Origin of the sequence: Haloterrigena turkmenica DSM 5511 (assembly GCF_000025325.1) — an archaeon.
Lineage (GTDB): Archaea > Halobacteriota > Halobacteria > Halobacteriales > Natrialbaceae > Haloterrigena > Haloterrigena turkmenica.
Genome location: NC_013743.1, coordinates 450,332 through 503,032 on the forward strand (window position 1 = coordinate 450,332; position 52,701 = coordinate 503,032).

Sequence of the window (52,701 nt, forward strand, 5' to 3'; positions counted from 1 at the left end):
CGTCTCGGAGACCGAACGCGAACGCGTCGTCGGAATCCTCGAGACGCTCCAGCCCCGCGCCGAAATCGTTACCACCGAATACGGCTCGCTCGAGCCCGACGCGCTGCTCGAGAGCGGACGGTTCGATCTGGAGGCCGCGGCCGAGTCGGCGGGCTGGAAGCGAGCGATCGAGGCCGACGCCGACGACCGCGAGGGAAGCGAGCGCGACCACGACGATGACGGTCACGACCACGAACACGACCATTGGGACGGTGGCCACGAGTCCGATGACGGTGCCAACGAGCACGATCACAGCGACCACGAACACGCACACCCGCCGGAACGCTACGGGATCGAGGTCGACACATACCACCGCCGGCGGCCGTTCCACCCCGAGCGCTTCGAGGCGCTGCTCGCCGACCTGCCCGCCGGCCTCGTACGCGCGAAGGGATTGTGTTGGATCGCCGGCCGCGACCGGCAGGCGATCACGATGAGCTACGCCGGGTCGGCGACGACCCTCGAGGTGACGGGTCGCTGGATCGCCAGCCTCTCCGAAGAGCGCCGAGAGCAGTACCGACGGGCCCAGGACGATCTCTCGTGGGATGAGGAGTGGGGCGACCGCGAGACGCGACTCGCCCTGATCGGCCGCGACCTCTCGATGGACGACCTCCACGCCCGTCTCGACGACTGTCTGCTGACCGACGCCGAGATGGACGCCGACTGGTCGACGTTCGAGAACGCCGCGCCGACGGGGATGGGCGAGTCGGTGACGATCTCGAGCGACGAATAACGAGTCCGACCGCATCGCACGGCCCTGGACCGTCCACTGACCGCACCGCACTCGAGGCAACATCCCGCGGCGAGCCGAGGGATTAACGCCCTCCGGCGTGGACTACAGCGTATGACAACCGATCGAGACGACCGTCGGAGCACGGACGACCACGGCCACGACATCATCGATCCCCTCTACGTCGGGATCGTCACGGTCTCGAGTTCGCGCGCGCAGGCCGACGAGGCCGATCCCGATGACCCGGGCGGAGACACGATTCAGGAGTGCTTCGAGGACGCGGGCCACGAGGTCCAAGAGCGGCTGTTAGTCCGGGACGACTACTCCGCGATTCGGACCGCCGTCCGCGGACTGGTTGCCCGGCGGGATATCGATATCGTGCTCACGACCGGCGGGACGGGCGTCACCGCCGACGACGTCTCGCCGGAGGCGACGGCCTCGCTGTTCGAACGCGACCTGCCCGGCTTCGGCGAACTGTTCCGGATGCTCTCCTGGGAGGAGGTCGGCACCCGCGCGATGGCCTCGCGCGCGACGGCGGGGATCGCCGTCGACACGCCGGTGTTCTGTCTCCCCGGGAGCACGAGCGCCTGCGAGACCGCCTGCGAGGAGTTGATCGTCCCCGAAGCGCCACACCTCGCGGGGCTGGCGACGCGCCACCGCACCGGGGCGAATGACCAGACGCTCGCGGATTACGGGGAGTAACGAGACCGGTCGGATCCCCTGAACCAATTCTTATTGACGACAGGCGCGTAGCCTCACGTGCTATGTGTCACCACTTCGAATCCGTCACCGAACTCGACGCCGAGGAGCGCGAGGACGTTCTCGAGTCCCACGATGAAGCGGAACTCGAGGAGGAATTGACTAGCGAGGAACTCGAGGCGCTGACCGCGTAGGCTCCACCCGCTTGCGGCCGAAACGGACAGCAAGCGTTAATTAGCATGCACGTTTTCTCCCGAGTGAAGGGCCCTTAGCTCAGTCTGGTTAGAGCGCTCGGCTCATAACCGAGTGGTCAATGGTTCGAATCCGTTAGGGCCCATGCGCAAAACACCCAACGTCGCGGATTCCAATTTCCCAACCTCTGTCAAGACTGGCGTGCTGAATCGATAGGATGTATCTATCACGGCTTGTGTTAATTTCCACTAATTAGAGCTGAATTTGACGCACACTCTCGGGGCATGCGGCACGGGAAAATCACCCACGATCAGTCGAGTTGCGCCACCTGCTCGATCGGGGGCTCCGCGAGCTGGGTCGCCCGACCCGACTCACTCGAGCGGTAGATCGCATCGATCACACGCTGGACGGTCAAGGCCTCCTCAACCGTGTTCGTCTCTGGAGCACCCGCCGTCGCGACCGCCTCAAGAAACCGTTCGTCTTGCTCGACATAGCCAGTCACAGTAGCGTCACCGCTCATATTGACATCAGCGTAATGATCACAACCGGCCGTTCCAGCTTCGAGAATCTGCAGATTCGTATCGCCGATGGTGAACTGGGCTCCCGACTGCGTGCCGCGGACGCGGAAGTCCATGCTCTCCTCGCGGTTGGTCGCCCACGCGGCCTCGAGTGAGATGGTCTGACCGTCGGTACAGCGGATAAAGGCACTGACGGAGTCGTCGACCTCGTAGGTTTCGGCTTCAGCGTCCCAGTTGTCGCCGAAGCCCTCAGGGTCGGCGTACTCCTCGCTGGTGCCGAACGCAGTTTGTGTAACGCCGCTCACTTCGACGATCTCAGGGAAGTCCAGCGCGTAGAGCGCCAGATCGAGCGCGTGAACGCCGATGTCGAGCAGGGCCCCGCCGCCGGCGAGTTCGGGATTGGTAAACCATGACCCTGGCCCGGGGACACCACGCCGGCGGACGTAGTTGGCCTCAACGTGGGTGAGGTCGCCAAAGCGGCCGCGCGCGTGCTGTTTGTCAAACATGGCCATTGACGCGGCATGGCGGTTGTGAAAGCCGACCATACAGATGCCGTCTTCCCGGGCCGCTGCCTCGGCGATCCGCTCGGCACTTTCCAGCGTGTGTGCGAGCGGTTTCTCGACGAGAACGTCGCATCCCGCCTCGAGGGCTGCGACGGCGATCGGTTCGTGGAACCGGTTGGGTGTCGTCACAATGACGGCGTCGACCGCCTCATCAACGACGAGTTCTTCGTGGGTCTCATACGTCCGTGCACCGAACTCGTCAGCGAATTGACTGCGTTGGTCCACGACGGGGTCCGCGCCAGTGACAACAGTAGCGCCGAGCTCTTGTACGCTTCGTGCATGGAGATTGCCCATGCCGCCGAGGCCGACGATTCCGATCCCAACCCCATCGCCGATCATGGCCAGACCCCCAGTTTCGAGGGTTGTGATTTGTTAACCACACTCACTACTGACCACTACGTGCCTATGAGTTTCCCCGGTCACTATCTATGGTGTTTAAATGGCACCCCGTCCAGGCGATTGATCCTTGATACCTGCATACCCTGTGCTGAATGATCAGCACTTCGTGCCGCATTCGCGTCTTCTATTCAGCACGCTTCGGTGATTACATACAAAATTTGTCATTGTCCCAAATGATCAGTGGATATCTGTAGTTATCGAATCGTGCATTCAGTTATATACTCTATTCTAGTAAATAAATAATATTACTACTAGAAAACATCGCCGATCGGAATCTTCGCCTGCTCGGTGCCACGGTGATCGCCGTCGCCGTGCCAGCGAAGCAGTGGGAGACTCGAGGCCTTGCACATCTTGTCCGTGACGATCGTGCAGCCGGAGCGCTCGTGGGGCCGGTAGACGACGATCACGCTCCGTGGGCAGCTGGCCACGCTGCGCGCGTTCCTTCGGTTCTGTGCCGACATCGACGCCGTGCCGGAGGATTTATTCACGAAAGTTCCGCTTCCGACGATCTCGGCGAGCGAGGGTGTGAGCAACAGTACGCTCGAGCCGGACCGCGCCGTCGAGATTCTGGAATACCTCCAGCGGTACGAGTACGCTTTGCGAAAACACGTCACGCTGCTCTTACTCTGGCATACGGGCGCTCGCGCGGGCGGTGTCCGCGCGCTCGATCTCCGCGACTGCGATCTCGAGAGCGACGCACCCGGTCTCCAGTTCGTCCACCGGCCGGAGACTGACACGCCGCTCAAGAAGGGAGAGACGGGCGAGCGGTGGAACAGCATCACCGGCTCCGCTGTCGGCGTCCTCCGGGATTATATCGATGGTCCCCGGGAGGACGTGACCGACGAACACGGCCGGTCGCCGCTACTGACGACGAAATCCGGCCGTCCCGCTATCTCGACGCTCCGCGATACGATGTACGGGCTCACCCGACCCTGCTGGCGCGGTACGGAGTGTCAGCCCGATCGCGACCCGGCGGACTGCGAAGCGGCCTACTACGCGAGCAAGTGCCCGTCTTCGAGGTCGCCCCACGACGTCCGGAACGGTCGGGTGACGGCCTACCGTCGCGAGGACGTGCCGCGTCGAGTCGTCGGCGATCGCCTCGATGCGAGCGACGATATCCTCGATCGCCATTATGACCGGCGAAATGCACGCGAAAAGGCAGAACAGCGCCGCGACTACCTTCCCGACCTGTAACCATGAGCCACGAAAACCAGAAGACTACAACGAGCCGAGAGTCCAGTCTCGTTAGGGCCCATGACAGCGGGCAGCGTGGAACGGATCCTGACTGGTCGAACTAAACGACGGCGAGCGAAGCGAGCCGTCGGCGTAATTCGGGTCCGTTAGCGCTTATATGTGCTATAACGAACAGTTGCAGAAACTGAATCTCAAATAATCCTATCGAAATGACGGGGCTGAATACGTATTCCGGGAGGCTCGCATAGCTGTCAGTTCGAACGTACATCTGTACTCACCTGCTGCATTCACAGTCGTCGATCATCCGAACTGTCGGTTTCGGTCCATATCACCGATCGCAACAGGGCACGCAGGTGCCGTGGAGACGTTTACGTACAACGGGCGTTGCATCCTATCCATGTCTACCGACAATCAAACCTATCAGGGATGTGGCAACGCGACGTTCAGTCCGGACGAGGACCGTACGCTGAGCGAGGCCGTGCTGGGAGCGATCGAGGCCCATCAGGACATCGACCTCGTAGAGGCGGATTTCACGCTGTACGAGATCATCAACCCGGACGCCCTCGAGCGCCTGTTTCGGTTCAACCAGAACGCGGCGACGACGGTCTCGTTCGTGATCGACGGCACGCACGTCTCGCTTCGCGACGTCGGCGACGAGATCGAGATCCAGGTCGTCGACGTGTGATCGCGACCGAAACGCCGAGGCTACTCGGGTCGGATATGTGACTCGGGACTCGAGGCTCGGCGGCCGTCTCGTGTGTCATGGCGCCCTGAGAGGACCGACAAGCGGTGCTCGTCGATCCCCCGCTGGCGCACGTGCGGTTCAGAACTGGGAGTTAGGAGACGGTCAGTCGATGTACTGCCGTTCCCACTCGCGGCGCTGTTCGATCGACGACTGCCCCTTATCGCTGATGGCGTAGTAGTTCGTTCGCCGATCGAGTTGCCCTTTCTCGACGAGCTCTTTGTTGACGAGCGTGTCGAGATTGGGATACAGCCGGCCGTGATTGATCTCACTGTTGTAATACTTCTCGACTTCGTCTTTGACTTCCTGGCCAGACGGCTGGTCGGCCCCGGCGATCACGTACAGAAGATCGCGTTGAAATCCGGTCAGATCGTCCATTTTGCAACCACACCGACACACCGACTGTTCGACTATTTGTTATCGTTCGCGTATCAACTGTTTCTCGGCCGTTTCGGGGGACTAACTCAGATAAGCGGACGAATTGGATCGGCCGCTGGCAGTAAGGGGTGGCTACAGGGGAGGCACCTGAAACCCGCCGCCCGCGCTCGAATCGAGACTCACCGGACGACGAGGGCTCCGATATGACTGACAGTGAACTACCAGTTCGCGAAACTCTATTTACGTCCTGACACGAGCGCTGACTCCGGTCGACGAGCGACCGTCGCCATCGCTATCCGATGACGTCTGCCGAAGAATGTATAGTCGAATGTGAAACCCGTTACCGAACGCTAGAAGCCGTATTACAGGCGGGTGACGTTGGTGGCGCGGGGGCCCTTGGGGGCCTGTTCGATGTCGAATTCGATCTCTGTGCCTTCCTCGAGGTCCGGGCCGCCAACGTCTTCCATGTGGAAGAAAACGTCCTCGTCCGCGTCCTCAGTATCGATGAAACCGTAGCCGCCTGTGTCGTTGAAGAAATCAACGTTTCCTTTCGCCATTGCAACCAAAGAGAGTAGAGCGACACGTATAACAGTTGTGTTATACTCGTCCTCTCGAAAACAGGACAATCAGAGAATCGAATCGGCCGAAAACGGCGGTTTCAGCCATTATTCTGGCGTTTGAAATATCTATACAACCTGACTACTATCCGCTTATCGCCCCGGGAAGGAGGTTACCGGGACGCTACCGGCAGATCGTGATATCATCCGCCTAATGAGAGTGTCTCGGGCGTGTCCGTCGATAGTGCTGCAGCGCCGATCGGCCGTCTCGACGGTCGCTCCAGGCGGTCTCGAATCGTTTAGGTGGATTCGCTGGATACGCGCAGTGCATGTCTCACTCTCGATCGCAGTCTCGAGGGCCGTCGGGGCCGACGGTCGCGCAGGTGGCGCTGATCGGCCTGTTCGTGACGGCACTGGTGACGGCACAGCTGACGGCGTCGAAGGTGCTCGCGTTCTCGCTGCCGGTGTCGCTGCCGATCGCCGGCGCCGAGCTCGCCTTGCCCGGGGCGGCCGTCGCCTACGCGCTGACGTTCTTGGCGAGCGATTGTTATGCCGAACTGTACGGTCGCCGGGCGACGCAGGTGGTTGTCAACGTCGGCTTCGCGATGAACTTCGTCGTCCTCGCGCTCGTCTGGTCGACGATCGCGGCCCCCGCGGCCGACTCGAGTATCGATCCCGGGACGTTCGCGGACGTGCTGGGCGCCTCGACGAACATCGTCCTCGGGAGTCTGCTGGCGTACGTCGTCAGCCAGAACTGGGACGTGATCGTCTTCCACCGAATTCGGGACTACACCGGCCGGGAGAAGCTCTGGCTGCGAAACATCGCGTCGACGGCGTGCAGCCAGGCCATCGACACCGTCATCTTCGTCGCCGTGGGGTTCGCGGCCGCGCCCGCCCTGCTCGGCGTCGGCGCCGTTCTGCGGCTCGAGACACTGCTCGGGCTGATGATCGGGCAGTACCTGCTGAAACTCGCCATCGCCGTCCTCGACACGCCGATCGTCTACGCGATCGTCTCGTTCGTGCGCGCTCGAGAGGAGGACGCGGCCGACGAGACGACCGTCGCGTAGCTCGCCGCGAACGGGGAGCGTTTAGTGGACCGCTCTCGAGTGCCCAATATGGACGAACGCGTACGCGAACACGCCGACGTACTGGTCGACTGGAGCGCCCGCGTCGAGGCCGGTGACGACGTCGTGCTCTCGGTCGGTCCCGACGCCCACGAGCTCGCGGTCGCGGTCGCCGAGAAACTGGGCGAGCGAGGCGCGAATCTGCTTTCGACCTACAGTTCCGGCGAGATCACTCGCGCGTACCTCCGCGCCCACGAGGGCGAGTTCGACGAGGACCCCGCCCACGAACTCGCGCTCGTCGAAAACGCCGACGTCTACCTCTCGCTCGGCGGCGGCCGGAACACGAGCGCGACCGCCGACGTCCCGGGCGAGCGGCGCCGGGCGTACAACAACGCCAGAACCGACATTCGGGAGACGCGACTCGGAACCCGCTGGGTGTCGACGGTGCACCCGACGCAGTCGCTGGCCCAGCAGGCCAACATGGCCTACGAGGAGTACCAGGAGTTCGCCTACGACGCGATCCTCCGGGACTGGGAGTCGCTGGCCGAGGAGATGGCCCAGATGAAGGACCTGCTCGACGCGGGCGACGAGGTCCGACTCGTCTCGAGCGGAACCGATCTCACCATGCGGATCGACGACCGGACGGCGGTCAACAGCGCCGCTTCGGTCGCATATGATTCGCATAACCTCCCCAGCGGCGAGGTGTTCACCGCGCCCTACGCCACCGAGGGTGAGGTGACCTTCGACGTCCCGATGACGCTGCGCGGCGAGTCAGTCCGGGACGTCCGACTCGAGTTCGAAGACGGCGAAGTCGTCGACTACGACGCCGCGCAGGGCGCGGACGTGATCGGCGAGATCATAGCGACCGACGACGGCGCGCGCCGACTGGGCGAACTCGGAATCGGGATGAACCGCGGAATCGACCGCTACACGGACAACATCCTCTTTGACGAGAAGATGGGCGACACGATCCACCTCGCGCTCGGCCGGGCCTACGACGCGAACCTTCCCGACGGCGAGTCGGGCAACGACTCCGCGGTCCACGTCGACCTGATCACCGACGTCAGCGAGGACTCGCGTCTCGAGATCGACGGCGAGGTCGTCCAGCGGAACGGGCGGTTTCGGTGGGAGTAGCGCGGTTCGGAGCGAACTCCGTGAGCGAGAACCGCGGATACCGAACGGCGAGCGGAGCGAGCCGTGAGGAATAGCGAGGGATCGAAGATCCCTCGAACGAACGGGCGCTGTGCGCCCGTAAGTAGCGAGCGTTGCGAGATCCCGAAACGGGACCGTAGAAGTCAGTTAACGGTCCCTTATGGTCGTTGTATCACGCCAACGGACGGTGAAGCCGCTCCATAATAATGTACCTCTGCGGTCTCGTTACAGGTACCGCCATGACCGGTGGCGGCACGTAACCGGTCGGGGACTCGCTGTTCGTCCTGTCACCTGATCACCGCACCGAGTCGATCAGTGTCCCCCTGTTCACAGTTGTCTGCCCGCCCCGCCGGAGGCGGTTGTATCCGGTACCCACCGCGGTCGGGTTTCTGCTGGCGACAGTATCTCGGGCCTCGAGTCCCTACCACGAGTATGCGCGACCAGCTCCGGGCGGGCGCCGCGATCTACAACGCGGGGTACTACCACGCTGCCCACGACGTCTGGGAGGACCACTGGCTCGATCTCGAGGCCGGCACCGACGATGAGCGACTGCTCCACGGGCTGATCCAGTTCACGGCCGCGGTCGTCCACGCCCGCGAGCGCAACTGGGAGGGAGCCGTCGGGCTCGCCGAGAGCGCTCGGGAGTACCTCGCCGAGTTGCCGGCCGACTACCGCGACGTTCGGCTCCCGCCAGTGCGATCGTTCCTCGAGGCGCTGGCGGCCGATCCCGAACTCGTCGAGCGTCGGTCGCCGGTCCGACTCGTCCACGAGGGAACGGCGCCCGCGCCGACTGACCTCGCGTTCGAGCCGACGGCGATCGCCGCGGCCGTCCTCGCCGACGAACTGGGCTACGACGCCGACCCCGTCGACGCGGCCCGCCAGTACGCCGAACGCGATTTGGCGGCCGGCGACGACGGCAGCCGCTTCATCTCGCTGCTGTTCGATTTCGTCCGCGAGGACGACCACCGCGGGATCATCCATCAGCGACTCACGGATCACGTCGGGCGGCGCGAGGCCCGCGAGTCCGACGTCGAAGGACTGTTCTGACGGACAGCGCTCACTCGTGGCCCGCGATCGGCAGCGGCTCGTAGGGCTCCTCGAGGTAGGCGATATCCGACGCGGTGAGATCGACCTCGAGCGCTTCGACGGCCTCCTCTAGGTGTTCGACGCTGGTCGTCCCGACGATCGGCGCGTCGACCCAGTCCTTGTGGAGCAGCCACGCGAGGCTGAGCTGGGCCATCGTGACGCCCTTCTCGGCGGCCAGTTCCTGTACCCGCTCGTTGATCTCCTCGCCGCCGCCCTCGAGGTAGGGGATCTGCGCTAAGTACTGGTCGGTCTGGCCGCGGGTCGTCGACTCGATCTGGTCGTGCGGGCGGGTGCCGACGCCGCGGGCCAGCGGCGACCACGGGATCACGCCGATCCCCTCCTTCTCACAGAGGGGGAGCATCTCTCGCTCCTCCTCCCGGTAAAAGAGGTTGTAGTGGTTCTGCATCGTCGCGAAGCGCTCGAGGCCGAGTCGCTCGCTCGTCTGTACGGCCTCGGCGAACTGGTGGGCCCACATCGAGGAGGTACCGACGTAGCGCACCTTCCCCCGCCGGACGGCGTCGTCGAGCGCCCGCAGCGTCTCGTCGATCGGCGTGTCGTAATCCCAGCGGTGGGTCTGATAGAGGTCGATCGTCTCGAGGCCGAGTCGGTCGAGGCTGGCTTCGAGTTCCTGCTCGATCGCCTTCCGGGAGAGCCCGCTGGCATTGGGGTTGTCGGGGTCCATCTCGGCGAAGACCTTCGTCGCGATGACCTGCGCGTCGCGGTCGTACCCCTCGAGGGCGTCGCCCAGAATCTCCTCGGACTCGCCCGTGGAGTAGACGTTGGCGGTGTCGAAGAAGTTGATTCCGAGGTCGATCGCGCGCTCGATGAGCTCGAGGCCTTCCTCGCGGTCTAACATCCACTCCCGGCCGCTGCCGAAACTCATGCAGCCGAGGCCGATGCGACTGACTTTCATGCCGGTCGAACCGAGCGTCGTGTACTCCATAGATTCACTGACGGTGCGGGAACCAAAACGTCGGGGCCCGCCGGTTCCGGTTGCCGGTTTTCCCCTGCGATCGTGTCGACGGGCGCTGTTCGAGGGGACTAGTGCTCGAGGGAGTCGCGACGACCGTCAGTCGTCGGTGTGAGCGGCGGAGTTGTCCTGCGGCTCGTAGCCGAGCACTTCCTTCGCGCGCTCGATGGAGTAGTACTTCCGGTCGTTGTCGGAGATGCCGTAGACGATCTCGTAGTCGTAGTCGGCCTGAATGCAGCGATCGAAGAGGTGCGCACAGTCCCGGTAGGAGAGCCACATCGCCTGGCCGCGCTCGTAGTCGATCGGTGGGTGGTTCTTCGTGAGGTTTCCGATGCGGACGTTGACCACCGAGATCCCGTACTCGTCGTGGTAGTAGCGACCGAGGGCCTCGCCGGCGACCTTCGAGACGCCGTAGAGGTTTCCCGGCCGGGGCTGTTCGGTCCCGTCGAGCAGGTAGTCGTCGTCGGCCCGATACAGTTCGGGCGTGCGCTCCTCGGTTTCGTAGTGGCCGACGGCGTGATTCGAGGAGGCGAAGGCGACCTTCTCGACGCCGGCGTCGACGGCGGCCTCGAAGATCGTCTGGGTCCCGTCGATGTTGTTCGTCAGGACGCTATCCCACGGCGCTGTCTTTCGGGGGTCGCCCGCGAGATGGAGTACGACGTCGATGTCCTCCATCGCCTCGCGGATGGCCTCCTCTTCGGTGATATTCGCGACGACGAACTCGCCGGGGTAGTCCTCCGTCGGAGGATCCCGATCCAGCAACCGCCACTCGTAATCGTCCGCGAGGCCGCCGAGGATGGCCGCTCCGACCCGCCCCGCAGCCCCCGTCAGCAGGACTGACTGTGCCATTCGTTCGGTGGAAGGGAAAGCGTCGATAAGTACCATGCGGTTCCCCGTCAGTTCGGGCGGGAGTGGCATACGGGTTGGACGGCACTGCACGCCGCTCCCTTCGTCAGCCTGGTCGGCGATTCGCTGGGCGGTGGCGCGCGCTGGCGGCTGGTCGAGCGAAAGCGAGGCCAGTCGTCGACCTCGTGCGAGGTCTTCGCGAGTGTACCGAACGAAGTCGTTCGAGACGGCGAAGCCGTCTCGTGACTGAGCGAAGCGAAGCTTCGCGATGTCCGCGAAACCGAAGGTTTCGCTTGATGCGAAAAATCACCGATTTTCAGCGGCTTGGCAGAGCGTGCTCTGACAGTGGGTGGGTGAGCGACTGAACGGAGCGAACGGTAGCGCGGAACCAACGGTTCCGCGAACCATGCGAATAGGGCGAGACCGGAGGTCTCGCCGACCATGTGAACGGGCGCTTCGCGGTGAACAGACGGCGGCAGCGCCGCCGTGAGCAGCAATCGGCTGGGGAGGGCGTGGGATCCCTGTCGCCACGATAGCAGGGTCAGCAGACGCTCGAGGAACCAAACTTGCGATCGAGGCGGGACAGACACTCGAGGCACCGCCAGTCGAGAGAACGATAGTTCGAGACCCGGCTGATCCGTCCGCGAGATCCCTCCGCATCGCAATCCCCTTCCCGAGCGCACGCGAGCACTCGAGCATGACGACCGATTCGACTCGATCCGATCCCACCGACGCCGAGGCCGCCTGCTTCGAGGCCGGCATCAAGTTCGGCACGCTCTACCACCAGTTCGCCGGGACGCCCGTCGCGCCCGACAGCGCCGCCAGCCTCGAGACGGCGATGGAGGAGGCAATCGAGAACCAGCCCCACTGCACCGACGTCACCGTCGACGTCCGCACCGACGAACTCGAGACCGAACTCGCCGATTCGGCGGCCGACTACACCGAACTGACGGGACGGTTCCTCGAGGTCGAAATCGTCGTCGACTACGAGGACTGTGAGGTGGTGACCCGGATGGAGATGGAGGACGGCTATCCGCTGATGCGGGTCGAGTCAGTTCGCGGTCGTCAGTAGGCGCTCGAGTCCCGGGCCCGGTCGCGGTCGATCGGATACGGGAGTCGCTCGCCAAAACGAAGGATACCGAACGGTAATACTACAATAAACGCGCTGAAGACGCTCTATTTAGCGATACCCTGACGATAACAATAGTTACACTCGGCGAACGCGCGGCCGATGAGACTGTACTGGCCCAGCCCGAACCCACCGGGCGAACCGAAAGCCTGCCTCGAGTGCGAAACCCTCGTCGACGGGAGCGAGACCGAGGGATGGTGGCTGGAGCGAGAGACATGCCAAAACCCGAATACGTATCACCTCTTCTGTCTCTCCTGTTGCGTCGAGAAGATGAACGAGTGGTCGAATCACCCGAGCGTCGACGACGAGGAAGCGGCGAAGAAACACCTCTACGGGTGACGTCCCGTTTCGCTTCGCTCGATCGCCGGACGACTCGAACCCAATTCGAGAGGTACCGCGGCCGAGTCGTACCCGGGAATCGGCTCTGGATCACCGGCGAGTACCGGCGCCGGAGTACGTCGAGTCACCTGCCTTTCGAAATCGCGCTCCCGTTCGGCCGATATCGACTCGCTCGAGTCGGTTTTCACTTTCACTTTCGGGCGACCTTTTAACCCCAGTCCCCGTGAAGAGTGAGCTATGAGCCAAGCGACATTCGGCGACGACGAGGAACTGTTCGGCGAGGCCGCCAACGAGATGCGCGCAGACGTCGAATCCTCGCTCGAGGACGGCTGGGCGGCGCTGCCAGATGCCGACGACGTCTGGGAGACCGACGCCGACAACGTCCTCGGCGTGCTCAACGGACTCAACTCCGCGCTGAACGCCGGCGACGCCGAGGAGCACCTCCGCGACGCCAAGAAGTGGTTCACGATGGGCCAGCGCGCCGACGCCTTCGAGGACGCCGACGATCTCGAGGCAGAGATCGGCGATCTCGAGGACGCCATCGCGGACATCTCCGAGGCCGGCGAGCAGGTCGGCGAACTGACGTCGACGATTCCCGCGCTTCGAGGAACCCTCGAGGATGCCGGTCCCGACACCGATGCGGAGGCCGACGACGAAGCAGAGGACGCAGACGACGAGGAAGACGAAGCGGAAGCGGACGACGCGGACGAAGACGAATCCGACGAAGACGAGGAGTGACGACGCCGCCACTCGAGACCGACTCGCGTCGCCCCGTGACCGCCGTTACTCCCGGCGTTCGGGTCGCGAGACGTCCCGTTCGGCGACGGCCTCGAGCAGTCGCGCCAGCGCGTCGCCGGCTAACTCGAGTAGTTCCTCGCCGCATTGCCGATCCCCGTCTTCGGGATCGCCGACGACACCGTTTTCCGTAAACTCCGCCGAATCGTAGGCCAGATTCGTGTAGCTCAGCCAGTCGCCCCAGCCCTCGGCGTGTCCGTCGCGAGCGTCCTCGATCCGCTCCTCGCGGACGAGGTCGGGCGCGCAGTGGCGCAGCAGGGCGGTCTCGAGCGGGCCGCCGTGACCCATCTCCGCTGAGTGCTCGCCGACGGCCTCGAACCACGTGAATGGGACGGCGTAGGCGTCGCCCCCGCGGGTGATCCGGCCGCCGACCTCCCGCAGGGCGTCGACGTTGCCGCCGTGACCGTTGACGATGACGACCCGATCGAAGCCGTGGTGGGCGAGGCTCTCGACGGCCTCGCGGACGTAGTCCCGAAAGGTGTCCTCGGAGACCCACATCGTCCCCGGGAACTGGCGGTGCTCTTCGGCGATGCCGACCGGGATGGCGGGCGCGCGGACGACCTCGCGGTCGACGTGCTCGACGCCGGCGTCGGCGACCGCCTCCGCGGCGACGACGTCCGTCCCGAGGGGGGCGTGGGGGCCGTGCTGTTCCGTGCTGCCGACGGGGACGACCGCCAGCTCCGTCTCGCAGTCGCGGACGTCCGTCCACGTCGCGTCGCGTAGGTCCATGCGCGAGTACTCCCGCGGGGCGGACATGAAACTCTCGGAACCGTCGGTTCCCGCCGCACCCTCGGCGCGCTCGAGACCGATGCGCCGCTCCGCCGTGCGGTTCCGGTGGCGAACGCAGGGCCAACCGGTTTCCGGCGGTGTGAGTAATCTCGGTCCATGACCAACGACGACCGACAGCTCGGCGTCGACCTCGGCGAGTTGGGCGACGACCTCGAATCCGCGGACTATCCGATGAGCGAGGACGAACTAATGGAGCGCTACGGCGACGAGGAGATCGAGATGGAAGGGAACACGACGACCCTCGAGGAGCTCATCGGGCCGCTCAACCAAGAGGAGTACCAGGACTACGGTGACATCGAGACGGCGATTATGAACATGGTCGGCGACGAGGCGATCGGGCGGAAGAACTACAGCGACCGCACCCCGCCCGCGTCGGGCGAGCAGCGCCAAGACGAGGGTGCGCCGGATCAGGGCGACCAGGAGGGACAGGAGTCGTTCTGAGCGCGTCCGGAGCGGAACCGGTCGCTCGAGACCAAGACGAGGTATCGCTAGTACTTTTCAGAGGAGAGTGAACAGCGTGAGAGCGAACGAGCCACTTCTGACGGTGCGACTGTCTCGACGGTCGCCTCGAGCGGCGCGTCGGGCGTCTCGGCGGTACCGTAGGCGAGAACGTAGCTCGAGCCGATCAATCGTCGTCGTCGGTACTGACGTCCGTTCGCGCCTGCCGGCGCTGGGCGCGCTCGATGAACTCCTGGGGAAGTTCGTCGATCTCGCCGGCCTGGACGCCCCAGAGGTGCGAGTAGAGCCCGCCGTTCTCGAGCAGGTCCCCGTGCGCGCCGCGTTCGACGACCTCGCCGCCCTCGAGGACCAGGATCTGATCGGCATCCTTGATCGTCGAGAGGCGGTGGGCGATGGCGAACGTGGTCCGGTCCGCCGCGAGCTCGTCGATCGATCGCTGGATAAGCATCTCCGTCTCGGTGTCGACGTCGCTGGTGGCCTCGTCTAAGACGAGGATGTCGGGATCCTTGAGGATCGCTCGCGCGATGGAGATGCGCTGGCGCTGGCCGCCGGAGAGTTTCACGCCGCGCTCGCCGACCTCGGTGTCGTAGCCGTCGGGCAGGTTCTCGATGAACTCGTGGGCTTCGGCCATCTTCGCGGCCTCGATCACGTCCTCGCGGTCGGCGCCGAACGTGCCGTACGTGATGTTCTCCTCGACGGTGCCGTAGAAGAGGAACGTGTCCTGACTGACGTAGCCGATCGATTCCCGCAGGCTCTCGAGAGTCACGTTTCGGATGTCTTGCCCGTCGACGGTGATCGCCCCCTCGTCGACGTCGTACATCCGCAAGAGGAGTTTGAGGACCGTCGATTTGCCCGCACCCGTCGGCCCCACGAGGGCCAGCGTCTCGCCGCCGGCGACGGTGAAGTCGATGTCCTCGACGATGGTCTCCTCGTCGTCGTAACCGAACGTGACGTCGTCGTAGGTGACGCGACCCTCCCCCACCTCGAGGTCGGTCGCGTTCGGGTTCTCCGCGACGCGGCTCGGTTCGTCCATGAGGCCGAACATCCGCGCCGAGGAGGCCCTGGCGCGCTGGTACATGTTGATGATCTGCCCGAACTGGGCCATCGGCCAGATAAAGCGCTGCGTGTAGAGGATGAAGACGACGAACTCGCCTTCGGTCAGGGTACCGGTGAAGGGACCGGGGGGCCCCTGAAAGACCCACAGGCCGCCGACGAGGAAGGTGACGACGAAGCCGATGCCGGCGAGGACGCGCAGTCCCGGGAAGAACTTGATGCGCGTCTCGATGGCGTCCCAGTTGGCGTCGAAGTAGTCCTGCGAGACGTCCTCGACGCGCTCGGACTCGTAGTCCTCGGTGGTGCTCGACTTGATCACCTGAATGCCACCGAGGTTGTTCTCGAGCCGCGAGTTGACCTTGCCGACGGTCGAGCGGACGGCGGCGTACTTGGGCTGGATGATCTTGACGAACAGGTAGGTGAAGCCGGCGATCAGCGGCACGGGAAGCAGGGCCACCAGCGCGAGCTGCCAGTTGTAGGCGAAGAGGATCACGCCGATCCCGACGATCATCACCGCCATCCGAAACAGGGAGTTCATCCCGTCGTTGAGGAATCGCTCGAGGCGGTTGACGTCGTTCGAGAGGATGGACATCATCTCCCCGGTCTGCTTGTCCGCGAAGAAGTCCATGTTCAGCCGCTGCATCTTGTCGTAGGTATCGGTCCGGATGTCGTGCTGGATGTTCTGGGCGAAGGCGTTGAAGCCCCAGTTGCGAAGCCAGTGAAACGCCGCACCGAGGAAGAAGGCGGCGGCGATGACGCCGACGGTCAGGAAGAACTGTCCCTCCTGGGTCGCGGGGACGTATGGAGCAACAAGGTCGCCGCCGAAGGGGAGGGACTCGGCGTAGCCGGCCTCGCCGCGGAAGACGGCGTCGAGTGCGACCGCCAGCATGATCGGCGGCAGCAGATCCAGAATCCGGGCGAAGGTGCTCGCGAAGACGCCGACAACCGCCTGAAACGCGTAGTTGTGCCCGTACTCGAGGAACAGCCGCTTCATCGGATTCTCGATCTCCTCGCGTTGCTCCTCGAACGGGTCGTCTTCCTCCCAATCGACGCCACTCCCGCTCATTGTTCTCGCCTCCGGGACGGCCGCCAATAAGGGTTTGCTACGAACCGAAACAGTCGCGTGCGGATCGATCGCTGCGTTACTCGTACTCGATTTCGATCTCGTCGCCGGCTTCCATTCCCGTCTCGTTGGCGTAACCGCGGGGCACCTCGAGGACCCACTTCGCTTCCCCGGAGTGCTGGAGATCCTCGCCGTCTTCGTCGGGTTCGGGCGCGCGGGCGTGTTCGATCGCCGTGATCTCGCCGTCGGCGTCGACGAAGACGATGTCGATGTCGAAGTCCATCTCCCGCATCACGTACGTTCGCTCATCCTCGTCGTCGTGGACGAACAGCATTCCCTCGCCGTCGTCAAGCGACTCGTGGTTGCTCAACCCGGTGTGGCGTTCGTTCAGGGTATCCGCGACCTCGACCTCGACGGTGGCGAGTTCCGCGCCGGTGTCGCCGTCGACGACGCGGACGGTGCCCTCGTCTTCGGTCCACGGCGGTTCGACCAGCCCCATCTGCAGGACGAGCACGGCGATCACGGCGACGGCTACGATCGCCAGTAGGGACTTCTGGACGCGCTCGAGGGCCATGATCGATCCTCGAGCGCGAGAAAGTAAAGGTTATTCGGACGGGGTGATTTGGTTCGGATGCGGGCTCGTGGTCTAGCTGGTCATGACGCGGCCTTTACAAGGCCGAGGTCGGTGGTTCGAACCCGCCCGAGCCCATATTTCTGCCGCGAACAACCCGTGAGCGACAGCATCGTGACGGGAGGGCGGTTCGAATCCGTCCGAGCCCCGCTTCAACTCGAGTCAGTGCCGGCTTCAAATCCGCTCGAGTCTCCCGACTACGAACCCGCTCGAGCTCCCGCCGATGGGAAGCCGTTCTGGCGGAGCCTCACGACGAGAGACTCCATTCCCGAGCGCTGTGCCGATATCGATGCGCTTACGAGCGGTTCGCGAGCGAGGGCTACCGCTCGCAGTGGGAACTCGGCTACGGCTCGCTGCTCGGCGTCACCGAGGCGGTTCTCGTCGACATCGGCCGCGGCGACGAACTCCTGTTCGTCAACGGCCGCCACCGCCTCGCGATAGGCAAACTGCTCGGCCTCGAGGAGATTCCCGTCGGCGCCCTCGTCCGTCACCGCTCGTGGATGACCCACCGAGAGCGGCGGGCTCGGAACGGGGCCGTCGACGACCATCCTGATCTTCGCGATCTGGCCGACACCGGGCCGTGACAGTGATGGAAGGAAAGCCGTGACAGTGACGGAAGGAGAACGACGGAGCGGCGGACGGCGGTCCAGCGGCGAAGCGGATCAACGCTTGGCTACGAGGTCCAGCCACTGCGAGGACCAGAGCCACTCCGCGGACGACGGTCCGTCGTCCTCTCTGGTCGCGATGCGGACACCGACGACCCCGGACATCGACTGGGGTTCCCACTCCGCTTCGGCGGGCGCCGGTCGGAACGCGTCCTCGTCTCGAGACTCGAGCATATTCCACTCGAGAGGATACCTCCGTATCGGTTAGTTAGGTGTGCCCGTACGCGCGGTACTCGAGCGATACCGGGTCGGTTGACTGCGTTATCGACCGCGTGGCGAGTCGGTAGCGACCGCATTACGGCTCCCTACGGCCGATTACGGATCGCTACCGTCGGTTACGCTTCGCCACGCACCCGTTACGACGCGGTCAGTCGCCCGCCTGTATCGCGTCTCCGTCGGCCGGCGTCTCGAACGAGTGGAGATCGCAGACATCGGGATGCCCGAGGTGCGTTCGCGCCCGGTCGGTCAGTTCCGAGCGCCGCGTCGCGGTCGAGAGTTCCTCGCGGATCGACTGCCACCGCGCGTGCCGCCGGCGGACGAGGACCGGCACCGCCTCGAGGTCGAGCAGTTTGGTGATGGCCAGCCGGTGATCGCCCCGGTCGTCGTGTAACGGCGCGCCGTCCCGTCCGATGCTGATCGTGATCTCGTCGAGTCGGGGGTCGAGCGTTCGATCCTACTTGTAGAAGACGTCCCGCTGGTAGTCCGGCCGGTCGTCCCAGAGCGCCGGCTGTGAGCGATACCTCTCGGTCGCGATCGGCTCGTAAATCGCGTCGAGTTCCTCGAATCGCGCCTCGAGTTCGCGCTCGGTGGCGCACCCTTTGGGTTGCTCGTCGGCCTCGAGGCACTCGAGGTAGCCCTCGAACTCGGCCGTCTCTCGCTACGGGACGCCGCGCCGGAAGTGGGCTTCGACGCTGCTGTACGCGACGGTCTCCGTGACGGGAATCATCGTTCGATCCCAGTCGCCCCCACCGGTTCGACGCGCTCCGGTCCTGACGGTCGATCCGCGCCGGATCGATCCACAGTCGAACGAAGGGGTCAGCATTGGTGATCGAGTCGGGTCGGACCTGCCGCCGCGCCCGGGGATACGCTCGCCCGGCGGGAATACCCCCGCTCGAGCCAGGGCGCGCCGGCAGAGTCGATCCCGTCGGCGCTTGATGACCGGGATACTTCGTCGGATCAGCGCCTCCGGCCCTTCCGATCGGAGCGTCGCGGCCGCACGACCGAGGAGCGCCCGCACGCTGGGCTGTCGGCTCATCTGCCGAGGCTATTCCGACCCGCTACAAGAGTGTCTTGTCCCTTACTCCCCGATACGGTGCCCATTCTAGTATCGACGACTGTCCGGTATCCGAGACACTCTCCGTCTCAGCGGTTGGCGGGAATAGTTTCGGTCAGCGAAACGGTCAGGTGACTGTCGATTGTAACGTCTCTGTTCGGTTCGCTCTCCGTGGCCACCGTTCGGATTCGACGCGTCGCTCGAGCCGCCCCGTTCTCTTCCATATGACGTCCATAGCTGGAACTCAATGACGTATTATGGGTCTCTGTCTGTTCAGCTGAGCCCGGTCGGTACTACGAGGGAACCGATTTCATGACGCTGGAATCGCTCCGACGCGCTGGTAGCGTCGTCGCGTCCCCGCGCACTGATCGTCACGAGTTGGGCGGACCGAATCGCCCCGCGAGAAAACACTACTGTGCCTCGAGCGACGCAGTTCGTCGTCGGTTCGGGTCGAGCTACTGCTTGAGCCAGCCGACGTTCTCCCGGACGCGTCCCAGGAAGCCGTCGCCGGATTCGTGTTCGAGCGCGGCGTGGAGCGTCGAGTTCTCCGGTTCGTCCTTGACGACGACGCGGAGGTAGGGCTCGAGCTGGTCGAAGTTATTCCCGAGGACGACCGTGTGATTGTCCTCGTCGTGGTCGACGACGCCCGCGTCGGCCAGCTTCGGGACGTGACACTGGACGGAGGAGACGTAGACGCTCTTGTATTCGTTCTTGGCGACTTCGTCCGGCGGCACGTCGTGTTCCCAGCCGGCGACCTGTTCGGCCAGCGTCGAGAGCTCGATCGGGTCTTCCTGCCCGCGGAGGGCATAGAGGAGGTACCGCCGTCGACGGTTCGCGAGCAGTTCGAGGATGGTATCTGCAGAGAGTTGTCGTCCCTCCTGACTCGAGGTAAGTGCCTCCATAACACGATATTACTCGCCAGCCCGGAAAAGGGTGTCTTGAATATCTAAAAATCCAACAGACAAGCATCAATGACTGATAAACTCGAGCGTATTCCCCGCGTTACTTCTCGATGTGTTTTCCTAACCGCACTGATTACAGACGGAATGAGACTCATGCAGATGCCTGGCACACCGTCTCCGATTCGAAATCCTTTTTTATACGATCGACGGAGATAGAGGTGCGCCGCCTTAGCTCAGACTGGGAGAGCACTCGACTGAAGATCGAGCTGTCCCCGGTTCAAATCCGGGAGGCGGCACTTCTGTGATTCTAACCAGCGAGCGTAGCGAGCCACGTTAGAATCCAGAATGCGATCCGGACGGATTTGAATCCTGGAAGACGAACGAAGTAAGTCTTCCTTCGGTTCAAATCCGGGAGGCGGCATATTCTGCGGCGACGAACGAAGTGAGGAGACGCAGAAACGACGCTGAGCGGATTCTGGACCTTACCAGTCGCGCGCAGCGGAGCGAGCACGTCTGGTTTCGGTTCAAATCCGGGAGGCGGCATGTTTTTGCGGCCGACAACGCGAACGAGCGGAGCGAGTGAGCCGTCGGCCGCGAAACTGCACCCGATCGATTTGAACGAGACTGAGGTTCTCAGGCGTAGTTCACAATCCGGGAGGCGGCATACTTTTGCGCCGAGCAATATCGCGAGCCGAACATATGCGATCCGAGCGAACTGCTCGTGCATTCACCGCCTTGAGCGTTTGCTCCGCCAACCGGGCCCGGCTCGTCGGTCGACTACGAGTACCTCGATGCGAACGGAGCCTCACAGCAGGGACGTGCCAGTCCACACGGCGACGGCGAGCCAGAGGAGTCCGATCGCGAGCTCTGCGTAGACGACAACTGTCGCGATCGATCCGGCCTCGTACCACGGCTGCTCGTCGACGCGGTACGTCCCGTCGCCGGTCCGAGAGAGACGCTTGAATTTCGAGTCGTTGCTCCGCAGGACGTCGGGGTCCGCCAGCTTCACGAAGTCCTCGATCTCGCTGCGTCGGTCCCACGAGGCGTCCCGGCCCTGTCTGTACCTGACCGACCAGTTCGCGAGTAGCCCGAACAGAACGACGCCGAGCGTCGACAGCCCGAACAGCGCGAGTTGCTCTTCCTGTTGGGCGAGTCGGTAGCCGACGTCGAGAAGAAGCCCGAACAGCACGAGCGACACGTAGAACGATTGGATCAGCAGCGTCTCTTTGTTCCGCGCGTCCTCACCGGCACTCTCGTAGTCGACGACGAGTAGGTTCCGTTTCCACTCGGTCGAGAGCACCTCTTCGACCGCTTCCGGGTCGTACTCGACAGGATAGTCGACGCTCCACCCGTTTCCGAATGGTTCGTCGACCGGATCGTCCTCGCTCATACCTATCCAACGCTGCTGGTCCGTGAAAACCGTACGCCCTCGTCGACGCGGCGAGGTAGCAGGCGAGATGCGTTCGAGTTCGTCCGTTATCAGTGTCATCCACCGAAGCGGCACTGATGCGGGGTAGAGTTGGCCGGATCAGTTATTTCGAAATTGAGAGGGAACACCTCGGATACCACGACCGACGATAGATTATTGTACTATCATTTTAATCGTGAATTATGAGCGTACTCGAGATACTGACGGAGACGATCGAGGGCTACCTCTCGGGTGGGGCAGAAGAAGCGATTTCGGAAGGAATCGAAGAAACGGCCGAAGAAGCGACTGGGGAGGACTTCTAACCTGAGTTTTGGGCCGTCACGGCGCCTCGAGCGAATCGCTCCACCCGGTCCGAAGTTGGCGATCGAGACCTCGAGCGGGCAGAAACCGGAACCTGACGTGGCCGTGGCCAACGATTATGAGTCCGCCGGCGGTAGCACGCCCGTGAGCGAGACACCGCAAAACGAGAGCGACACGTTCGAGATCGGAGACAGAACCGTCCACCGGCTCGGCTTCGGGGCGATGCGTCTCACCGGCGACGAGATTATCGGGCCGCCCGAGGACGAGGAGCAGGCCCGCGAGGTCCTCGAGCGGGCGGTCGATATCGGCGTCGATCTCATCGACACGGCTGACTCCTACGGGCCCGCGGTCAGCGAACGCCTCATCGGCGAGGCGCTCGGCGACCGCGACGACGTGCTGGTCGCGACCAAGGCCGGCCTGCTGCGCAACCGCGAGGGCGAGTGGCTCGCCCACGGCGACCCCGACTACATCCGCAATCAGGTGCTCACCTCGCTGGATCGCCTGCGGACCGACACCATCGATCTCTACCAGTTCCACCGTCCCGACGACGACACGCCCTTCGAGGACTCGGTTGCGGCCTTCGCCGAACTCAAAGACGAGGGGCTCGTCGACGAGGTGGGGCTCAGCAACGTCTCGCCGGAACACATCGATCAGGCCCGCGAACAGGTCGAGATCGCGACGGTCCAGAATCGCTACAACATCGGCGACCGCGGCGCCGCCGACGCCCTCGAGCTCTGTACCGAGGAGGGGATCGGCTTCATCCCGTGGGCGCCGATCAACGGCGACGACGTCGACGAACACGGCGACCTCTTAGACGAGATCGGCGACGAACACGACGCGACGCGCCGACAGGTCGCGCTGGCGTGGCTCCTCGAGCGCTCGGAGGTCATCCTGCCGATTCCGGGCACCTCGAGTCCGGAGCACCTCGAGTCGAACGTCGCGGCCTCGCAGCTGTCGCTGTCCGACGAGGAGGTGCAGCAACTGACTGACGCGGCCGACTGAGGCACTGGGTTTTCCGCCCGTCCAGTTCAGGCCCCACGCCTACCGGAGCGGGCGTTCGAGGGCCAATATGGGTGACCGAACTGCGCTGGATGACGCGACCGAGGACGATCGAGCGGCCCTCGAGGAGATCGAACGCGGCCTCGAGGAACTGCGCCGGGCCCACGGCGCGCTCGTGGAGTTTCACCACGCGGTCGGCCGCGGGATCGACCACTTCGACGAGGCCGAGGGGCGACTGGACGAGCGCGACGCCCTCGCCGAGCGGCTTCGCGAGGAGATCCTCCCTGCGGGCGTCACCGACGACGGGAAACTAACCTACCAACTCGTCGCCGAGTTCGAGGAGGGGTTTCTGGCCGACGTCGAGTCGATCGGCGACGAGGCGCTCGCGGAGCTCGCCGACGGCCGGCGGTATCCGATCGAGCGCGCCGAGCGAGACGAACTCGAGGAGTCGGCGTAGCGTCGGAACGCCGTTGAGCGTCGAGGCCTCTCTCGAGCGTCGGCTCGAGCGGTCGGCTGGCTCAGCTCTCGAGTCGGCCCGCGATGCGATGTGAGAGTTCGGTGAGGTAGAACGAGCCCCAGATCGCGGCGACGGCGGCGCCGACGACGTCGTAGAAGAGGTCGACGATCGTGTCGTTGAGACCGTGCTGGGCGACGACCGCGCTGAGGCCGAGTCGCTGTGCGCTCCAGTCGAGCGCGAACTCCAGCAGCTCCCAGAGGACGCCGAAGGCCAGCACGAACACGAGGATGAAGGCGATCAGCATTCGCGGCGGGAAGTAGATCTCGTCGGTGTGGAGATCGATCGCCCGAACGACGGCGTAGCCGGCCGCGGCGACGATCGACGCCGAGACGGTGTGGGTCAGGCTGTCCCACGGACCGATGAGCGCGTATAGGCCGGCCGACCCCAGCGCGTGCAGAAACACCGCCGCCGTGAGCCAGAAGACTAGTCCCGGCTCGAGGGGCAGTCGTCGGTCCCGTTCGAACACCGCGGGGAGGAACGTGATCCCGAGCGCGATGGCGCTGTTGGAGACCGTCGTCAGGTCCCGCGTGACGAGTCCGTACAGCAGGAGCACGGCGAGGGCGACCTGCATCGTTCGCGAGAGCACCGCGACGGTTCGGTCGGGGACGTCCAGCCGGTCGCGGATCAGACTCGGGACCGGATCGGGCTCTTCGTCCGGCGCGTCGTCGTCCGAATCACCCTCGTCCGGAGCGCTGTCGACGGGTGAGTGCGGTTGCGTCTGATCGGCGTCCGCCGGCGCGTATACGAAATAGCGACCGAAGACGACGCTCGCGAGGAGCCCGGCCAGGGCCGCGTAGGCGAAGTCGATCATCAGCGCGCGGTTGGCCGCGTCCTGCGAGCGCCCGTCGAGGAGGTAGCTGGTATCGACGGTCACGTCGGCCAGCCACTGGGCGACGTTCCACGCGCCGGCGACCGCCAGCGTCGTGAGCACGACCAGGACGATTGCGAAGGTGTGATTCATTCGCACGGCCGTGAACCGATCGATCTCCACGGTCGCGACGAGCGCGACCGCCGCGACGGCGACGTAGGTCGCGACCGTCGTCAGCGGCGATTGGCCGAACATCGTCGCGTCGACGACGGGAACGGCGACCAGCGCCAGCAGCTCCCACGGTGGCATCGCGAGCGGATCGCGGAACGCGGCCACGGGGAGCAACACGATCGCGACCGCGAAGCCGGTGAAGGCGAACCAGCGATACGACTCGGCGAGTCCGTGATTGATCGCGAGGGCGACGAGCGCGAGCGTGACGATCCAGGCCAGCGCCGCGTTCCGCGCGGGCTCGTCGACGGTCCGTCCGAGTCCGGCATCGGCCATACCGCTCCGTACACGACCCCCGTCCTAAACGCGGAGGCATGAACACGCCGCCGAACGGGCCACTCGAAACGGTCCTCGGCTCCTCGCGTCGTTCTCGAGCGCTCTGGCCTGGGGTCCCTGCCTCGAGGGCCGATCAGTCGCCGACGTAGACCGTCTGCAGTCGCGAGCCGCAGTGGGGACAACAAAGGGTCTGCCACGTCGCCGGATCGAGTCCGCCCATCGTTTTCGTTCGGCGGGCCTCCTCGAATCGAACGTCAGCGTCACAGGTGTCACACTCGAACGGACCGTCGGTGGCCGTCATCGTTCGAACGGACAGCGGCAGCGGTATTCAACCTGTGGAGCTGTTCTCTCTCCACTCTCCATACCTGCGGTGAATGTGTCATACCGCGTGATTAAATCCACGGGCGGATTGCATCGCTCGCGGATTCGATCGCGGTAAAACGTTTCGAGTGCGAGAATCGAACCCAACTGCGAGACTCACTTCGTTCGTCTCGCGTAGTTCGATTCTCTGACGACTCCTGCGGCTCACGAGTTTGTTCGCCGGAGCAGCAAAGCTGCTCCGAGCCATCGCTCACTCTGTTCGCGATGACGCCGCAGGAAGTCCGGGTGCGAGAATCGAACCCGCGTCTCAGCCTCCACAAGGCTGAAGGATAACCACTACCCCAACCCGGACACGCTTACATAATCAGTTACGGCCGGTCGGACTGAAATACGTTACGACTCGAGTACGCGTCCGTGCGAGACGGTACCGCGGGTTTTCCGGACACCCTCGCCACCACCGGCACGGCCGGCGCGGACCGGGACGTTTTTCGGCCCAGCGCCGCTAGAGTCGCCAACGCGTGGCCATAACCGACAAAATTTACGTCAAAAACCACCGCCAGCTCAGCTCCCAGCTCGAGACGAACATCCCGAAGGGCGCGTTCAAGGGAGCGACGCTTGACATGCTCTTCCAGGGTCAGGGCCTCGAGAAGTTAGACGACGCGACCCGCGATCGCGTCCTCGACTTCACGGAGGACTTCCTGGACTGTAGCTGCGACAACAACCCCTACTGTGGCTGCCCGGAGCGGAAGTTCATCCAGTACCTCCTCGAGTTGCGCGCACAGGGGCTGGGCCCGGACGCAATCGTCGACGTGATGACCGACGACTACATGGTCTACGCCTACCCCGGTGACGTGCTCTCGTTTCTGGACAACGGCGTCCGCACGCTCGAGGCGGCCGAGGGGCTGGCTCGGGTGGACGGCCAAGACAAGAAACGCGACGAGATCCGGCAGGCGAAGCAGAATCTCGCTCGATAGTCGGTAAAAACCTGATTTTCGGTGTCACGCAGGACGAACGAGCGTTCTGCTACCGCTGGCAACAGGGAGGTCCACGCCCTCCCCAGCCGATTCGTTCGCTCGCGGTGCTCGCTCACTCATCCCTCGCGCAATATTGCCGGCGCGCGCCACCGCCGGGAAATACGCCGCCCCCACTGAACGCTGACTATCGCAACTGGTACGATTCGTCTTCTTCGTCTAAATCGTCCAGCAGCAGAATCTCGTCTTCCTCGTCCTCGAGTCGGTCCTGCAGGTCGTTGACGTAGCCCTTGTACTCGTCGAGTTGCTCCCGGAGGTGGTCGGCCTCGAGTTCGAGCCGCTCGTGTTCGCGGATGAAGCTCTTGGGAACCTCGACGCTCGGCGGAAACGTTTGTTCGCCGTCGTCGCCGCTTCCCATCGCCTCGAGTTCCTCCTCGGGGACGACTTCGACCTGCCCGTCGTGTTCGACCAGCTGGTCGACGTAGTCTCGGAAGACGGCGGACAACGAGATGTCGCGCTCTTCGGCGATATCCTGGAGCGCCTCGAACGCGTCCTCGTTTACCCGAAACGAGATCGTCTTGTTCTTGTTGCCCATCTGTTTGCCGTCTATTCGTCGGGCATGACACTTAACGATTCGTCAGACGACCCCTCGATCGCCGCTTCCGGGACCGGACCTGCTATTCCGCTCGAGGCCCAACGGCGACCATGCCTTCGGACACGCCGGGACTCCACCACGTCACGGGGCTGGTCGGGGACGCCCAGACGGCCGTCGACTTCTACGCGGGCGTCCTCGGCCTCCGGCTGACGACCCAGACGGTGAACTTCGAGGACATCCTCCAGCATCACCTCTACTTCGGCGACGCGGCCGGCACCCCGGGAACGGTCCTAACTCACTTCCCGGACCCTCACGCCGATCCGGGGCGAGTCGGCAAACCGCAGGTCGCATCGGTCGCGTTCGCCGTTCCCGCGGGCTCTCTCGAGTACTGGCGGGACCGACTCGCCGAGCACGACGTCGCGGTCGAGGGCCCGATCGAGCGCTTCGAGGAGCGCGTGCTGCGGTTCGAGGATCCCGCTGGGACGCAGCTGGAACTCGTCGCCGGCCTGCCCGACGCGCCGGACCCGAGCGGCGTCGAACCGTGGACCGACGGGCCGGTTCCCGACGAATCCGCGATCCGCGCGCTCTACGGCGTCTCGACGCTGTCGGTCAATCCCTACGCGACCGCGAGCATGCTCGAGACGCTGGGCTTCGAGTACGAGGCCGAACGAGACGATAGAGTGCGGTACCGCGCCAGCGGCGAGCGAGCGACGGTCGTCGACGTGCTCGACCGTGAGGCCGAGTTCGGCCGCGAGGGTCCCGGAACCCTCCACCACGTCGCGGTCCGCGTCGGGAGCGAGGACGACCTCCACGAGTGGCGGAAGCTCTTCGACGACCGCGGCTACGACGTTTCGCGGGTCAAGGACCGCCACTTCTTCCACTCGCTGTACGTCCGCGAGCCGGGCGGCGTCCTCTTCGAACTGGCGACCGAGAGCGGCGGCGTCGCCGCCAGCGGTCCTGAGGGCGGCCCTGGCGAGTCGCTGCACCTGCCCGACTGGTTCGAGCGGGATCGGGAGTTGATCGAGAGCCAGTTGCCGGAGCTGACGGTTCCCGAGACGACTGCGCGCGACGGCGACACTGGCGCCGCCGACAGCGTCGACGCCGGTACCGACCGATGACTGGCCGAGACTCGGGTCGGACGATGGACTCGGTTTCGGGACCCCACGCCGGACAGCCGCTGCTCACGGCCGGTGCGCCCGCGCTTGCCGCCGAGGCCGCGCTCGTCGTCTGCCACGGTCGCGGCGCGACGGCCCAGGGCGTCGTCAACCTCTTCGAACCGGTCTACCGTCACGGCCTCGCCGTCTTCGCCCCGCAGGCCGAGCGGAGCTGCTGGTACTCCCGACCGGCGACCGCGCCGCGAACCGAAAACGAGCCGTGGCTCTCCTCGAGCGTCGACTGCGTGGGCGCCGCCTGCGAGGCCGCGGCGGAGATCGGCATCCCATCGGACCGTACCGTTCTCGCGGGGTTCTCGCAGGGCGCCTGCGTCGTCGCGGAGTACGGTCGCCGGAATCCGGACCGCTACGGCGGGCTCGCCGTCCTCTCCGCGACGCTGCCGGGATCGGACGCCGACCTCGAGGCGACCGAGATCGACGGCTCGCTGGCGGCGACGCCGGTCCTGCTCGGCTACGGCGCCAAAGATCCACACGTCGATCCGTCGCGCGTCGCCGCGACGGCACGGATCTTCGAACGAGCCGACGCCGCGGTCGACGAGCGGCGCTATCCCGAGACGGGCCACGAGGTCACCGACGACGAGTTCGCGGCGATCGGCGAGCTACTCGAGGCCGCTCTCGAGGACTGACCGCTGCTAAAACTTGCGCTGCGCTCACTCCGAATCGGGCGCCAGCCCCTTCTCGTCGAGTTCCCGCAGGGCGTCGTCGGTCTTCTCGAGCCCCGCGAGTCCCATCCCCTCGAGGACGTGATCCGCCTTCGTGAACTGGATCTCCTCGTAATCGACGATCTGGAACCGATTGCCCCACGGATCGTGGAACTCGAGTCCCGGCACGTCGAGGCGATCGATGTCGAGGCTCTCGAGTCGCTCCGCGACGCGGTCCGCGTCGTCGACGACGAGCCCGAAGTGCCGAGCGTCGTCGGTTTTCTCGCCAGCCGCGTCGGTCTGGGCGAGCGCGACGAACTGGTCACCCATATCGAGAAACGCCGTCGTCTCGCTTCGACTGCGGAGGTCGAATTCGAACAGCGACCCGTAGAACTCGAGGGCGTCGTCGATGTCTCCGACCTCGAGGGCGACGTGGTTGATTCCGACGAGTCGCGCGCGGTCGCTGCTGCTCTCTGGCGTGTCGTCTGTGTCGCTCATCGATGCCACGTACGCACTGCTGTCCGGTAACGGCTGTGCTGGCACCGTATCCGCTCTCGCACTCGCCAGTTGCCTCGAGCGGTGCGAAAAAGAACCGAGTACGAGCGACCGTCTCAGGCCGGTGCTTCGGCGTCGTCGGTCTCGACGTCCTCGAGTTGCTCGAGCGCCTGAATCACGTCGTTACGGTAGTTGACGACCGGCGAGTCGTAGCGCTCGCGGGCCATCTGGGCGTACTCGTTGGTGGGCGCCGTCGAGCCGCTCTCGGGGGCTTCCTGCTCTGCTTCCCACTCCTCGAAGGCCTCGATGCGGTCGAGGGTGCGTTCGGCGGTCTCGACGACCCAGCGGTCGCGGGTGGCGTCGTCGACGATCGCGATCGACTCGGGCCGCAGGGAGACGTTGACGCTGCCGTCGTCGGTCTCGTAGGTTCGAGGCTTGCCGACGATAGAGACGTAGGCCGGCGGCTCCGTGTCTCGAAGCACCGAGGCGGCCTCGGGCTGGTACTGGCCGGCGTAGACGAAGAACGTCCCGGTCGGGTCGACGACCCGACCGCGCCAGTACTCGCTGTCCTCGCCGACGTCTTCGGTCTCGGTGAGGGTGCCGACGATGAACACGCGGTTGGCGCGGTCGCCGGTCGGGAGCAGCGCGTAGTTGGGCGCGCGCTCGTCGTCGCTCTCTTTGAAGGTGTACGTCGAATCGTTGAATTCCGATGCGAAGACGCGGCGGGCGACTTCGCGGGTGAGTTCTGACTGGCTCATATCACATCGACCTCGCTCTGATCAGCAGCTGTTCGGCGTCGGCGGGTCCGTCGTCGAGTTCCTCGACGTCGTCGGCCAGCACGTAACGGCCGAAGGTCGGTCCCTCGATGCGGTAGTAGGTTCCGACGATGTCCTCGTGGATCTCGTCGGCGACGATGGTCGTGTCCAGGGCGTCCATCGCCATATCCTTGGCCTCCTCGAGGCTCAGGCCCGTCAGGTCCTCGGTGGCCTCCTTGTCGAAGATGACCTCGTGGGCGTCGATCCCGTCGTCGACGACCGCCTTGATGCGCAGGTCGAACTCGCCTTCGACCTCGCCGTGTTCGTTACAGCGGCCGTTCTGGAGGACGCGCGTGCAGTCCTCTTTCGGGCAGCGCTTGATGAGGCCGCTGCCGCTCTGCATGTCCACGAGGGCGCCCTCGATCTCGCTGGTGTCGTCGCCGACCTCGAGGTCCTCGTCGAGTTCCTCGATCACCGTCGTCGAGTTGAGTTTGACCGAGTACCGGCCCTGGTACTCGTCGGTGACGACGTTTCGAAGGTCGTAGACCCCGCCCTCCTCGAGGGATGGCAGGTCCGATTTGGCCCACTTGGTGAACTTGATCGTGCCCGTCGGGTCGCCCAGCAGGCCGACCTGTGCGACGGAGTCGCTCCGGGGATCCCAGAGTTCGATGACCTTCGCGGTGAGGTCGATCCACTGTTCGGGCTCGTCGACGTCCTCGACGTTCACTTCCTCGCTGCCGCCCCGCGAGATGTCCTCTCGCTCGAGGCCGGCCTCTTCGAGGTAGTGATTGGTGACGCTCCGGCGCGCCTCGTCGATGGGAACCTTGTACTCGTCGACGAGCGTGGTCAGGCGCTCCTCGACGTCGTCGACGCTCACGTCGATGTGATCCGAAAACTGGTCGTGTATGTCGTCCGCGTGCTGTCGTACGTCGCTCATTGTGTCACGCCTCCTCTTTCGTTTCACTGGGAGGCATACCTCGTTTCGCGCCCGATAGTATTTAAAGTACCGGCACCGGGGTGAAAGTGAACGTCGTCGCTTCGAGCTCGGGGCCGTTAGGCCGACTCGACGTCGATTTCGACGGCGTTCGGCAGGACCGCGTTCGCGGCGTACCCGCCCTCGTTCCAGGGGAACTCGTCGGCCTCGAGCGCGTCGCGCCAGGCGTCGGGATTGGAGATCCGCATCGGCTGTCGGCGCCCCTGATCGTCGGTCGCCCGCGAACAGAGGACGTGCGTCCCCGGCCGCGCGTCCCAGTCGTAGCGGAACAGTCGCCACGCGCCCGCGTAGTCGGGGCCGAACAGCTCCGCGTCGGCCCACGTGTCGCCGCCGTCGGTCGAGACCTCGACCCGTTCGACACCGTCATCGCCGGCCCAGGCGACGCCGGTGAGTTCGATCGTTCCGTCCTCGGGAGCGGTCACTGTGGACTCGCCGTCTGGCGCGCCGATGACCGACATCACGGTCTGGTCGAACGTGTAGGGATGATCGGGCTCGCCCGCCTCGAGTTGGCCCCACGTATCGACCGTTTCGACGGTCTCGTTCGGTTCGGGATCGACGTCGGCGGGGTGCATTCGGTAGGCCTCCTGCTGCCAGTAGGCGTGGTCACCGGGTCGATCCAGCGAGCCGTCGACGACCATCGTGTCCATCAGCCGGAGCTCCTCGACCCACTTGACGCAGTTGACGCCGTACCAGCCGGGAACGATCAGCCGAACCGGGAAGCCGTGTTCGCGGGGGAGCGGCCGGCCGTTCATCTCCGTGGCGAGGATGCAGTCCTCGAGCGCCTTCGAGAGGGGAATCGACCGCGCGAAGACGTCGTCGCCGTCCGAGGGGTCGCCGCCGACGGCCGTGAGCCACGCGTCGCCGTCCGCGTCGTCAAGCCGACCGCGTAGTATCGAACTGAGCGGCGTGCCGGTCCAGATCGCCGTCCCCGCGGCCTCGAACCCCCACTGGACGCTTCCGGTCTCGGGTCGGTGCTGTCCGCGGCCGTTTCCGGCGCACTCCATCGTGTGGGCCACCGCGACCGTCGGGAACTCGTCGTTCAGGTCCGACAGCGAGTACTCGTCGTCGAGCCGTCCCGTCAGGGAGACCGTCCACGAGTCCGCGTCGGCGTCGGGAATGTCGTTGCGGTGGCAGACGAAGTGTTCCTCGACGGGCGTCAGCCAGTTCGCGTACGTTCGCCTGTCGGCCGCGCCGACGACGGTGTACTTGTCGGCCTCGTCGCGGGTCTCGCGGACGCCGCCGTCCTTTCGCTCGAGGATCGCGTCGATCTCCTCGCGGCGACTCTCTCGAGACTGTTCCGTGCTCATAGTCACCACACAACACGAGCTGGCAAAATCCTTCGCCCCGTCGTCGCGTCTCGAGCGGCCGCTCGTCGCCGGCCGGCCGAGACCGTTCCCGCGCCGACGAACCGCGGAACGGCGGCGACGGGACTATGTGGCCGGCGACCGAATCACGTCCAATGGCGGATCGTCGTCGGCTCGAGCGGTTCCTGCGCTCGAAGCTCCAGGAGGCTGGCGAGCAGTACGAACAGGTTCGCGGCTCGACGGGCGAGCAACTCGAGGAGGCCCGCGAGGCCTACGAAGTGGCGAGAAACGCTCGCAGCCTGCCCTCCGATGAGGCGGGACGGGCGAAGATCGTCTGCCGGCGCTACGCCGAACAGCGGGCGGCGAAGCTCGACGACGAGTTCAGGCCGGCCTGCTACGAGGCGGGCCATCCCGACTGCGAGGGCTGTGCGGAGGACGTCCGCGAGGGGCGAATCGAGACTTGGTGACGACCGCCGCTTTTCCGCGATCGGAACCGAATGGGGCGATTCGATACCGATGTCTGCGAATGTACCACTGCGACCTCTATCAGTTACCGTAGATATTCCCGAAGCTATGCTGAACAGAGGGCGCGAATCTTGTAATCCAGATCGTGCTGAAATATCAGTAACGCAAACTGCTTCGTTTTCAGTCTCCCATCAATTCATTCATACACTCGGCGCAAACTTTCAAATCATCCTCCCCGGCAAGGTCTTCTTCGCCGTGATCGATTGAGTCTATCAGTTCTTTCGTAATAGCATCTGGCGTGATGTCTTGAACGTCATCCACATCACGGCCGCATCGAGCACATTTGACCATAGAATGAAGTAACAAGGTCACAGGTTATTATTATTAGCCCGAATCCTACCGTTAACGCTGTACGTTACCGATCTGCTGAATTTATCCTCCGTATTCAATACGCTGGTTTTGGCAGTTCTCAGAGAGCTAGATAGCCGCTCCGGTAACGCCTTTGTCTGTACTGAACGCGAGCGTCACACGCTTCTCTGGAGAAACCGCAGTCCGACTACTGGATAGGGTATCGGTCGCCGTGACCGGTTACTCGGGACCAGTTGGTTCGGTCTCGGTGCTGCCATTCCCATCGGACGGCCACACCGCCCAGACGACGATCGCGAGGACGACCGCGACGCCGAGGGCGACCCCCTCGAGGATCGAAAGTTCGATGCCGAACCACGAGAGCGCGGTGCGGAGTTCGACGACGATCGGGATGACGATCGCCGTAACGACGAGCAGGCCGGCCTTGGAGATGCGCATCTAGGGGATCACCTCCCGGACGGTCTCGAGGGCGGCCGCGGTATCGGGGACGAGCGTGAGCTGTCGCCCCTCGATGCCGGGACCGAACAGGCCGCCGTTCTCGATGATGCTCGCGAGCGGGAGCGTGTACGCGAAGATCACGAGGACGATGGCGATGGCGGTCCAGAGCTTGAGATTGTCGAGGATCTCCGGCGCGTCCTCCGGGCCCGAGAGCGTTCCGGCGTAGGTGTTGTCCGGAATCGCGTCGCTGGTCCCGTTGAACGAGGTCATGACCATGTTCAGGAGGAACAGGGCCAGCGAGACGGTCAGGATCACGGCGCCGAGGGCGACCTGCGCGTTGATTTCGCCGACGGTCCCGGCGGCGGGTTCGAACGCGAAGTTCTCGTACTGCGGTTCGGCGGTCCGGCGGGGCATCCCGAACAGCCCCGAGCGGTGCATCGCGTTCGACATGAACGTCATCCCGATGAACCACAGCAGGACCTGGCCCAGCGCGACGGAGCGGTTCCACAGCGCCTTGCCGGTCACCTGCGGGATGAACCAGTAGGCGGCAGCCATGAACGTCAGCGCGACGGCGGTGCCGACGGTGAGGTGGAAGTGGCCGACGACCCACCAAGTGTTGTGGACGAGGTAGTTGATGTTCATCCCCGCGTTGATCATGCCGGAGAAGCCGGCCGCGGCGAACATCAGGCCCGCGAGCGCCATGCCGGTGAAGACCGGATCGCGCCACGGCAGGGCTCTGAGCCAGCCGAGGTAGCCCTCGCCGCCGCGCTGGCGCGCGCCGTGTTCCATGCTCGCGACGACGGTGAACGCGGTCAGCAGGCTCGGCAGCAGGAGGAACATCGTATTCGTCATCGCGATGAACTTGTACCCCTCTGCGATGCCGGGATCCAGATACTGGTGGTGGATGCCCAGCGGCGTCGAGAGCAACAGGAACAGCACGAAGACCACACGTGCGAGCGGGTCGCTGAACAGCTTCCCGCCGGCGAACTTCGGCAGCATGACGTACCACATGATGTACGTCGGCATCAGCCAGAAGTAAACGACCGCGTGGCCGAAGTACCAGAACAGCGTCCGGGTCAGCAGCGGGTTCACGGAGTCGACGAGCCCCAGCGACCACGGCAGCAGGAAGACGAGGATCGACAGCGCGACGCCGAACGTACAGATGTACCAGAACAGCGTCGTCGTCAACACCATGAACGTCGGTAGTGGGATTCGCTCGTCGGGGTTCTCCGCCCGCCAGGCCCACCACGTTCGGAACCAGTCGACGCCGGCCAACCAGGAGCCGACGACGAACAGCACCAGTCCGACGTAGAAGAAGGGATGGGCCTGCAGCGGCGCGTAGAACGTGAAGAGCACGTCCGCGTTCAGCGGCGCGCCCAGGATCTCCGGCGCGTCCTCGAGGAAGCCGGCGAAGATCGTGACGCCGACCAGCACCGTGCCGACGACCATCATGGCGTACCACGACCAGGTGAAGCGGGTGTCGACGACGCCCCGCTCGAGGCTGGTCGTCACCGCCCAAGTGAAGATGCCCACGAGGAAGAAGATCGTGAACGTGATCGCCAGCAGGACGCCGTGGGCGGTCAACACGGTGTAGTAGTCCGCCGAATCGATAAAGCGGACGACGTCCGTCCGGTGGAGCGCCTGCACGAGTCCGAGCACGCCGCCGACGGCCAGCGCGAGGAACGAACTCCAGAACGCGGCCTTGATCACCTTCGCCTCCGCCGGGAACTGATCGACGTAGGCGTTACGCATCGCCGTCACCTCCGTCGGAGCCGCCCTCACCGTCCACGACGGTGAGCGTGCCGCTTTCCTCGTAGCCGGCGGCGGTCACCGTCCAGTCGTGGTCGCCGGCACCCAGTTCGTCGGTGTCGACCGCGAACTCGACGGACTCGCTGCCGGCGCCCTCGATCGCGACGTCTTCTTCGTACTGCTGGTCGCCGATCTCGAGGGTCACGGTCGTCCCGAGGTCGGTCTGCATCCCGTCGCTGACGGTCGCGTTGATCGTCGTCTCGTTGCCCGCCTCGACCTCGTCGGGGGCCTCGACGGACAGCTCGGTCATGTTGAACTCGTCTTCGGGAACGACGGTCAGTTTCCCCTCCATGTTGTGGTGGCCCTGACCGCAGTACTCGTTACAGAGAATGCCGTACTCGCCCGGTTCGTCGAACTCGACGGTCATCTGCGAGACCTCGCCGGGGATGACCATCGTGTTGATGTTCGTTCCGACCACGGAGAAGCTGTGGGTCACGTCCCGGCTCGTGACGTAGAACGTCACTTCGCTGCCCGCCGGCACCTCGATCTCGCCCGGCGAGTACGACCACGCTTGCGCGACGACGGCGACCTCGTACTCGTCGCCACCGACGTGTGTGACGCCGGTGTCGCCGAACCGCTCGTGGTCGCTGATCGCGTCGGGGTCGATCGAGCCGCCGTCGTCGTTGACCATCGTGACGCCGGGCCCGACCGCGCCGTACGTGATCGTCGCGATGAAGCCGACGATCAACACCATCGCCGCGGCCAGCCAGAGCTTCTCGTAGGTGTGGATGTTCATGCCAGCCCCACCACCGTCATGAGCGCCCCGACGACCGTCGGGCCGTTGCCGAGGAACTCGACGAAGTACATGAACAGCCACAGCAGTACCAGTATCGCGAAGTAGATGGCGATCAGGATCAGCGTCCCGATCGGATCGTACTCGTCGTGACCGATCTCGCGAACCGGACCGGTCTCCCCGGAGTCGGTCTCGGCGGTCCGATCGGTCGTCCGTTGTTCTGTTGCCGAACTCATACGAGAGGATTGGGGAGAGTGGTAACTTACGACCGATCGTAATTCCCGTCCGCTGAAAACGACTGGTGGTATTAAGACGATAACAGCCCGAGAGACGGCTATGACCCTCGAGACAGTCACGCCGCGGTACGCGGCGGCCGTCGGACTACTCGCGGTCGTGCCGGTTCTCGTCTACGGAGTCACGAACTCGGGCGTCGCCGGGCTCGTCAGCGCGGTCAACGTCGCGGTGATCATCGGCTCGCTGTACCTCGCCATGTCGCCGGTCGAGGGGGCACACGGCGATCACGCCGCGACAGAAAACGGGGCCGCCAGGTGACGCCTCGGCGGTCGGACGACAGCCGTAGATGACGCTCGCAACACTCGCGAGCGCCGGACCGGGGCTCGGCCTCGAGCACGCGGACCTGGTCGTCCTCTTCGTCGTCGGCCTGCTCGCCGGCGCCCACTGCCTGGGGATGTGCGGGCCGCTGGTGACGGCCTACGCCGACCGGATTGGCGCCGCCGGCGACAAGCGCCGCGACGATACGCTCACCGGCTACGAGGTGCGCCAGCACGCGCTGTTCAACCTCGGTCGGACGGCGAGCTACGCGGCGATCGGCGGCCTCTTCGGACTCCTCGGCGCGGCGACGGTCGCCTCGAGCGAGGCCGTCGCCGCGGTCGGCGACTCCGTCAGGGGCGCGACGGGAATCCTCGTCGGGATCGCCATCATTGCCAGCGGGCTCTACTATGTCCGCGGGCGGACGGCCGTTCCCGGCCACGATCTCCCTGTCGTCGGGACGCTGTTCCGGCGCCTCTCGACGCTGCTCTCGAGCCGGATCGACCGACTCGCGACGTCGCCGGGGATCGCCGCCCTCGGCGCGGTCCACGGATTCATGCCGTGTCCGATCATCTACCCGGCGTACCTCTACGCGTTCGCGGTCAGCTCGCCGACCCGCGGGGCGCTCTCGCTGGCCGTCCTCGGGCTCGGAACGATCCCGACGCTGTTCGCCTACGGCACCGTCCTGACCGCCCTCGAGTCGGCGACGCGCGTCCGCCTCCACCGCGGGCTCGGCGTCGCCTTCGTCGTCCTCGGCTACGTCCCCCTCTCGCACGGACTGATGCTGTACGGAATCCACCTGCCCCACCCCCCGTTGCCGTTCGCACCACCGTTCTAACGATGTGCCCAGACTCACGGAACCCAGACTCGTCGGAACGCCCGCACACGCCCGCACCGTCGTCGCCGGCCGAGGGGAGCGACGGCTGCGACCTCTGTGACCTGCCGCTCCCGTCGGTACCGATCACCGATCCCGACGTCGACGGCACCTACTGCTGTCGCGGCTGTCTCGAGGTCGCGCGAACCCTCGAGCGACGCGATGACGGGCCCGACGAGGCGGCGGTCCGATCGCGGCTGGACGGGGCGGACGCGGCGGGCGGCCGCGACCTCGACGATCTCGACGGCGAGGACGCCTTCCTCGCGGTCGACGGCATGCACTGCTCGACCTGCGAGGCGTTCCTTGAGTCGGTCGCCGAGCGCGAGGCGGGCGTGCTGGGCGCGACGGCGAGCTACGCGACGGACACGATCCGGATCGTCTACGATCCGGACCGGCTCGCGGCCGACGACCTCCCCGAGATCGTCTCGGGCTACGGCTACACCGCGGCCGACCGATCGGGCGCCGACGGCGACGCGGGCTCCGACGACGGGCTCGCTCGGCTGCTGCTCGGCGGCTTCTTCGGCATGATGGTCATGGTGTGGTACGTCCTCTTTCTCTACCCGACCTACTTCGACCTCGAGCCGGTCGTCGCCTTCGGCGGCTACGAGCTCGCGTTTCTGTCCGCGAACATCTGGGCGTTCACGTCGTTCATCCTCTTCTACACCGGGTACCCGATCCTCCGGGGCGCGTACGTCAGCCTCCGGGCGGGACGACCAAACATGGACCTGCTCGTCGCGACGGCCGCGCTCGGCTCGTACGGCTACAGCGCGGTCGCGATCGTCCTCGGGGAGAGCCACCTCTACTTCGACGTCACCGTCGCCGTCGTCCTCGTCGTCACCGCGGGCACCCACTACGAGCGGGCGGTCAAGCGCCGCGCGACGGGGCTGCTCTCGGAACTGACCGAACGCCAGGTCGACGAGGCCCGCCTCGAGAGCGGCGAGACGGTCCCGCTCGAGGCCGTCGAGCCCGGCGATCGGCTGCTCGTCCGGCCCGGCGAGCGGGTCCCCCTCGACGGCGAGGTCCTCGAGGGGTCCGCGGCCGTCGACGAGTCGCTGGTCACCGGCGAGTCCCTGCCCGTTCGGAAGACTCCCGGCGACGAACTCCGCGGCGGCACCGTCGTCACCGACGCGCCGATCGTCCTCGGGGTCGGCGACGAGGCCGAGAGCACCCTCGACCGGCTCGTCTCGCTGCTCTGGTCGATCCAGAGCGCTCGGCCCGGCGTCCAGCGGCTCGCGGACAAGCTCGCGACGGTGTTCGTCCCGCTGGTCGTCGCCCTCGCCGTCTCTACGGCCGCCGTCCTACTCGCGACCGGCTCGAGCCCGTCGACCGCCCTCCTGATCGGACTGACGGTCGTCATCGTCTCCTGTCCCTGCGCGCTCGGGCTGGCGACGCCGCTGGCGATCGCCGCGGGCGTCCAGGCCGCCGCGAAGCGCGGGATCGTCGTCGCCGCGGAGACGATCTTCGAGGACGCCCCGGACGTCGACGTCGTCGTGCTGGACAAGACGGGGACGCTGACGACCGGCAAAATGGCCGTCGAGGGCGTCCACGTCGTCGACGGAACCGACTCGGACGAGTTGCTTCGGCGAGCCGGCGCGGTCGAATCGCTGTCGGAGCACCCGATCGCCGCCGCCGTCGTCGAGGCGGCGCCCGTCGCCGCGGCCGACGGCATCGGCGACCCCGCGACCGGTACCGACGGTTCCGCCGTCGACTCGTTCGAGCGAGCCGACCGCGGCGTCAGCGGCGTCGTCGACGGCGACCGCGTCGTCGTCGGCCATCCCGACTTCTGCCGCGAGCGCGGGCTGTCGGTTCCAGATTCCCTCGAGTCACCGATCGAAGACGCCCGCGCGGCCGGTCGCGTCCCGGTCGGCGTCGGCTGGGACGGCCGGACTCGCGGCGTCGTCGCGGTCGGCGATTCGGAACGCGAGGAGCTCGACGCGGCCCTCGAGTCGCTCTCGTCGGGTCGCGAGATCGTCGTCCTCACCGGCGACGAGGGGCCGGCCGCCGAGCGGTTCCGCGCGGTCGACGGCGTCGACGAGGTCTTCGCGGGCGTCCCACCGGAGGCGAAAGCCGAGACCGTCGACCGCCTCCGCAGGCGGGGGACGGTCGCGATGGTCGGCGACGGGAGCAACGACGCGCCCGCGCTGGCCGCCGCCGACGTCGGCATCGCGATGGGCGGCGGGACCCAACTCGCGACCGACGCGGCCGACGCGGTGATCGTCGGCGACGACCTCGAGGCCGTCGGCGAGACGCTCGAGATCACCGCGAGCACGCACCGGCGCATCCGTCAAAATCTCGGCTGGGCGTTCTGCTACAACGCGGTGGCGATCCCGCTGGCGGTCGCCGGCCTGCTGAACCCCCTCTTCGCCGCCGTCGCGATGGCCGCGAGCAGCCTCCTGGTCGTGCTCAACTCCTCGCGCTCGCTCCGATGACCGCGTAACGACTCCCCGGTTACTCGTCGCCGTCGCCATTGCCGCTGTCGTTGCCGTTTCCGTCCGCCTCCGCTTCGGTCACGACTCGCTCGACGACCCGACGCTCGCCGTCTTCGTAGACGTAGGTCTCGTCCGGGTCCTCGTCACGGGTCCGCCGATGGCTCCCGTCACAGAACGGAAACGAGTCCGACAGGCCGCACCGACAGACCGCGACGTCTCCCTTCTCGTCGTCGATATCCGACGGCTCGAGCTTTCGCGGACCCGTCTCCTCGAGTTCGACCAATCGCGTCATAGCCGTCGGTTCGGGACCGTCGAGCAAAAGACTCGGGTATCCGCGGTCGGCTCGAGCCACCTCGCCGGCGACGGTCGCGGCCGGCCGCGTTCGTCGTGAACGCAAGCTACTTGGTTCCCGTTCGTAATTTTCGACGTACGGACCACTATGAGTTTCCACGACGCAGGGACGTCGATCGCCATCACGCTCGCCGTCGTCAAGACCCTCATCCTGCTCGTGGGCAGCTTCATCACCTTTCTCGCGTTCAAAGCCTACCGCCGGACGCGCCAGCGCGCGCTTTGGCTCCTCGCCGTCGGGTTCGGTCTCGTGACGCTGGGTCTCGTGCTCGCCGGCCTGCTGTACGAAATCCTCGGCGTCTCGCTGATGACCGGCATCCTGCTCGAGAGTCTCCTCATGCTCGTGGGCTTCGTCGTCATCGCCTACTCGCTGTACGTGACCTAGGCTCGTCGAATCCCGCGGGAAGACTAAGGGACTGCGTCCCGCGAGTGCGAGTCGTGACCGGAAATTTCGACGAGAGATCGGACGCGGCTCGCTCTCGAGGCGACGCCGTCGGATCGGACGGACTCGCGCCAATCGTTCGGTCGGTCGTCGAGGGGCTGTCCCCCGGGCGGGCACTCGACGTCGCCACCGGCACCGGGCGGAACGCCCTCGCCCTGGCGGAGCGCGGCTGGACCGTCGACGCCGTCGATCTCTCGAGCGCGAAGCTCTCGCGGGCCCGCGAGCGGGCGACCGAACGCGGCATGGCCGTCAACTGGATCCTGGCCGACGTCGACAGCTACTGCCTCCCCGAGGAGCGCTACGACCTCGTAACGGTGAGTTTCTTCGACGCGCGCGGTCGGCTGCCGGCCCTGATCGACGCCCTCGCGCCCGGCGGCGTCCTCTGTTATGAACACTACCTCGCGTCGGCGGAGCGCGACGCGGGCCCGGGCGATCGGTTCCGGTTCGATTCGAACGAACTCCTGGCGGCGTGTTCGGACCTCGCGATCCTCTACTACGCCGAACGTCGGGTCGGCGACGAGCCGCGCGTCACGCTGGTCGCCCGGAACGAAACGGACGTTCCGCGGTGGCGCCCGCAGTTCCCGTCCCCCCGGTGACGGCGCGGAGCGGGCCTCAGAGCCACGTCGGCCCCGAGACGTCCTCGTCGGGCCCCTCGTGCCAGGAGTGGGCGGGCATCCAACCGAGCACGTCGGCCGCCTTCGCGTTCGACAGCGCCGACTCCTTGCCCTCGAGATCGACCGCGCCGGGGATCGGCCCGCAGACCGTCTCGACGAGTTCCGCGGTCGGCCGCCCGAGGTAGTTCTCGTCGGCGACGCAGAGGAACTCCTCGTGGCCCTTGAGGTCGGCCGCCAGCGCCGCTTCGATCATCCGGGCGACGTCGCGCACGTCGACGTAAGACGCGAAGTCGCCGGTCGGCTCCTCGCTCGAGAGATCAGAGCCGTCCTCGGTCGGTCGCGCTCGTTCCTTCGTCGGCGAAAAGATCGTCGCCGGTCGGATCGTGGCGACCGAGATCTCGTACCGGCGGGCCATCGATTTCGCGATCTCCTCGCCGCAGACCTTCGAGAGCCCGTAGGCGTCCTCGGGCCGGCGGTCGTGGGCCTCGTCGATCGGCAGGTAGTCCGGCGTCCACGTCGACTCCGCGAACAGCGCGCCGTAGGTCGCCTGCGAGGACGACCAGACGACGTCGATCCCCTCGCGCCCGGCCGCCTGCAGGACGTTGTACGCGCTCGTGACGTTGTTCTCGAAGAGCCGCGTCGACGGGTTCTCGAGGGGATCCGAGAGCGCCGCCAGGTGGACGACGGCGTCGGGATCGACCTCGGCGATCGTCTCCCAGGTGTCGACGCCCTCGGTCAGGTCGACGCCCCGAAAGTCGACGTTGGCGCGTACGCCGTCGGGCCGGTCGAAATCGACCCCGACGACGTCGACGCCGCGATCCGCCAGTCGATCGACGACCCACGACCCGACGTCGCCGGTCGCCCCCGTGACGATCGCGCTCTCGATATCGTACTCGAACTCCGGCGTCGATAGCTCGGTCTCGGCCATACCGGTCGTCCAACGGTCACCCACTAAACCGTGGTTCCAAACTGCACCTCGAGAAGGGAGACGGCGGGACCCGTCTACTGGATTTCGACGCACTTGTCAGCGTCCACCGCCGCGTCGCTCGTCTGCCCGTCGTTCGTCCAGTACAGGTCGTCACAGTCGCCAAATCGGCGACGAAATTACGGTAGTCGAGAGACAGCAGCAACGCTCTGTGTGTGAGTTCTCGAGAAAAGCCTAGGCCGGGATTTGAACCCGGGCTCTCGTCCTTACCAAGGACGCGCTTTACCGCTAAGCTACCCAGGCGCGCACTTCTTCGTTGACTCGAGTCGTCTTTAGGGCTTTCGATTTGCGGTGGGGCGTGGGGCTGTGTAGCGGGCCACTCGAACCCACGCACTCAGGGATCGGTCGCCGACGTCGCTCGATCGGTCGTCGGATCCTCGAGGGACTGCTCTCCGGGCATCGGCTCGAGGTCGGCGAGACAGTCCGCGGCCGGCGGGAAGGAGGGGCCGACGGTGTCAGCGAGGGCCTCGGCGGTAGCGAGCAGCCGCTGGGACGGTGCGTCGCCGACCGCGGCGGCGCCCGTGCGGACCGCGAGTTCGAGGATATCGCGCTCGAGATTGGCGTCGATCGTCGTCGCCTCGCTGTCGTCTGGTACGGGCTCGCCGTCAGCGTCGGTGGTCGGCCCGCTCGAGCGATCGGCGACCGCGTCGCGGCGGGTCTGGTCGCGCCCGAATTTCTGGACGGTTCGGACCGCCTTGCCGGCGGCGTCGGTGCGAGCGAGCAGGTAGAAGCCGCGGGCCACGAGGATGTCGGCGGCGAGGATCGCGAGGTCGCTCTCGTCGTCGCCGTTCCCGTCGGCGGCCCAGGGTTCGTCGTGGGCGAGCGACCGCGTCAGTCGCAGCCCCTCGTAGATGAGCTGGACGCCGGCCGCCTGGGTGGCGAGCCCGTCGGTATCGCGGTCGCCGTCGCGGCCGCGGCGCTGTGCGTGACCGCGGTCGGTCTCCGCGCTGCGCTCGGACTCGGCGACGGCGCGCCCGTCGGCCGTCGTCGCGGCGCTCTCGAGTGTCAGTACGCCGGGAACCATCGATGCCTCGGTGAGGGCGGTCTCGATGCGGTCGTGCAGCGCCGGCGGCTCCACGTCCGCGACGGCTTCAAAGGCGGCACGCCGACAGCTGTCGGCTCGATCCATTGATAGCGGCTTACGACGGGGGAGCCAAAGACCTTTGGAAACGTCCGGTAGACTCGCGCACATGATCGATGTGGACAGTAACGCCGACCGATCGATTCGAACCGTGACGATCGACCGCCCCGACGCGCGCAACGCGCTGACCGTCGCGGGTCTCGAGGCCCTCGAGACGGCGATCGCGGACGCCGAGGAGCCGGTGATCTACCTCCGCGGACGCGGCGGGGCGTTCTCCGCGGGCGCGGACCTCGAGGCGGTCGCCGATCTCGACGGCGACAGCGAGCGGGCCGTCGAGTTCGCCCGCCTGGGCCAGCGGGTCGCCCGGACGATCGAGGACTCGCCGGCGGTCGTCGTCGCCGGTATCGACGGCCCCGCCCGCGGCGGCGGCCTCGAGCTCGCGCTGGCCTGTGACGTCCGCGTCGGGACGCCCGACTCGACCTACGGCGAGCCCGGCGTCACGTTCGGCCTGTTCGGCGCCTGGGGCGGCACCGTCCGCCTGCCCCGCGTGCTCGGCGAGGGCGACGCCCTCGAGTTCGCGCTCTCGGGGCGGGCCGTCGACGCCGACGCCGCCCTGCGCATGGGCCTCATTTCGAGAATCGACGCCGAGCCGCGGACGGTCGCCGAGGAGATCGCCGAGAACGCGCCCGACGCGCTCGCCGTCCTCAAACGACGCATCAGGGACGACAGCGAGCGCGCCACGCAGGAACGTCGCGAGGCGCAGGCGTTCGGCGACCTCGTCGCAACCCACGCGGACGATATCGACGCCGTCCTCGAGTAGCGACTGGCGACCGGGCCGACGGTGCCACGAGAACTGTAGCTCAGGGAATATTTTTTACGTTTCACGATGAGGGTGGATCAATGCCCGACTCGGTGTTCCTCTCCGGCGACAGCGTCGATCTCCGACCGATCGAGGAGGACGACCTCGAGTTCCTGCGGCCGGCGGTCAACGACCGGCGCATCTGGCGACCGATCGGCCGGTCCCGTCCCGTCAACCGCGAGCAGGAACGGGAGTTTTTCGAGGACGTCGTCTGCAACGACGACACGGTGAACCTCCTGATCGTCACCGATTCGACACCGATCGGGACGGTCGCCTTCAACGGGATCGACTGGGAGGCCGACCGGGCGGAAATCGGCTACTGGATCGCGCCCGACCACCACCGGCAGGGGTACGCCACCGACGCGGTCGAGCGGTTCGTCACCTACGGCTTCGACCAGCTCGGGCTGCACAAGATCACGGCCCGCGTGTTCGAGTTCAACGAGGCCTCACAGCGGCTGCTCGAGTCGATCGGATTCACCAAAGAGGGAATTCATCGCGACGAGGTGTTCGTCGACGGCGACTACCAGGACACGTACTGGTACGGACTCCTCGAAGCGAACTGGCGCTCGCGGGTCGACTGACCGCGCCTCGTGCGGACTGCTGGACGTCAGTTCCGGTGCACCCACGATTCCGTCCAGTGGATACGCCGGGAAATCGGTACGGCAGACCGTATCAGTCCAGCGGCTCCGGCGCTGGCGGCGCCCGCCGTTTGTGTTCGCTGCGTTCGTACATTCCGCGGACCTTCTCGACGGTCTCCGCCTCGACCTCGAGCAGGCGGGCCGTCGCGTCGACCGACAGCGGGCCGTCGATATGGGTCGCCAGAATCGAGTCGAGCGTCTCGTAGCTGACGCCCATCTCGTCCTCGTCGGTCTGGTCGGCCCACAGCTCCGCGGTGGCCGTCTTCGCGGCCAGTTCCTCGGGGACGCCGACGTGGCGGGCGAGCTGGCGGACCTGCGCCTTGTAGAGGTTGCCGATCGGGTGGCAGTCGACCGCGCCGTCGCCGTACTTGGTGAAGTAGCCGACCGCGGCCTCGCTGCGGTTGCCCGTGCCCAGAACCAATCGCTCCTCGTGGTTCGCGACGAGGTAGTTCAACACTGCACGAGCGCGCGCTCGTGCGTTGCCGACGGCCTCGCGGTCGCCCTCCGCTTCGGGGTAGGCCTCGAGCAGCGCGTCGACGATGGGCTCGACCTCGATGACGTCGTAGCTGATCTCTAGGTCCTGGGCGACCCGCTCGGCGTCGCTCATGTTCCCCTCGCTGCTGACTCGAGCCGGGAGAACGAGCCCGTGGACGTTCTCGGCGCCCAGCGCCTCGACGGCGAGGTGGGCGGTGAGCGTGCTGTCGATTCCGCCCGAAAGCCCCAATACGGTCCCGTCGGCGTCGGCGGCGTCGACCTGCGACCGAATGAACTCGGTGATGTGTTCGCGTCGCCGTTCCAGTTCCGCCTCCGAGAAGCGAAGGTCGAGCATCTGTCTGGGCGTTCGTACGGCTGGCCCGTCCTAATAGCCTCGCCTCGACGGCGAAAAGTGGACGACTGTCCGATCGGTGAACTGTCGGTCGACTATTCACCGCAGCCAAACTGTGTGTCATGTTAACTTCTACCAATCACTAAATACGCAGACGGAGAACGCTCTCCTATGCAGGCGCTCGAACAACGCGACTTCGAAACCGACGTCCAGCGGGAGGTGTACGACTTCGTCGAGCAAAACGGGGCCGTCGAACGGCAGCAGTTGAAAGCGGCGTTCTCGTTCGACGCCGACGAACTCGAGGAAACGCTGTCGACCCTCGAGGATGACGGGTTCGTCGAAACCGAGGACGGGCTCGTGCGGTTGTCGATCGACATCGGCGAAGAGAAGACGCACACGACCGACGATCTGGAGTATACGATCCGACCGGCCGAACAGAGCGATCTGCGGGGGATCGTGGGCGTGATGCGACAGGTCGCCGAGGAGAACGACTACCTCGTCGCCGAGACGATCGTCGACCTGCTCGACCACGAGGAGGTCGTGTTCCGGCACAACGACATCACGTCTCGAATTTTCTTCGTCGCAACGGTCGACGACGACGTCGTCGGCTGGGTCCATCTGCAGGCGCCCAACTACGAGAAACTCTCTCACACCGCGGAGCTGACCATGGGCGTGCTCGAGGAGTACCGCGGTCACGGCATCGGAAGCAATCTCCTCGAGCGGGGGCTCCAGTGGGCCACTGAAAACGAGTACGATAAAGTGTACCAGAGTTTGCCCGCGACAAACCAGGACGCCATCAGGTTCCTCGAGAACCACCGCTGGGAGACCGAGGCGATTCGCAAGGCCCACTACAAGATCGACGACCAGTACGTCGCCGAACAGATGATGGCCGTCATGACCGGTCAGTCCCTACTCCCCTCGTAATCGCACCCCGGTCGGCGGCCTCACACCCGATTTTCGCCTGACAGAACCCGGAATTGCCACGGGACGACGCTCGTGCGGTCAGACGGATGGGATCCGAGTGGCGTCCCGGTGAGGACCCAGGTTCTCACGCGCCGCCGACAGGCGACCGGTCAGATTGCCGTCGCTCGTGGCCACACGATCGCGATCCGGCGGCTTTCCGGTGCGCTCGAGGGTTCCCGGTCCGCCGATCGCGCGTCGCCGTCCGTTCCTTTTAATACGAGCCGTGCCTGAATTCGATACGAGCGCTGGTGGTCTAGTGGTAGGACATGAGCTTCCCAAGCTCATAGCCCGGGTTCAATTCCCGGTCAGCGCATTTTCGGTCGACTACCACACCGATAGATTTGTCTCCTGATCGTAGTACACTCGAGAGCCGAGTACACGTCACCGCGGACAGCAAAACACGCCCAAAAACCGCCTGCTAGATACCCATCGCTTCGATCTGCTCCTGATACCGATTCCGGATCGTCACCTCGGTCACCTGCGCGACCTCGGCGATTTCGCGCTGAGTCTTCTTCTCGTTACAGAGCAGCGAGGCGGCGTAGATCGCGGCGGCGGCGTAGCCCGTGGGCGACTTGCCCGACAGCAGTCCCTTCTCGGTCGTCGTGTCGATGATCTCGGTGGCCTTGGCCTGGACCTCCTCCGAGAGGTCGAGCTCCGAGCAAAAGCGCGGCGTGTACTGTTTCGGATCGACGGGCTCCATCTCGAGGCTGAGCTCCTGGGCGACGTAGCGGTAGGTGCGGCCGATCTCCTTGCGCTCGACGCGGGAGACGGCGGCGACCTCCTCTAAGCTGCGGGGAATGCCCTCCATGCGGCAGGCGGCGTAGAGGGTGCTGGTGGCGACGCCCTCGATGGAGCGCCCGCGGATGAGGTCCTCGTCTAACGCGCGGCGGTAGATGACGCAGGCGACCTCGCGGACCGACCGGGGAATGCCCAGCGAGGAGGCCATCCGATCGATCTCGCTGAGGGCGAACTGTAGGTTGCGTTCGCCGGCGTCCTTGGTGCGGATGCGTTCCTGCCACTTGCGCAGGCGGCGCATCTGGCTGCGCTTGTCCGCAGAGATCGAGCGGCCGTAGGCGTCCTGGTTCTTCCAGTCGATGGAGGTCGTCAGCCCCTTGTCGTGCATCGTCTGGGTCGTCGGCGCGCCGACGCGGGACTTGCTCTGTCGCTCCGAGTGGTTGAACGCGCGCCACTCCGGGCCGTGGTCGATGTTCGAGCCTTCGACGACGAGTCCGCACTGATCGCAGACGAGTTCGCCCTGATCCTCGCTCGTGACGAGCGTTCCGTCGGAACACTCGTCACACGCCCGCTCGCGCTCGCGTTGATCTGTGGTTTCGGTCGATGCTGATTCGCGTTCGCGCTGGCGGGATGGGCGAGCCATTTCGTATAGACAATGACGGCCGAGGCTTTTAGATGTCGCCCTCCACGGATCGGCCGTTTTTCAGACGAGTCTGACCGGAAAAACGCCGCGAATCGCCCTCAGAAGTAGCCTAACAGCGTTCCGGAGAGGACGAGCACCCAGAGCGCGACGCCCGCGACGAGCATGTCGTTGAATCGCGACTCGCGGGTCGCGCGTTTGGCCGCGCCGCCGGCGATCAGTCCGAGCGCGACGACGACGAGCATGCGCTGGAGGACGACGTCGACGGGCAGCGAATCGACGCCGAGATAGCCGTAGTCGAGCCAGATCGCGGCGGCCAGCGAGCCCGCGGCGACGAGCGCGGCGTCGAGCCGGCGAGTGAGCATTCCGGCGACCAGGTAGGTCGCGGTCGGAATCCCGACGGCGAGTACGGGATACAGCAGGCCGGCGATCTGGTGTGGCGTCAGGAAGCCGGCGCGGTGCTCGAGAGCGAGGCCGCCGAAGCGCACGGCGAAGTACAGTCCGACGATGGTACCGACGAGGAGCAGGTGACCGATCTCGATCCGGGCGTACGCGGCCGCGATTCGCCGGCGGTCGACGTCCGTCAGGTGGTCGTCGATGGCCGACGGCGCTCGGTCGGAGATGCGTTCGGAATCGATTTGGCTGCCGGTATCGGCCCGCAGCACCCGACTGCGTCTGCGCGCGACGAGTCCGACGGCCCCGGGCAGGAGGATCATCCCGGTGAGATCGACGACCGTCGCCCAGCCGTCGGCGTCGCTGGAGTTCCTGTTGTTGAGGTACATCCGATGGACGTCCTCCTCGACGTCGACGCGCGGATGCTTCATGAAGTCGTTCTCGACTTTCGTCTGGGCGTCCTGGGAGCCGTGGACGCGGTGGCGGAGCGTAAACCAGTCGAAGTGTTCCGAGTGGGTCTGCATGATCACCCACTGGTCGTCCTCGTTGGGGCTCTCGTAGAGCCGGATGTGATAGCGCTGGCCGTAGTAGTCGCCGTCCTCGAGTTGGTGCGTCTCGGTCGTCCAGTAGCCGGACTCGTTGGGTCCGGGATCGAGATAGGCGTAGCGAGTGCCGCCGTCGGCGTCACCCCACTCGAGGTTGGGAACGGGACCAGAGGACTCGTTGGCCGCCGCAGAGTCGTTGTCGGTGTCGTTCGCGGGCGGCGCGTCGACGGTCGACTCGTTGATCGTCGACTCGTTGACGGTCGGCTCGTTGCCCGCCGTCTCGTTGTCCTCGAGATCGTCAGAGCGGTTGCCGTCGCCGGTGAGCGTGTAGGTCTCTGGCCCCGCTTCGGCCTCCGTCTCGTTGATCTCCGTCCAGTCGCCGTCGCTGGCTTCGGTCAGGACCCGCTCGATGTCGTCGACATCGCCGCGAACGATCACGTTGATCGGACTCCGCTGCTTGAACCGCTCCTCGGGGCTCAGGTATCGCCAGAACCGGCTGTCGGAATCCTCGAGTTCGGTCATTTTGGGCGATACCTCCGTCTCGTTCGGAGAGACGGACTCGGTCGAGGGAGAGAACAGCAGCGAGGGGCCGCCGACGAAGAGTAGGGCGAGAACGAATAATGCGAGTGCGATTACGAGCGAGCGACGCATGTTCCCCCTACTAGCGACGGCTTACACATCAATCTAGGTAATTTCAGATCCGGGTCAGCACTCGGTGTCCGGTCCGACGGTCAGGACGGGCGCAGGAGCCTCACGAACGACCCGCTGGGAGACGCTTCCGACGACGTTGGTCTCGTACTCGTCGCCGCTGGTTCCCATTACGATCATGTCGACGTCGTGGTCGGCCGCGTAGTCGACGATGCACTCGGCGGGGTGGCCCGTGTCGGTGGCCGTCTCGACCGTGAGGTCGTGGGCCGCTGCGCTCGTCGCGACGTCGTCGATCGCGTCGCGGGCGTTCGCTCGCAGGTCGTCGCGGACCGTCTCGACGCGGTCCTCGTCGAGGACGAGGAACGCGCGGTCGTCGACGACCGAGAGGACGTGGACTGTCGCCGATCGCGTCGCTGCGATGTCGATCGCGTGGCTCGCGGCGACCGCCGCCTGGTCGCTGCCGTCGGTTGGAACGAGGAGTGTCTCGTACATCGGGACCTACTCGAGGCACTCGCCCGCGGTGAAAAAGCGATTGCCGTCGTTCTCTTCGGATGGGAATTCCTCGTTCGCCGCCGGTAGCGATCGGTTTCGGTCGCCCCCTAGGCGCCGGGGATGCCCAGCGCCTCGGGGGTGACGATCCCGAGCATCGAAGCGGCGTACACGATCGCGACGGCGACGACCCAGGCGACGATGCCGATCGCGGCCGCGGTCCCCCAGCCGCCGGGATAGCGCCAGTTAATCACGCCGACCCAGACGACGAGCATCACCACCACGCCGAGCAGCGGGATCCAGCCGACGAAGTAGCTCGTCAGCGCCCAGACGGCCGCGCCGATGAGCGCGGTCAACGCGGCGTTGAAGGCGCTGGCGTCCCGGTCGAGGATGACGCGGGCGCCGGCCAGGATCGCGACCGTCCCGACGAGCAGACTGAGCACGAAGATGACGGCGGAATCGATTACAGCCATTGTTCGAGAGTTAGGACTTCCAGCTCAGTTCGATCTCGATCGTCTCGCGATTCCCCCGGAGCATCGAGGAGCGTTCGACGACGTCGATCGAGACGTCGACCTCCGCGGCCGGGTTCAGCGAGACCGTCTTGTTACCGACGCCGACGTTGATCTCTTCGGCGTCGCCGTCGAACTCCTCGGCCAGCGTCGCCAGATACGCTGCGAGTTCCGATCGCGGAAGTTTCTCGTCGGCCGTCGTCCGTTGAACCATACGCGCTAGTGGCGGCGATATCCGCAAAAGTATGGGCAGCGAACGGGTTCCTAACGGAGGTTTACCGCCCCGGACGCGGCCGAACCGTTATCGCGTTCGGACTGAAACGATAGCTGATAGGAACGGGACCACCGCTGATCGCCCGTCGACGGACCGGGTCGATCGCCGTGGGTCAGGACGACGGCCGCGGTTCAGAGGGGTGGACTCAAAACAGGTTCGCCTGCTGGTAGACCGAAATCCCGTCGTCCGTGATCTCGTAGGGTTTCTTCTCTCGAGAGTGGTTCGCGTCCCGGATCTTCTGGATCTCGACGGCCAGGCGCGTCTCCCGGAAGTCGTCCGGCCGGATGTACTGCAAGACGAAAACCGCGTCCGTGAGGTACTCCACGATGCCGTACCGGGAGGCATAGGGCGACTCTTCGGACGCCTCGCTCGTCAGCAGCGCGGTGACGCCGGCCTCCTTCAGGCTCCGGGTGAAGTCGTAGATCTCGTTGCGGCGGGTCGCGCGATCCTCGTACATCATCTCGAGCAGCGACACCGAGTCGAGGACGAGCCGAGCGGCGTCGAACTCCTCGATGAGCGTCGGGAGCTCGTTCGTGATCGACTGCAGGCTATTGGCCATTTCGATCGGGTCGACGTCGACGACGGCGAGTCGGTCCTCGGCGAGGTACTCGTCGAAGGGGTAGCCCTTCTCGGTCGCGCTGTCGATCACGCGCCGGCGGCTCTCCTCTAAGGTGATGAACACCGCGTTCTCGCCCCGCGCCAGCCCGTGCTCGAGAAACTGTAGGCCGAAGGTCGTCTTTCCGGTCCCGGCGCTGCCCATCGCGACGAGCAGGGAGCGTTCGGGGACGCCGCCCTGAATCATCCGATCGAGCCCCTCGATGCCGAGCTCGAGTCGGGGGAGGTCGGAGTCGACCGCTTCGTCGAAGTCGGTCTCGTCGCCCGTCGAGAGGTCGAAGTCGAGCTCCGAGAATCCCTTCGGGCCGGTCTCGTCCGCCCTGACGGTCGGAACGTCGACGTCCGCGAGCGCCGAGCCGAAGTCCTCGTCGAACAGCTCGCCGCCGCTCTCCTCACGACTCTCGTTGGCTGTCTCGGCCTCCGTCCCACGCTGACTCGCGGCTTCAGCAGACTCGACGCGGTCACCCGTCGTCTCCGCGCTACTGATCGCGTCGAACTGCTCGGCGGTCGCATCGCCAGACGAGTCGTCCCCTGCCTCGTCGTCCGCCGACTCCTCGGCGTCCTCGAGCGCGCGTTCGAACCAGTCGTCGGACACCTCACGCACGGGACTCACCGTCACTGTCGCTCGTTGACCCACGGCGGCCGTCACCAGAAGCGCCGTCGAGGCCGCCCGCTCGCAGCGGTTGCGGCGATCGGTCGAACCACCTCGGCGGGAGCGCCTCTATCATGCTGAATCTGGGACGGCGGCCGTCGCGGGGCCGTTCACGTACTCGAGTGTCCCCCACCACGATGAATGTTGTTTCCGCGCCGAGGGCGCGGTGGCGGCGTGACGGGTGGCTTTTTGACGACGCAGCGGGTAGCCGCCGACGATGGACGTCGCCGTCGGTATCGTCGGCCAGCGAGGCAACGAGCGCGCACAGGGACTCGCCGCGTCGCTCGCGGAGACGCTCGAGCGACGCGGACGCGACGGGGGTGAGATCGCGGTCGTCGTCGACGAGGCGACCGGTGAGGCAATCGACGTGCCCGCGTGCCCGGTCGACGAGATGGGCGACCGAGATCTCGTCGTGAGCATCGGCGGCGACGGCACGCTGCTGTTCGTCGCCCGCGAGGTCGGCCCCACACCGATCCTCGGAGTCAACCTCGGCGAGGTCGGCTTTCTCAACGCCGTCGCGCCCGAGGACGCCGTCGACGTCGTCACCGATCTCGTCGCGGACTACCGCGAGACCGGCGCGTTCGAGGGGCGCGAACTCGCTCGCCTCGAGGCGACGGGCGAGGGGGCCGACTGGACCCTCGAGCCGGCGCTCAACGAGATCGTCGTGCACGGCCCGCGTCGGGGTCCCGGCGGCGGGGCGACTGTCGAGATCCGCGTTGACGGCGGGCAGTACGCCGCCGGCCACGCCGACGG

62 protein-coding genes, 6 tRNA genes and 1 pseudogene (2 of these 69 only partly in view) are annotated in these 52,701 nt (G+C 65.6%); 31 read left to right on the top strand and 38 right to left on the bottom strand.

The annotated features are described in order from the left end of the window. The 4 genes from HTUR_RS02085 to HTUR_RS02095 form a co-directional block, all read left to right on the top strand. Positions 1–769 carry the 3' portion of a CobW family GTP-binding protein gene (locus tag HTUR_RS02085; protein ID WP_012941645.1) on the top strand. Its footprint begins 560 nt before the window's first position, so 769 of the gene's 1,329 nt are visible here — the last part of the coding sequence; its start codon lies beyond the left edge, outside the window; its stop codon occupies positions 767–769. A gap of 111 nt (positions 770–880) precedes the next feature. Continuing rightward, positions 881–1,468, top strand: a complete 588-nt coding sequence (locus HTUR_RS02090; protein WP_012941646.1) for a MogA/MoaB family molybdenum cofactor biosynthesis protein — start codon at positions 881–883, stop codon at positions 1,466–1,468. Between the two features lie 62 nt (positions 1,469–1,530). Next, complete coding sequence (locus HTUR_RS28395) at positions 1,531–1,659, top strand: hypothetical protein (protein WP_012941647.1); 129 nt, start codon at positions 1,531–1,533, stop codon at positions 1,657–1,659. Positions 1,660–1,727: 68 nt separating this feature from the next. Then, a tRNA-Ile gene (locus HTUR_RS02095) sits at positions 1,728–1,802 on the top strand. A 165-nt stretch (positions 1,803–1,967) separates the two neighbouring features. Here the strand turns inward: HTUR_RS02095 and HTUR_RS02100 are convergent. Both HTUR_RS02100 and HTUR_RS25385 read right to left on the bottom strand, forming a co-directional pair. After that, entirely contained in the window at positions 1,968–3,077 is a 1,110-nt protein-coding gene (locus HTUR_RS02100) for a Gfo/Idh/MocA family protein (RefSeq protein ID WP_012941648.1), read from the bottom strand. A 311-nt stretch (positions 3,078–3,388) separates the two neighbouring features. Continuing rightward, entirely contained in the window at positions 3,389–3,598 is a 210-nt protein-coding gene (locus tag HTUR_RS25385) for a hypothetical protein (protein ID WP_081443449.1), read from the bottom strand. Between HTUR_RS25385 and HTUR_RS02105 the strand changes: the two are divergent. After that, positions 3,537–4,331, top strand: a pseudogene (locus HTUR_RS02105) (site-specific integrase); the annotation flags it as partial. The gene HTUR_RS25385 and the pseudogene HTUR_RS02105 sit on opposite strands and share 62 nt — an antisense overlap. A 397-nt stretch (positions 4,332–4,728) precedes the next feature. Then, entirely contained in the window at positions 4,729–5,016 is a 288-nt protein-coding gene (locus tag HTUR_RS02110; RefSeq protein WP_012941649.1) for a HalOD1 output domain-containing protein, read from the top strand. A gap of 162 nt (positions 5,017–5,178) precedes the next feature. Here the strand turns inward: HTUR_RS02110 and HTUR_RS02115 are convergent, their stop codons facing one another. Next, positions 5,179–5,451, bottom strand: a complete 273-nt coding sequence (locus tag HTUR_RS02115) for a PadR family transcriptional regulator (protein WP_012941650.1) — start codon at positions 5,449–5,451, stop codon at positions 5,179–5,181. A 362-nt stretch (positions 5,452–5,813) separates the two neighbouring features. Continuing rightward, complete coding sequence (locus HTUR_RS02120; protein ID WP_008892789.1) at positions 5,814–6,008, bottom strand: cold-shock protein; 195 nt, start codon at positions 6,006–6,008, stop codon at positions 5,814–5,816. Between the two features lie 329 nt (positions 6,009–6,337). On the opposite strand from HTUR_RS02120, the gene HTUR_RS02125 reads away from it, so the two are divergent. The 3 genes from HTUR_RS02125 (at position 6,338) to HTUR_RS02135 (ending at position 9,271) form a co-directional block, all read left to right on the top strand. After that, on the top strand, positions 6,338–7,075 hold the full coding sequence (locus tag HTUR_RS02125; RefSeq protein WP_012941651.1) for a queuosine precursor transporter: 738 nt from the start codon (positions 6,338–6,340) through the stop codon (positions 7,073–7,075). A gap of 48 nt (positions 7,076–7,123) precedes the next feature. Further along, a complete protein-coding gene (locus HTUR_RS02130) occupies positions 7,124–8,206 on the top strand; it encodes an aminopeptidase (RefSeq protein WP_012941652.1) in 1,083 nt (360 codons plus the stop codon). A 450-nt stretch (positions 8,207–8,656) separates the two neighbouring features. Then, on the top strand, positions 8,657–9,271 hold the full coding sequence (locus HTUR_RS02135) for a DUF309 domain-containing protein (RefSeq protein ID WP_012941653.1): 615 nt from the start codon (positions 8,657–8,659) through the stop codon (positions 9,269–9,271). A 10-nt stretch (positions 9,272–9,281) separates the two neighbouring features. On the opposite strand, the gene HTUR_RS02140 is transcribed toward HTUR_RS02135, so the two are convergent. Both HTUR_RS02140 and azf read right to left on the bottom strand, forming a co-directional pair. Next, positions 9,282–10,253 carry an aldo/keto reductase gene (locus HTUR_RS02140; RefSeq protein WP_012941654.1) on the bottom strand — a complete coding sequence of 324 codons (972 nt, stop codon included), beginning with the start codon at positions 10,251–10,253 and terminating at the stop codon, positions 9,282–9,284. 126 nt (positions 10,254–10,379) lie between these two features. Further along, a complete protein-coding gene (gene azf, locus HTUR_RS02145; protein ID WP_012941655.1) occupies positions 10,380–11,129 on the bottom strand; it encodes an NAD-dependent glucose-6-phosphate dehydrogenase Azf in 750 nt (249 codons plus the stop codon). Between the two features lie 694 nt (positions 11,130–11,823). Here azf and HTUR_RS02150 point away from each other — a divergent pair. From HTUR_RS02150 to HTUR_RS02165, 3 genes are all read left to right on the top strand, one after another. Then, entirely contained in the window at positions 11,824–12,198 is a 375-nt protein-coding gene (locus HTUR_RS02150) for a dihydroneopterin aldolase family protein (RefSeq protein ID WP_012941656.1), read from the top strand. Between the two features lie 159 nt (positions 12,199–12,357). Beyond that, positions 12,358–12,594, top strand: coding sequence for a hypothetical protein (locus HTUR_RS02155; RefSeq protein WP_012941657.1), 237 nt, complete (start codon positions 12,358–12,360; stop codon positions 12,592–12,594). A 237-nt stretch (positions 12,595–12,831) separates the two neighbouring features. After that, positions 12,832–13,332 (top strand): DUF5790 family protein, encoded by a 501-nt coding sequence (locus tag HTUR_RS02165; protein WP_012941658.1) that lies wholly within the window; start codon positions 12,832–12,834, stop codon positions 13,330–13,332. Positions 13,333–13,377: 45 nt separating this feature from the next. Here HTUR_RS02165 and HTUR_RS02170 read toward each other — a convergent pair whose 3' ends face one another. Further along, complete coding sequence (locus tag HTUR_RS02170; protein ID WP_012941659.1) at positions 13,378–14,118, bottom strand: creatininase family protein; 741 nt, start codon at positions 14,116–14,118, stop codon at positions 13,378–13,380. A gap of 156 nt (positions 14,119–14,274) precedes the next feature. On the opposite strand from HTUR_RS02170, the gene HTUR_RS02175 reads away from it, so the two are divergent. Further along, on the top strand, positions 14,275–14,619 hold the full coding sequence (locus HTUR_RS02175) for a DUF5789 family protein (protein ID WP_012941660.1): 345 nt from the start codon (positions 14,275–14,277) through the stop codon (positions 14,617–14,619). Positions 14,620–14,803: 184 nt separating this feature from the next. On the opposite strand, the gene HTUR_RS02180 is transcribed toward HTUR_RS02175, so the two are convergent. Together HTUR_RS02180 and HTUR_RS02185 are read right to left on the bottom strand one after the other, a co-directional pair. Next, positions 14,804–16,756 carry an ABC transporter ATP-binding protein gene (locus HTUR_RS02180; RefSeq protein WP_012941661.1) on the bottom strand — a complete coding sequence of 651 codons (1,953 nt, stop codon included), beginning with the start codon at positions 16,754–16,756 and terminating at the stop codon, positions 14,804–14,806. Between the two features lie 76 nt (positions 16,757–16,832). Then, the gene (locus HTUR_RS02185) at positions 16,833–17,327 is read right to left on the bottom strand and encodes a DUF192 domain-containing protein (protein WP_012941662.1); all 495 of its coding nucleotides are present in this window, start codon (positions 17,325–17,327) and stop codon (positions 16,833–16,835) included. A gap of 61 nt (positions 17,328–17,388) precedes the next feature. On the opposite strand from HTUR_RS02185, the gene HTUR_RS02190 reads away from it, so the two are divergent. Continuing rightward, a tRNA-Val gene (locus HTUR_RS02190) sits at positions 17,389–17,462 on the top strand. A 119-nt stretch (positions 17,463–17,581) separates the two neighbouring features. On the opposite strand, the gene HTUR_RS27175 is transcribed toward HTUR_RS02190, so the two are convergent. The 5 genes from HTUR_RS27175 to HTUR_RS02205 form a co-directional block, all read right to left on the bottom strand. Further along, on the bottom strand, positions 17,582–17,932 hold the full coding sequence (locus HTUR_RS27175; RefSeq protein ID WP_012941663.1) for a hypothetical protein: 351 nt from the start codon (positions 17,930–17,932) through the stop codon (positions 17,582–17,584). A 114-nt stretch (positions 17,933–18,046) separates the two neighbouring features. After that, a complete protein-coding gene (locus HTUR_RS27180; RefSeq protein ID WP_012941664.1) occupies positions 18,047–18,223 on the bottom strand; it encodes a hypothetical protein in 177 nt (58 codons plus the stop codon). 193 nt (positions 18,224–18,416) lie between these two features. Then, positions 18,417–18,599: a hypothetical protein gene (locus HTUR_RS27830; protein ID WP_226377470.1), complete on the bottom strand. Its 183-nt coding sequence runs from the start codon at positions 18,597–18,599 to the stop codon at positions 18,417–18,419. A gap of 327 nt (positions 18,600–18,926) precedes the next feature. After that, positions 18,927–19,304: a hypothetical protein gene (locus HTUR_RS27835; RefSeq protein WP_226377471.1), complete on the bottom strand. Its 378-nt coding sequence runs from the start codon at positions 19,302–19,304 to the stop codon at positions 18,927–18,929. 473 nt (positions 19,305–19,777) lie between these two features. Continuing rightward, complete coding sequence (locus HTUR_RS02205; RefSeq protein ID WP_012941666.1) at positions 19,778–20,224, bottom strand: DUF7344 domain-containing protein; 447 nt, start codon at positions 20,222–20,224, stop codon at positions 19,778–19,780. Positions 20,225–20,446: 222 nt separating this feature from the next. Between HTUR_RS02205 and HTUR_RS02210 the strand changes: the two genes are divergently transcribed. After that, a tRNA-Phe gene (locus HTUR_RS02210) sits at positions 20,447–20,520 on the top strand. A 509-nt stretch (positions 20,521–21,029) separates the two neighbouring features. On the opposite strand, the gene HTUR_RS02215 is transcribed toward HTUR_RS02210, so the two are convergent. Beyond that, a complete protein-coding gene (locus HTUR_RS02215) occupies positions 21,030–21,614 on the bottom strand; it encodes a hypothetical protein (protein WP_012941667.1) in 585 nt (194 codons plus the stop codon). Between the two features lie 483 nt (positions 21,615–22,097). On the opposite strand from HTUR_RS02215, the gene HTUR_RS02220 reads away from it, so the two are divergent. Together HTUR_RS02220 and HTUR_RS02225 are read left to right on the top strand one after the other, a co-directional pair. Continuing rightward, positions 22,098–22,955 carry an aldo/keto reductase gene (locus HTUR_RS02220; RefSeq protein ID WP_049941820.1) on the top strand — a complete coding sequence of 286 codons (858 nt, stop codon included), beginning with the start codon at positions 22,098–22,100 and terminating at the stop codon, positions 22,953–22,955. Positions 22,956–23,022: 67 nt separating this feature from the next. After that, positions 23,023–23,409 carry a hypothetical protein gene (locus HTUR_RS02225; protein ID WP_012941670.1) on the top strand — a complete coding sequence of 129 codons (387 nt, stop codon included), beginning with the start codon at positions 23,023–23,025 and terminating at the stop codon, positions 23,407–23,409. A 61-nt stretch (positions 23,410–23,470) separates the two neighbouring features. Here HTUR_RS02225 and HTUR_RS02230 read toward each other — a convergent pair whose 3' ends face one another. The 3 genes from HTUR_RS02230 to HTUR_RS02235 all read right to left on the bottom strand — a co-directional run bounded on the left by HTUR_RS02230 (position 23,471) and on the right by HTUR_RS02235 (position 25,453). Further along, positions 23,471–24,781 (bottom strand): hypothetical protein, encoded by a 1,311-nt coding sequence (locus HTUR_RS02230; protein WP_012941671.1) that lies wholly within the window; start codon positions 24,779–24,781, stop codon positions 23,471–23,473. A 133-nt stretch (positions 24,782–24,914) separates the two neighbouring features. Next, positions 24,915–25,082 carry a hypothetical protein gene (locus HTUR_RS27185; protein WP_012941672.1) on the bottom strand — a complete coding sequence of 56 codons (168 nt, stop codon included), beginning with the start codon at positions 25,080–25,082 and terminating at the stop codon, positions 24,915–24,917. Positions 25,083–25,381: 299 nt separating this feature from the next. Continuing rightward, a tRNA-His gene (locus tag HTUR_RS02235) sits at positions 25,382–25,453 on the bottom strand. Positions 25,454–25,620: 167 nt separating this feature from the next. Between HTUR_RS02235 and HTUR_RS02240 the strand changes: the two genes are divergently transcribed. Next, a complete protein-coding gene (locus HTUR_RS02240; protein ID WP_012941673.1) occupies positions 25,621–26,076 on the top strand; it encodes a DUF5814 domain-containing protein in 456 nt (151 codons plus the stop codon). A gap of 184 nt (positions 26,077–26,260) precedes the next feature. Here the strand turns inward: HTUR_RS02240 and HTUR_RS02245 are convergent, their stop codons facing one another. After that, a complete protein-coding gene (locus HTUR_RS02245) occupies positions 26,261–26,668 on the bottom strand; it encodes a ribbon-helix-helix protein, CopG family (protein WP_012941674.1) in 408 nt (135 codons plus the stop codon). Positions 26,669–26,778: 110 nt separating this feature from the next. On the opposite strand from HTUR_RS02245, the gene HTUR_RS02250 reads away from it, so the two are divergent. Together HTUR_RS02250 and HTUR_RS02255 are read left to right on the top strand one after the other, a co-directional pair. Next, positions 26,779–27,786: a VOC family protein gene (locus HTUR_RS02250; RefSeq protein ID WP_012941675.1), complete on the top strand. Its 1,008-nt coding sequence runs from the start codon at positions 26,779–26,781 to the stop codon at positions 27,784–27,786. Next, positions 27,783–28,466 (top strand): alpha/beta hydrolase, encoded by a 684-nt coding sequence (locus tag HTUR_RS02255; protein ID WP_049941569.1) that lies wholly within the window; start codon positions 27,783–27,785, stop codon positions 28,464–28,466. Before HTUR_RS02250 ends, HTUR_RS02255 begins: the two co-directional genes overlap by 4 nt. Positions 28,467–28,490: 24 nt before the next feature. Here the strand turns inward: HTUR_RS02255 and HTUR_RS02260 are convergent, their stop codons facing one another. The 4 genes from HTUR_RS02260 to HTUR_RS02275 all read right to left on the bottom strand — a co-directional run bounded on the left by HTUR_RS02260 (position 28,491) and on the right by HTUR_RS02275 (position 32,032). Next, positions 28,491–28,979 (bottom strand): VOC family protein, encoded by a 489-nt coding sequence (locus HTUR_RS02260; protein ID WP_012941677.1) that lies wholly within the window; start codon positions 28,977–28,979, stop codon positions 28,491–28,493. A 113-nt stretch (positions 28,980–29,092) separates the two neighbouring features. Next, entirely contained in the window at positions 29,093–29,734 is a 642-nt protein-coding gene (locus tag HTUR_RS02265; RefSeq protein WP_012941678.1) for an RPA family protein, read from the bottom strand. Between the two features lies 1 nt (position 29,735). Next, positions 29,736–30,668, bottom strand: a complete 933-nt coding sequence (locus HTUR_RS02270; RefSeq protein ID WP_012941679.1) for a replication protein A — start codon at positions 30,666–30,668, stop codon at positions 29,736–29,738. 116 nt (positions 30,669–30,784) lie between these two features. Next, complete coding sequence (locus HTUR_RS02275; protein ID WP_012941680.1) at positions 30,785–32,032, bottom strand: sulfite oxidase; 1,248 nt, start codon at positions 32,030–32,032, stop codon at positions 30,785–30,787. A gap of 152 nt (positions 32,033–32,184) precedes the next feature. Between HTUR_RS02275 and HTUR_RS02280 the strand changes: the two genes are divergently transcribed. Next, a complete protein-coding gene (locus HTUR_RS02280) occupies positions 32,185–32,496 on the top strand; it encodes a DUF7091 family protein (protein WP_012941681.1) in 312 nt (103 codons plus the stop codon). Positions 32,497–33,082: 586 nt separating this feature from the next. Here HTUR_RS02280 and HTUR_RS02285 read toward each other — a convergent pair. Genes HTUR_RS02285 through HTUR_RS02300 form a run of 4 tightly spaced genes read right to left on the bottom strand, consistent with a single transcriptional unit; the run spans position 33,083 to position 36,076 of the window. Next, entirely contained in the window at positions 33,083–33,298 is a 216-nt protein-coding gene (locus HTUR_RS02285) for a hypothetical protein (protein ID WP_012941682.1), read from the bottom strand. Beyond that, positions 33,299–35,050 carry a b(o/a)3-type cytochrome-c oxidase subunit 1 gene (locus HTUR_RS02290; protein ID WP_012941683.1) on the bottom strand — a complete coding sequence of 584 codons (1,752 nt, stop codon included), beginning with the start codon at positions 35,048–35,050 and terminating at the stop codon, positions 33,299–33,301. Then, a complete protein-coding gene (locus HTUR_RS02295; protein WP_012941684.1) occupies positions 35,043–35,843 on the bottom strand; it encodes a cytochrome c oxidase subunit II in 801 nt (266 codons plus the stop codon). The genes HTUR_RS02290 and HTUR_RS02295 overlap by 8 nt, the downstream gene beginning before the upstream one ends. Next, positions 35,840–36,076, bottom strand: coding sequence for a hypothetical protein (locus tag HTUR_RS02300; RefSeq protein WP_012941685.1), 237 nt, complete (start codon positions 36,074–36,076; stop codon positions 35,840–35,842). The genes HTUR_RS02295 and HTUR_RS02300 overlap by 4 nt, the downstream gene beginning before the upstream one ends. Positions 36,077–36,176: 100 nt before the next feature. Here HTUR_RS02300 and HTUR_RS02305 point away from each other — a divergent pair, with 100 nt between their 5' ends. Genes HTUR_RS02305 through HTUR_RS02315 form a run of 3 tightly spaced genes read left to right on the top strand, consistent with a single transcriptional unit; the run spans position 36,177 to position 39,692 of the window. Then, positions 36,177–36,392, top strand: coding sequence for a hypothetical protein (locus HTUR_RS02305; protein WP_012941686.1), 216 nt, complete (start codon positions 36,177–36,179; stop codon positions 36,390–36,392). Positions 36,393–36,420: 28 nt separating this feature from the next. Then, a complete protein-coding gene (locus HTUR_RS02310; RefSeq protein ID WP_012941687.1) occupies positions 36,421–37,227 on the top strand; it encodes a sulfite exporter TauE/SafE family protein in 807 nt (268 codons plus the stop codon). Between the two features lie 2 nt (positions 37,228–37,229). Next, positions 37,230–39,692, top strand: coding sequence for a heavy metal translocating P-type ATPase (locus HTUR_RS02315; RefSeq protein ID WP_012941688.1), 2,463 nt, complete (start codon positions 37,230–37,232; stop codon positions 39,690–39,692). A 19-nt stretch (positions 39,693–39,711) separates the two neighbouring features. Here the strand turns inward: HTUR_RS02315 and HTUR_RS02320 are convergent, their stop codons facing one another. Further along, a complete protein-coding gene (locus HTUR_RS02320) occupies positions 39,712–39,984 on the bottom strand; it encodes a CDGSH iron-sulfur domain-containing protein (RefSeq protein ID WP_012941689.1) in 273 nt (90 codons plus the stop codon). A gap of 147 nt (positions 39,985–40,131) precedes the next feature. Here HTUR_RS02320 and HTUR_RS02325 point away from each other — a divergent pair, with 147 nt between their 5' ends. Together HTUR_RS02325 and HTUR_RS02330 are read left to right on the top strand one after the other, a co-directional pair. Next, complete coding sequence (locus HTUR_RS02325) at positions 40,132–40,425, top strand: DUF7521 family protein (protein WP_012941690.1); 294 nt, start codon at positions 40,132–40,134, stop codon at positions 40,423–40,425. Positions 40,426–40,469: 44 nt separating this feature from the next. Then, positions 40,470–41,078, top strand: coding sequence for a class I SAM-dependent methyltransferase (locus HTUR_RS02330; protein ID WP_012941691.1), 609 nt, complete (start codon positions 40,470–40,472; stop codon positions 41,076–41,078). A 16-nt stretch (positions 41,079–41,094) separates the two neighbouring features. Here the strand turns inward: HTUR_RS02330 and HTUR_RS02335 are convergent, their stop codons facing one another. The 3 genes from HTUR_RS02335 to HTUR_RS02345 form a co-directional block, all read right to left on the bottom strand. Next, entirely contained in the window at positions 41,095–42,024 is a 930-nt protein-coding gene (locus HTUR_RS02335) for an NAD-dependent epimerase/dehydratase family protein (protein ID WP_012941692.1), read from the bottom strand. Between the two features lie 228 nt (positions 42,025–42,252). Continuing rightward, positions 42,253–42,324 (bottom strand) — tRNA-Thr (locus HTUR_RS02340). Positions 42,325–42,415: 91 nt separating this feature from the next. Then, complete coding sequence (locus HTUR_RS02345; protein WP_012941693.1) at positions 42,416–43,210, bottom strand: DUF7114 family protein; 795 nt, start codon at positions 43,208–43,210, stop codon at positions 42,416–42,418. A 61-nt stretch (positions 43,211–43,271) separates the two neighbouring features. On the opposite strand from HTUR_RS02345, the gene HTUR_RS02350 reads away from it, so the two are divergent. Then, positions 43,272–43,982 (top strand): enoyl-CoA hydratase/isomerase family protein, encoded by a 711-nt coding sequence (locus tag HTUR_RS02350; protein ID WP_012941694.1) that lies wholly within the window; start codon positions 43,272–43,274, stop codon positions 43,980–43,982. 80 nt (positions 43,983–44,062) lie between these two features. After that, the gene (locus tag HTUR_RS02355) at positions 44,063–44,602 is read left to right on the top strand and encodes a GNAT family N-acetyltransferase (protein ID WP_012941695.1); all 540 of its coding nucleotides are present in this window, start codon (positions 44,063–44,065) and stop codon (positions 44,600–44,602) included. 91 nt (positions 44,603–44,693) lie between these two features. On the opposite strand, the gene HTUR_RS02360 is transcribed toward HTUR_RS02355, so the two are convergent. Continuing rightward, the gene (locus tag HTUR_RS02360) at positions 44,694–45,488 is read right to left on the bottom strand and encodes an NAD+ synthase (protein ID WP_012941696.1); all 795 of its coding nucleotides are present in this window, start codon (positions 45,486–45,488) and stop codon (positions 44,694–44,696) included. A gap of 168 nt (positions 45,489–45,656) precedes the next feature. Here HTUR_RS02360 and HTUR_RS02365 point away from each other — a divergent pair, with 168 nt between their 5' ends. Then, on the top strand, positions 45,657–46,409 hold the full coding sequence (locus tag HTUR_RS02365; protein WP_012941697.1) for a GNAT family N-acetyltransferase: 753 nt from the start codon (positions 45,657–45,659) through the stop codon (positions 46,407–46,409). A 281-nt stretch (positions 46,410–46,690) separates the two neighbouring features. Next, positions 46,691–46,761 (top strand) — tRNA-Gly (locus HTUR_RS02370). Between the two features lie 105 nt (positions 46,762–46,866). Here HTUR_RS02370 and HTUR_RS02375 read toward each other — a convergent pair. From HTUR_RS02375 to HTUR_RS02400, 6 genes are all read right to left on the bottom strand, one after another. Next, on the bottom strand, positions 46,867–47,826 hold the full coding sequence (locus tag HTUR_RS02375) for a transcription initiation factor IIB (RefSeq protein WP_008892741.1): 960 nt from the start codon (positions 47,824–47,826) through the stop codon (positions 46,867–46,869). A gap of 98 nt (positions 47,827–47,924) precedes the next feature. After that, positions 47,925–49,412, bottom strand: a complete 1,488-nt coding sequence (locus tag HTUR_RS02380) for a hypothetical protein (RefSeq protein WP_012941698.1) — start codon at positions 49,410–49,412, stop codon at positions 47,925–47,927. Positions 49,413–49,466: 54 nt separating this feature from the next. Further along, positions 49,467–49,901, bottom strand: coding sequence for a universal stress protein (locus HTUR_RS02385; protein ID WP_012941699.1), 435 nt, complete (start codon positions 49,899–49,901; stop codon positions 49,467–49,469). 107 nt (positions 49,902–50,008) lie between these two features. After that, entirely contained in the window at positions 50,009–50,371 is a 363-nt protein-coding gene (locus HTUR_RS02390) for a hypothetical protein (RefSeq protein ID WP_012941700.1), read from the bottom strand. Between the two features lie 10 nt (positions 50,372–50,381). Then, entirely contained in the window at positions 50,382–50,621 is a 240-nt protein-coding gene (locus HTUR_RS02395; RefSeq protein ID WP_012941701.1) for an amphi-Trp domain-containing protein, read from the bottom strand. Positions 50,622–50,826: 205 nt separating this feature from the next. Next, a complete protein-coding gene (locus HTUR_RS02400; protein WP_148225316.1) occupies positions 50,827–51,900 on the bottom strand; it encodes a KaiC domain-containing protein in 1,074 nt (357 codons plus the stop codon). A gap of 265 nt (positions 51,901–52,165) precedes the next feature. Here HTUR_RS02400 and HTUR_RS02405 point away from each other — a divergent pair, with 265 nt between their 5' ends. Next, positions 52,166–52,701: the 5' portion of an NAD(+)/NADH kinase gene (locus tag HTUR_RS02405; RefSeq protein ID WP_012941703.1), read on the top strand. The gene runs 316 nt beyond the window's last position; the window shows 536 of its 852 coding nt (coding positions 1–536); it begins with the start codon at positions 52,166–52,168; the stop codon falls past the right edge of the window.

What these genes read in the sequence shown, in the direction of transcription:
- HTUR_RS02090 (WP_012941646.1), top strand. Translation starts at nt 881, where the DNA reads ATGACAACCGATCGAGACGACCGTCGGAGCACGGACGACCACGGCCAC.
- HTUR_RS28395 (WP_012941647.1), top strand. Translation starts at nt 1,531, where the DNA reads ATGTGTCACCACTTCGAATCCGTCACCGAACTCGACGCCGAGGAGCGC.
- HTUR_RS02100 (WP_012941648.1), bottom strand. Translation starts at nt 3,077, where the DNA reads ATGATCGGCGATGGGGTTGGGATCGGAATCGTCGGCCTCGGCGGCATG.
- HTUR_RS25385 (WP_081443449.1), bottom strand. Translation starts at nt 3,598, where the DNA reads ATGTCGGCACAGAACCGAAGGAACGCGCGCAGCGTGGCCAGCTGCCCA.
- HTUR_RS02110 (WP_012941649.1), top strand. Translation starts at nt 4,729, where the DNA reads ATGTCTACCGACAATCAAACCTATCAGGGATGTGGCAACGCGACGTTC.
- HTUR_RS02115 (WP_012941650.1), bottom strand. Translation starts at nt 5,451, where the DNA reads ATGGACGATCTGACCGGATTTCAACGCGATCTTCTGTACGTGATCGCC.
- HTUR_RS02120 (WP_008892789.1), bottom strand. Translation starts at nt 6,008, where the DNA reads ATGGCGAAAGGAAACGTTGATTTCTTCAACGACACAGGCGGCTACGGT.
- HTUR_RS02125 (WP_012941651.1), top strand. Translation starts at nt 6,338, where the DNA reads ATGTCTCACTCTCGATCGCAGTCTCGAGGGCCGTCGGGGCCGACGGTC.
- HTUR_RS02130 (WP_012941652.1), top strand. Translation starts at nt 7,124, where the DNA reads ATGGACGAACGCGTACGCGAACACGCCGACGTACTGGTCGACTGGAGC.
- HTUR_RS02135 (WP_012941653.1), top strand. Translation starts at nt 8,657, where the DNA reads ATGCGCGACCAGCTCCGGGCGGGCGCCGCGATCTACAACGCGGGGTAC.
- HTUR_RS02140 (WP_012941654.1), bottom strand. Translation starts at nt 10,253, where the DNA reads ATGGAGTACACGACGCTCGGTTCGACCGGCATGAAAGTCAGTCGCATC.
- azf (WP_012941655.1), bottom strand. Translation starts at nt 11,129, where the DNA reads ATGGCACAGTCAGTCCTGCTGACGGGGGCTGCGGGGCGGGTCGGAGCG.
- HTUR_RS02150 (WP_012941656.1), top strand. Translation starts at nt 11,824, where the DNA reads ATGACGACCGATTCGACTCGATCCGATCCCACCGACGCCGAGGCCGCC.
- HTUR_RS02155 (WP_012941657.1), top strand. Translation starts at nt 12,358, where the DNA reads ATGAGACTGTACTGGCCCAGCCCGAACCCACCGGGCGAACCGAAAGCC.
- HTUR_RS02165 (WP_012941658.1), top strand. Translation starts at nt 12,832, where the DNA reads ATGAGCCAAGCGACATTCGGCGACGACGAGGAACTGTTCGGCGAGGCC.
- HTUR_RS02170 (WP_012941659.1), bottom strand. Translation starts at nt 14,118, where the DNA reads ATGGACCTACGCGACGCGACGTGGACGGACGTCCGCGACTGCGAGACG.
- HTUR_RS02175 (WP_012941660.1), top strand. Translation starts at nt 14,275, where the DNA reads ATGACCAACGACGACCGACAGCTCGGCGTCGACCTCGGCGAGTTGGGC.
- HTUR_RS02180 (WP_012941661.1), bottom strand. Translation starts at nt 16,756, where the DNA reads ATGAGCGGGAGTGGCGTCGATTGGGAGGAAGACGACCCGTTCGAGGAG.
- HTUR_RS02185 (WP_012941662.1), bottom strand. Translation starts at nt 17,327, where the DNA reads ATGGCCCTCGAGCGCGTCCAGAAGTCCCTACTGGCGATCGTAGCCGTC.
- HTUR_RS27175 (WP_012941663.1), bottom strand. Translation starts at nt 17,932, where the DNA reads ATGGTCGTCGACGGCCCCGTTCCGAGCCCGCCGCTCTCGGTGGGTCAT.
- HTUR_RS27180 (WP_012941664.1), bottom strand. Translation starts at nt 18,223, where the DNA reads ATGCTCGAGTCTCGAGACGAGGACGCGTTCCGACCGGCGCCCGCCGAA.
- HTUR_RS27835 (WP_226377471.1), bottom strand. Translation starts at nt 19,304, where the DNA reads ATGAGCCGACAGCCCAGCGTGCGGGCGCTCCTCGGTCGTGCGGCCGCG.
- HTUR_RS02205 (WP_012941666.1), bottom strand. Translation starts at nt 20,224, where the DNA reads ATGGAGGCACTTACCTCGAGTCAGGAGGGACGACAACTCTCTGCAGAT.
- HTUR_RS02215 (WP_012941667.1), bottom strand. Translation starts at nt 21,614, where the DNA reads ATGAGCGAGGACGATCCGGTCGACGAACCATTCGGAAACGGGTGGAGC.
- HTUR_RS02225 (WP_012941670.1), top strand. Translation starts at nt 23,023, where the DNA reads ATGGGTGACCGAACTGCGCTGGATGACGCGACCGAGGACGATCGAGCG.
- HTUR_RS02230 (WP_012941671.1), bottom strand. Translation starts at nt 24,781, where the DNA reads ATGGCCGATGCCGGACTCGGACGGACCGTCGACGAGCCCGCGCGGAAC.
- HTUR_RS27185 (WP_012941672.1), bottom strand. Translation starts at nt 25,082, where the DNA reads ATGACGGCCACCGACGGTCCGTTCGAGTGTGACACCTGTGACGCTGAC.
- HTUR_RS02245 (WP_012941674.1), bottom strand. Translation starts at nt 26,668, where the DNA reads ATGGGCAACAAGAACAAGACGATCTCGTTTCGGGTAAACGAGGACGCG.
- HTUR_RS02250 (WP_012941675.1), top strand. Translation starts at nt 26,779, where the DNA reads ATGCCTTCGGACACGCCGGGACTCCACCACGTCACGGGGCTGGTCGGG.
- HTUR_RS02255 (WP_049941569.1), top strand. Translation starts at nt 27,783, where the DNA reads ATGACTGGCCGAGACTCGGGTCGGACGATGGACTCGGTTTCGGGACCC.
- HTUR_RS02260 (WP_012941677.1), bottom strand. Translation starts at nt 28,979, where the DNA reads ATGAGCGACACAGACGACACGCCAGAGAGCAGCAGCGACCGCGCGCGA.
- HTUR_RS02265 (WP_012941678.1), bottom strand. Translation starts at nt 29,734, where the DNA reads ATGAGCCAGTCAGAACTCACCCGCGAAGTCGCCCGCCGCGTCTTCGCA.
- HTUR_RS02270 (WP_012941679.1), bottom strand. Translation starts at nt 30,668, where the DNA reads ATGAGCGACGTACGACAGCACGCGGACGACATACACGACCAGTTTTCG.
- HTUR_RS02275 (WP_012941680.1), bottom strand. Translation starts at nt 32,032, where the DNA reads ATGAGCACGGAACAGTCTCGAGAGAGTCGCCGCGAGGAGATCGACGCG.
- HTUR_RS02280 (WP_012941681.1), top strand. Translation starts at nt 32,185, where the DNA reads ATGGCGGATCGTCGTCGGCTCGAGCGGTTCCTGCGCTCGAAGCTCCAG.
- HTUR_RS02285 (WP_012941682.1), bottom strand. Translation starts at nt 33,298, where the DNA reads ATGCGCATCTCCAAGGCCGGCCTGCTCGTCGTTACGGCGATCGTCATC.
- HTUR_RS02290 (WP_012941683.1), bottom strand. Translation starts at nt 35,050, where the DNA reads ATGCGTAACGCCTACGTCGATCAGTTCCCGGCGGAGGCGAAGGTGATC.
- HTUR_RS02295 (WP_012941684.1), bottom strand. Translation starts at nt 35,843, where the DNA reads ATGAACATCCACACCTACGAGAAGCTCTGGCTGGCCGCGGCGATGGTG.
- HTUR_RS02300 (WP_012941685.1), bottom strand. Translation starts at nt 36,076, where the DNA reads ATGAGTTCGGCAACAGAACAACGGACGACCGATCGGACCGCCGAGACC.
- HTUR_RS02305 (WP_012941686.1), top strand. Translation starts at nt 36,177, where the DNA reads ATGACCCTCGAGACAGTCACGCCGCGGTACGCGGCGGCCGTCGGACTA.
- HTUR_RS02310 (WP_012941687.1), top strand. Translation starts at nt 36,421, where the DNA reads ATGACGCTCGCAACACTCGCGAGCGCCGGACCGGGGCTCGGCCTCGAG.
- HTUR_RS02315 (WP_012941688.1), top strand. Translation starts at nt 37,230, where the DNA reads ATGTGCCCAGACTCACGGAACCCAGACTCGTCGGAACGCCCGCACACG.
- HTUR_RS02320 (WP_012941689.1), bottom strand. Translation starts at nt 39,984, where the DNA reads ATGACGCGATTGGTCGAACTCGAGGAGACGGGTCCGCGAAAGCTCGAG.
- HTUR_RS02325 (WP_012941690.1), top strand. Translation starts at nt 40,132, where the DNA reads ATGAGTTTCCACGACGCAGGGACGTCGATCGCCATCACGCTCGCCGTC.
- HTUR_RS02335 (WP_012941692.1), bottom strand. Translation starts at nt 42,024, where the DNA reads ATGGCCGAGACCGAGCTATCGACGCCGGAGTTCGAGTACGATATCGAG.
- HTUR_RS02345 (WP_012941693.1), bottom strand. Translation starts at nt 43,210, where the DNA reads ATGGATCGAGCCGACAGCTGTCGGCGTGCCGCCTTTGAAGCCGTCGCG.
- HTUR_RS02350 (WP_012941694.1), top strand. Translation starts at nt 43,272, where the DNA reads ATGATCGATGTGGACAGTAACGCCGACCGATCGATTCGAACCGTGACG.
- HTUR_RS02355 (WP_012941695.1), top strand. Translation starts at nt 44,063, where the DNA reads ATGCCCGACTCGGTGTTCCTCTCCGGCGACAGCGTCGATCTCCGACCG.
- HTUR_RS02360 (WP_012941696.1), bottom strand. Translation starts at nt 45,488, where the DNA reads ATGCTCGACCTTCGCTTCTCGGAGGCGGAACTGGAACGGCGACGCGAA.
- HTUR_RS02365 (WP_012941697.1), top strand. Translation starts at nt 45,657, where the DNA reads ATGCAGGCGCTCGAACAACGCGACTTCGAAACCGACGTCCAGCGGGAG.
- HTUR_RS02375 (WP_008892741.1), bottom strand. Translation starts at nt 47,826, where the DNA reads ATGGCTCGCCCATCCCGCCAGCGCGAACGCGAATCAGCATCGACCGAA.
- HTUR_RS02380 (WP_012941698.1), bottom strand. Translation starts at nt 49,412, where the DNA reads ATGCGTCGCTCGCTCGTAATCGCACTCGCATTATTCGTTCTCGCCCTA.
- HTUR_RS02385 (WP_012941699.1), bottom strand. Translation starts at nt 49,901, where the DNA reads ATGTACGAGACACTCCTCGTTCCAACCGACGGCAGCGACCAGGCGGCG.
- HTUR_RS02390 (WP_012941700.1), bottom strand. Translation starts at nt 50,371, where the DNA reads ATGGCTGTAATCGATTCCGCCGTCATCTTCGTGCTCAGTCTGCTCGTC.
- HTUR_RS02395 (WP_012941701.1), bottom strand. Translation starts at nt 50,621, where the DNA reads ATGGTTCAACGGACGACGGCCGACGAGAAACTTCCGCGATCGGAACTC.